Annotated in this window: 54 protein-coding genes and 6 tRNA genes (2 of these 60 running past the window's edge); 32 read left to right on the forward strand and 28 right to left on the reverse strand. The window is 64.7% G+C overall.

The genetic code is table 11. The features are described 5' to 3' along the window. Window positions 1–1,028 carry the 3' portion of a carnitine 3-dehydrogenase gene (locus AC0IPL_RS06760; RefSeq protein WP_474273022.1) on the forward strand. Its footprint begins 448 nt before the window's first position, so only the last 1,028 of its 1,476 coding nucleotides appear in the window; its start codon lies off the left edge, out of view; the stop codon is at window positions 1,026–1,028. Window positions 1,029–1,039: 11 nt separating this feature from the next. Beyond that, window positions 1,040–1,798: an SDR family oxidoreductase gene (locus AC0IPL_RS06765; protein WP_474273023.1), complete on the forward strand. Its 759-nt coding sequence runs from the start codon at window positions 1,040–1,042 to the stop codon at window positions 1,796–1,798. A gap of 50 nt (window positions 1,799–1,848) precedes the next feature. Here the strand turns inward: AC0IPL_RS06765 and AC0IPL_RS06770 are convergent, their stop codons facing one another. Further along, complete coding sequence (locus tag AC0IPL_RS06770) at window positions 1,849–2,709, reverse strand: helix-turn-helix domain-containing protein (RefSeq protein ID WP_474273024.1); 861 nt, start codon at window positions 2,707–2,709, stop codon at window positions 1,849–1,851. 114 nt (window positions 2,710–2,823) lie between these two features. On the opposite strand from AC0IPL_RS06770, the gene AC0IPL_RS06775 reads away from it, so the two are divergent. From AC0IPL_RS06775 to AC0IPL_RS06785, 3 genes are read left to right on the forward strand one after another with little or no spacing between them, the layout of a single operon-like run. Beyond that, entirely contained in the window at window positions 2,824–3,030 is a 207-nt protein-coding gene (locus AC0IPL_RS06775; protein WP_474273025.1) for a DUF2061 domain-containing protein, read from the forward strand. Further along, window positions 3,023–3,973 (forward strand): fatty acid desaturase, encoded by a 951-nt coding sequence (locus tag AC0IPL_RS06780; protein ID WP_474273026.1) that lies wholly within the window; start codon window positions 3,023–3,025, stop codon window positions 3,971–3,973. The genes AC0IPL_RS06775 and AC0IPL_RS06780 overlap by 8 nt, the downstream gene beginning before the upstream one ends. An 18-nt stretch (window positions 3,974–3,991) precedes the next feature. Further along, entirely contained in the window at window positions 3,992–4,894 is a 903-nt protein-coding gene (locus AC0IPL_RS06785; RefSeq protein WP_474273028.1) for an EamA family transporter, read from the forward strand. A 56-nt stretch (window positions 4,895–4,950) separates the two neighbouring features. Here AC0IPL_RS06785 and AC0IPL_RS06790 read toward each other — a convergent pair whose 3' ends face one another. Further along, window positions 4,951–5,682: an NUDIX hydrolase gene (locus tag AC0IPL_RS06790; protein WP_474273030.1), complete on the reverse strand. Its 732-nt coding sequence runs from the start codon at window positions 5,680–5,682 to the stop codon at window positions 4,951–4,953. Between the two features lie 254 nt (window positions 5,683–5,936). Here AC0IPL_RS06790 and AC0IPL_RS06795 point away from each other — a divergent pair, with 254 nt between their 5' ends. From AC0IPL_RS06795 to AC0IPL_RS06815, 5 genes are all read left to right on the forward strand, one after another. After that, window positions 5,937–6,416: an EF-hand domain-containing protein gene (locus AC0IPL_RS06795; protein WP_474273031.1), complete on the forward strand. Its 480-nt coding sequence runs from the start codon at window positions 5,937–5,939 to the stop codon at window positions 6,414–6,416. Between the two features lie 67 nt (window positions 6,417–6,483). Further along, a complete protein-coding gene (locus AC0IPL_RS06800; RefSeq protein WP_474273032.1) occupies window positions 6,484–7,071 on the forward strand; it encodes an RNA polymerase sigma factor in 588 nt (195 codons plus the stop codon). Then, window positions 7,058–7,474, forward strand: a complete 417-nt coding sequence (locus tag AC0IPL_RS06805) for a hypothetical protein (RefSeq protein WP_474273033.1) — start codon at window positions 7,058–7,060, stop codon at window positions 7,472–7,474. The genes AC0IPL_RS06800 and AC0IPL_RS06805 overlap by 14 nt, the downstream gene beginning before the upstream one ends. After that, complete coding sequence (locus tag AC0IPL_RS06810) at window positions 7,471–7,962, forward strand: periplasmic heavy metal sensor (protein ID WP_474273035.1); 492 nt, start codon at window positions 7,471–7,473, stop codon at window positions 7,960–7,962. Before AC0IPL_RS06805 ends, AC0IPL_RS06810 begins: the two co-directional genes overlap by 4 nt. Before the next feature lie 230 nt (window positions 7,963–8,192). Next, entirely contained in the window at window positions 8,193–8,699 is a 507-nt protein-coding gene (locus tag AC0IPL_RS06815; RefSeq protein WP_474273037.1) for a GAF domain-containing protein, read from the forward strand. Here the strand turns inward: AC0IPL_RS06815 and AC0IPL_RS06820 are convergent. Continuing rightward, window positions 8,696–10,090 (reverse strand): diguanylate cyclase domain-containing protein, encoded by a 1,395-nt coding sequence (locus tag AC0IPL_RS06820; protein WP_474273038.1) that lies wholly within the window; start codon window positions 10,088–10,090, stop codon window positions 8,696–8,698. The genes AC0IPL_RS06815 and AC0IPL_RS06820 overlap by 4 nt on opposite strands. A gap of 126 nt (window positions 10,091–10,216) precedes the next feature. Here AC0IPL_RS06820 and AC0IPL_RS06825 point away from each other — a divergent pair, with 126 nt between their 5' ends. The 5 genes from AC0IPL_RS06825 (at window position 10,217) to AC0IPL_RS06845 (ending at window position 15,138) form a co-directional block, all read left to right on the forward strand. Continuing rightward, entirely contained in the window at window positions 10,217–10,501 is a 285-nt protein-coding gene (locus AC0IPL_RS06825; RefSeq protein ID WP_474273040.1) for a DUF3572 domain-containing protein, read from the forward strand. Window positions 10,502–10,545: 44 nt separating this feature from the next. Then, window positions 10,546–11,235, forward strand: a complete 690-nt coding sequence (locus AC0IPL_RS06830; RefSeq protein WP_474273042.1) for an HAD family hydrolase — start codon at window positions 10,546–10,548, stop codon at window positions 11,233–11,235. Window positions 11,236–11,464: 229 nt separating this feature from the next. Beyond that, window positions 11,465–13,084, forward strand: a complete 1,620-nt coding sequence (locus AC0IPL_RS06835) for a trimethylamine methyltransferase family protein (RefSeq protein ID WP_474273043.1) — start codon at window positions 11,465–11,467, stop codon at window positions 13,082–13,084. Window positions 13,085–13,498: 414 nt separating this feature from the next. After that, window positions 13,499–14,086: a heme NO-binding domain-containing protein gene (locus AC0IPL_RS06840; RefSeq protein WP_474273045.1), complete on the forward strand. Its 588-nt coding sequence runs from the start codon at window positions 13,499–13,501 to the stop codon at window positions 14,084–14,086. Beyond that, window positions 14,083–15,138, forward strand: coding sequence for a diguanylate cyclase domain-containing protein (locus tag AC0IPL_RS06845; protein WP_474273046.1), 1,056 nt, complete (start codon window positions 14,083–14,085; stop codon window positions 15,136–15,138). The genes AC0IPL_RS06840 and AC0IPL_RS06845 overlap by 4 nt, the downstream gene beginning before the upstream one ends. A gap of 283 nt (window positions 15,139–15,421) precedes the next feature. Here the strand turns inward: AC0IPL_RS06845 and AC0IPL_RS06850 are convergent. The 6 genes from AC0IPL_RS06850 to AC0IPL_RS06875 form a co-directional block, all read right to left on the reverse strand. Then, window positions 15,422–15,496, reverse strand: a tRNA-Glu gene (locus tag AC0IPL_RS06850). A gap of 169 nt (window positions 15,497–15,665) precedes the next feature. Next, window positions 15,666–15,740 (reverse strand) — tRNA-Glu (locus AC0IPL_RS06855). Between the two features lie 104 nt (window positions 15,741–15,844). After that, window positions 15,845–17,584: a single-stranded-DNA-specific exonuclease RecJ gene (recJ, locus tag AC0IPL_RS06860; RefSeq protein ID WP_474273048.1), complete on the reverse strand. Its 1,740-nt coding sequence runs from the start codon at window positions 17,582–17,584 to the stop codon at window positions 15,845–15,847. A 118-nt stretch (window positions 17,585–17,702) separates the two neighbouring features. After that, a complete protein-coding gene (glpX, locus tag AC0IPL_RS06865) occupies window positions 17,703–18,689 on the reverse strand; it encodes a class II fructose-bisphosphatase (RefSeq protein ID WP_474273050.1) in 987 nt (328 codons plus the stop codon). 155 nt (window positions 18,690–18,844) lie between these two features. Further along, window positions 18,845–20,131 (reverse strand): homoserine dehydrogenase, encoded by a 1,287-nt coding sequence (locus AC0IPL_RS06870; RefSeq protein ID WP_474273051.1) that lies wholly within the window; start codon window positions 20,129–20,131, stop codon window positions 18,845–18,847. Window positions 20,132–20,246: 115 nt separating this feature from the next. Then, a complete protein-coding gene (locus AC0IPL_RS06875) occupies window positions 20,247–20,510 on the reverse strand; it encodes a hypothetical protein (protein WP_474273052.1) in 264 nt (87 codons plus the stop codon). Between the two features lie 145 nt (window positions 20,511–20,655). Here AC0IPL_RS06875 and AC0IPL_RS06880 point away from each other — a divergent pair, with 145 nt between their 5' ends. Then, window positions 20,656–21,243: a TetR/AcrR family transcriptional regulator gene (locus tag AC0IPL_RS06880; protein WP_474273054.1), complete on the forward strand. Its 588-nt coding sequence runs from the start codon at window positions 20,656–20,658 to the stop codon at window positions 21,241–21,243. Between the two features lie 30 nt (window positions 21,244–21,273). On the opposite strand, the gene AC0IPL_RS06885 is transcribed toward AC0IPL_RS06880, so the two are convergent. Together AC0IPL_RS06885 and AC0IPL_RS06890 are read right to left on the reverse strand one after the other, a co-directional pair. Then, entirely contained in the window at window positions 21,274–21,576 is a 303-nt protein-coding gene (locus tag AC0IPL_RS06885; RefSeq protein WP_474273057.1) for an antibiotic biosynthesis monooxygenase family protein, read from the reverse strand. A 123-nt stretch (window positions 21,577–21,699) separates the two neighbouring features. Continuing rightward, entirely contained in the window at window positions 21,700–22,611 is a 912-nt protein-coding gene (locus tag AC0IPL_RS06890; protein WP_474273059.1) for a pirin family protein, read from the reverse strand. Between the two features lie 210 nt (window positions 22,612–22,821). Between AC0IPL_RS06890 and AC0IPL_RS06895 the strand changes: the two genes are divergently transcribed. Further along, the gene (locus AC0IPL_RS06895; RefSeq protein ID WP_474273061.1) at window positions 22,822–24,036 is read left to right on the forward strand and encodes an adenylate/guanylate cyclase domain-containing protein; all 1,215 of its coding nucleotides are present in this window, start codon (window positions 22,822–22,824) and stop codon (window positions 24,034–24,036) included. Window positions 24,037–24,181: 145 nt separating this feature from the next. Further along, entirely contained in the window at window positions 24,182–24,658 is a 477-nt protein-coding gene (locus tag AC0IPL_RS06900) for a hypothetical protein (protein WP_474273062.1), read from the forward strand. A gap of 63 nt (window positions 24,659–24,721) precedes the next feature. Here AC0IPL_RS06900 and AC0IPL_RS06905 read toward each other — a convergent pair whose 3' ends face one another. From AC0IPL_RS06905 to AC0IPL_RS06915, 3 genes are read right to left on the reverse strand one after another with little or no spacing between them, the layout of a single operon-like run. Continuing rightward, a complete protein-coding gene (locus AC0IPL_RS06905) occupies window positions 24,722–25,339 on the reverse strand; it encodes a TadE/TadG family type IV pilus assembly protein (RefSeq protein WP_474273063.1) in 618 nt (205 codons plus the stop codon). A 6-nt stretch (window positions 25,340–25,345) separates the two neighbouring features. Further along, window positions 25,346–25,882, reverse strand: coding sequence for a TadE/TadG family type IV pilus assembly protein (locus AC0IPL_RS06910; protein WP_474273064.1), 537 nt, complete (start codon window positions 25,880–25,882; stop codon window positions 25,346–25,348). Beyond that, on the reverse strand, window positions 25,879–27,576 hold the full coding sequence (locus AC0IPL_RS06915; RefSeq protein WP_474273065.1) for a TadE/TadG family type IV pilus assembly protein: 1,698 nt from the start codon (window positions 27,574–27,576) through the stop codon (window positions 25,879–25,881). The genes AC0IPL_RS06910 and AC0IPL_RS06915 overlap by 4 nt, the downstream gene beginning before the upstream one ends. A 333-nt stretch (window positions 27,577–27,909) precedes the next feature. Between AC0IPL_RS06915 and AC0IPL_RS06920 the strand changes: the two genes are divergently transcribed. From AC0IPL_RS06920 to rpoD, 8 genes are all read left to right on the forward strand, one after another. After that, window positions 27,910–29,340, forward strand: coding sequence for a Glu/Leu/Phe/Val family dehydrogenase (locus AC0IPL_RS06920; protein ID WP_474273068.1), 1,431 nt, complete (start codon window positions 27,910–27,912; stop codon window positions 29,338–29,340). 210 nt (window positions 29,341–29,550) lie between these two features. Continuing rightward, window positions 29,551–30,804: a sarcosine oxidase subunit beta family protein gene (locus AC0IPL_RS06925; RefSeq protein ID WP_474273069.1), complete on the forward strand. Its 1,254-nt coding sequence runs from the start codon at window positions 29,551–29,553 to the stop codon at window positions 30,802–30,804. A gap of 66 nt (window positions 30,805–30,870) precedes the next feature. After that, the gene (locus AC0IPL_RS06930) at window positions 30,871–31,140 is read left to right on the forward strand and encodes a sarcosine oxidase subunit delta (protein ID WP_474273071.1); all 270 of its coding nucleotides are present in this window, start codon (window positions 30,871–30,873) and stop codon (window positions 31,138–31,140) included. Further along, window positions 31,137–34,082 carry a sarcosine oxidase subunit alpha family protein gene (locus AC0IPL_RS06935; protein ID WP_474273073.1) on the forward strand — a complete coding sequence of 982 codons (2,946 nt, stop codon included), beginning with the start codon at window positions 31,137–31,139 and terminating at the stop codon, window positions 34,080–34,082. The genes AC0IPL_RS06930 and AC0IPL_RS06935 overlap by 4 nt, the downstream gene beginning before the upstream one ends. Further along, window positions 34,075–34,620 (forward strand): sarcosine oxidase subunit gamma, encoded by a 546-nt coding sequence (locus AC0IPL_RS06940; protein WP_474273075.1) that lies wholly within the window; start codon window positions 34,075–34,077, stop codon window positions 34,618–34,620. Before AC0IPL_RS06935 ends, AC0IPL_RS06940 begins: the two co-directional genes overlap by 8 nt. 37 nt (window positions 34,621–34,657) lie before the next feature. Then, complete coding sequence (locus AC0IPL_RS06945; RefSeq protein ID WP_474273076.1) at window positions 34,658–34,996, forward strand: hypothetical protein; 339 nt, start codon at window positions 34,658–34,660, stop codon at window positions 34,994–34,996. Window position 34,997: 1 nt separating this feature from the next. Beyond that, window positions 34,998–36,995, forward strand: a complete 1,998-nt coding sequence (gene dnaG / locus AC0IPL_RS06950; RefSeq protein ID WP_474273078.1) for a DNA primase — start codon at window positions 34,998–35,000, stop codon at window positions 36,993–36,995. Window positions 36,996–37,125: 130 nt separating this feature from the next. After that, complete coding sequence (gene rpoD / locus AC0IPL_RS06955) at window positions 37,126–39,117, forward strand: RNA polymerase sigma factor RpoD (protein ID WP_474273080.1); 1,992 nt, start codon at window positions 37,126–37,128, stop codon at window positions 39,115–39,117. A 471-nt stretch (window positions 39,118–39,588) separates the two neighbouring features. Here rpoD and AC0IPL_RS06960 read toward each other — a convergent pair. Beyond that, a tRNA-Tyr gene (locus AC0IPL_RS06960) sits at window positions 39,589–39,672 on the reverse strand. A 120-nt stretch (window positions 39,673–39,792) separates the two neighbouring features. Here AC0IPL_RS06960 and rlmB point away from each other — a divergent pair. The 3 genes from rlmB to AC0IPL_RS06975 all read left to right on the forward strand — a co-directional run bounded on the left by rlmB (window position 39,793) and on the right by AC0IPL_RS06975 (window position 41,830). Continuing rightward, the gene (gene rlmB, locus AC0IPL_RS06965) at window positions 39,793–40,569 is read left to right on the forward strand and encodes a 23S rRNA (guanosine(2251)-2'-O)-methyltransferase RlmB (protein WP_474273081.1); all 777 of its coding nucleotides are present in this window, start codon (window positions 39,793–39,795) and stop codon (window positions 40,567–40,569) included. A gap of 121 nt (window positions 40,570–40,690) precedes the next feature. After that, window positions 40,691–41,143, forward strand: coding sequence for a YHS domain-containing (seleno)protein (locus AC0IPL_RS06970; RefSeq protein WP_474273082.1), 453 nt, complete (start codon window positions 40,691–40,693; stop codon window positions 41,141–41,143). A 216-nt stretch (window positions 41,144–41,359) separates the two neighbouring features. After that, window positions 41,360–41,830, forward strand: a complete 471-nt coding sequence (locus AC0IPL_RS06975; RefSeq protein WP_474273083.1) for a CoA-binding protein — start codon at window positions 41,360–41,362, stop codon at window positions 41,828–41,830. A gap of 231 nt (window positions 41,831–42,061) precedes the next feature. Here the strand turns inward: AC0IPL_RS06975 and AC0IPL_RS06980 are convergent, their stop codons facing one another. The 3 genes from AC0IPL_RS06980 to hisA form a co-directional block, all read right to left on the reverse strand. Continuing rightward, window positions 42,062–42,379 carry a phosphoribosyl-ATP diphosphatase gene (locus tag AC0IPL_RS06980; protein ID WP_474273084.1) on the reverse strand — a complete coding sequence of 106 codons (318 nt, stop codon included), beginning with the start codon at window positions 42,377–42,379 and terminating at the stop codon, window positions 42,062–42,064. A gap of 11 nt (window positions 42,380–42,390) precedes the next feature. After that, window positions 42,391–43,152 carry an imidazole glycerol phosphate synthase subunit HisF gene (gene hisF, locus AC0IPL_RS06985; protein WP_474273085.1) on the reverse strand — a complete coding sequence of 254 codons (762 nt, stop codon included), beginning with the start codon at window positions 43,150–43,152 and terminating at the stop codon, window positions 42,391–42,393. A gap of 108 nt (window positions 43,153–43,260) precedes the next feature. Then, complete coding sequence (hisA, locus tag AC0IPL_RS06990; protein WP_474273087.1) at window positions 43,261–43,983, reverse strand: 1-(5-phosphoribosyl)-5-[(5-phosphoribosylamino)methylideneamino]imidazole-4-carboxamide isomerase; 723 nt, start codon at window positions 43,981–43,983, stop codon at window positions 43,261–43,263. Between the two features lie 135 nt (window positions 43,984–44,118). Between hisA and AC0IPL_RS06995 the strand changes: the two genes are divergently transcribed. Beyond that, entirely contained in the window at window positions 44,119–44,505 is a 387-nt protein-coding gene (locus tag AC0IPL_RS06995; protein ID WP_474273088.1) for a DUF2147 domain-containing protein, read from the forward strand. A 32-nt stretch (window positions 44,506–44,537) separates the two neighbouring features. Here AC0IPL_RS06995 and AC0IPL_RS07000 read toward each other — a convergent pair whose 3' ends face one another. The 3 genes from AC0IPL_RS07000 to hisB form a co-directional block, all read right to left on the reverse strand. Next, a complete protein-coding gene (locus tag AC0IPL_RS07000) occupies window positions 44,538–44,789 on the reverse strand; it encodes a WGR domain-containing protein (protein WP_474273089.1) in 252 nt (83 codons plus the stop codon). 136 nt (window positions 44,790–44,925) lie between these two features. Next, window positions 44,926–45,564, reverse strand: a complete 639-nt coding sequence (gene hisH, locus AC0IPL_RS07005) for an imidazole glycerol phosphate synthase subunit HisH (protein ID WP_474273091.1) — start codon at window positions 45,562–45,564, stop codon at window positions 44,926–44,928. Between the two features lies 1 nt (window position 45,565). Then, on the reverse strand, window positions 45,566–46,153 hold the full coding sequence (gene hisB / locus AC0IPL_RS07010; protein WP_474273092.1) for an imidazoleglycerol-phosphate dehydratase HisB: 588 nt from the start codon (window positions 46,151–46,153) through the stop codon (window positions 45,566–45,568). 175 nt (window positions 46,154–46,328) lie between these two features. Between hisB and AC0IPL_RS07015 the strand changes: the two genes are divergently transcribed. After that, window positions 46,329–46,568: an Lrp/AsnC family transcriptional regulator gene (locus AC0IPL_RS07015; protein ID WP_474273093.1), complete on the forward strand. Its 240-nt coding sequence runs from the start codon at window positions 46,329–46,331 to the stop codon at window positions 46,566–46,568. Between the two features lie 72 nt (window positions 46,569–46,640). On the opposite strand, the gene AC0IPL_RS07020 is transcribed toward AC0IPL_RS07015, so the two are convergent. The 6 genes from AC0IPL_RS07020 to AC0IPL_RS07045 form a co-directional block, all read right to left on the reverse strand. Continuing rightward, the gene (locus tag AC0IPL_RS07020; RefSeq protein ID WP_474273094.1) at window positions 46,641–47,993 is read right to left on the reverse strand and encodes an aminotransferase; all 1,353 of its coding nucleotides are present in this window, start codon (window positions 47,991–47,993) and stop codon (window positions 46,641–46,643) included. Window positions 47,994–48,170: 177 nt separating this feature from the next. Further along, window positions 48,171–48,245, reverse strand: a tRNA-Gly gene (locus tag AC0IPL_RS07025). Window positions 48,246–48,390: 145 nt separating this feature from the next. Beyond that, window positions 48,391–48,465: transfer RNA gene (locus AC0IPL_RS07030), tRNA-Gly, on the reverse strand. 101 nt (window positions 48,466–48,566) lie between these two features. Beyond that, window positions 48,567–49,469: a NaeI family type II restriction endonuclease gene (locus AC0IPL_RS07035; protein WP_474273096.1), complete on the reverse strand. Its 903-nt coding sequence runs from the start codon at window positions 49,467–49,469 to the stop codon at window positions 48,567–48,569. A 141-nt stretch (window positions 49,470–49,610) separates the two neighbouring features. After that, on the reverse strand, window positions 49,611–50,570 hold the full coding sequence (locus AC0IPL_RS07040) for a DNA cytosine methyltransferase (RefSeq protein WP_474273098.1): 960 nt from the start codon (window positions 50,568–50,570) through the stop codon (window positions 49,611–49,613). 143 nt (window positions 50,571–50,713) lie between these two features. Next, window positions 50,714–50,788: transfer RNA gene (locus AC0IPL_RS07045), tRNA-Gly, on the reverse strand. Between the two features lie 158 nt (window positions 50,789–50,946). Here AC0IPL_RS07045 and AC0IPL_RS07050 point away from each other — a divergent pair. Continuing rightward, window positions 50,947–51,129 carry a hypothetical protein gene (locus tag AC0IPL_RS07050; RefSeq protein WP_474273100.1) on the forward strand — a complete coding sequence of 61 codons (183 nt, stop codon included), beginning with the start codon at window positions 50,947–50,949 and terminating at the stop codon, window positions 51,127–51,129. Between the two features lie 259 nt (window positions 51,130–51,388). On the opposite strand, the gene AC0IPL_RS07055 is transcribed toward AC0IPL_RS07050, so the two are convergent. Further along, window positions 51,389–54,347: the 3' portion of a pyruvate carboxylase gene (locus AC0IPL_RS07055; protein WP_474273102.1), read on the reverse strand. It continues 485 nt past the right edge of the window; the window shows 2,959 of its 3,444 coding nt (coding positions 486–3,444); its start codon lies beyond the right edge, outside the window — the gene reads right to left on this strand; its stop codon occupies window positions 51,389–51,391.

Genomic DNA, 54,347 nt, shown 5'->3' on the forward strand with positions numbered 1-54,347 from the left:
TCACCACCGACGCCAACTCGCCCGAGGTGATCGCCGCCGCCAAGGAGATCATCACCGGCATCGGCATGTACCCGCTGCACCTGAAGAAAGAGATCGACGCCCATGTGGCAGATCGCTTCCTCGAGGCGGTGTGGCGCGAGGCGCTGTGGCTGGTCAAGGACGGCATCGCCACCACCGAGGAGATCGACAATGCCATCCGCTACGGCTTTGGCATCCGCTGGGCGCAGATGGGGCTGTTCGAGACCTACCGCGTGGCCGGAGGCGAAGCGGGGATGAAGCATTTCCTGGCGCAGTTCGGCCCCTGCCTCAGCTGGCCCTGGACCAAGCTGATGGATGTGCCCGAGTATAACGACGAATTGGTGGAGCTGATTGCAGGCCAGTCCGACGCGCAGTCAGGTCAGTACTCGATCCGCGAGCTGGAGCGCATCCGCGACGACAACCTGGTTGGCATGATGCGCGCACTGGGTGCCAATAACTGGGGCGCGGGGGCGTTGCAAAACGCCCATGACACCGCCCGCATGGGCGCGGCGGGGCTTGCGCGCAACATGGACGAGGTCGCCGACCTCGCCCAGCCGATCCTGACCCAAAGCCGCGTGGTGCCGCTGGATTGGACCGACTACAATGGCCACATGACCGAGAGCCGTTATCTGGACGCTTTTGCGCAATCCACTGACCGGCTGATGGAGATCATCGGCTGCGATGCTGACTACATCGCCAGTGGCGGCAGCTATTTTACTGCCGAGACCCACATTCGCCACCTCGACGAGGTGCATGCAGGTGATCCGATAGAGGTAAAGACCCGCGTCATCCTTGGGCAAGGTAAGAAGATGCACCTCTGGCATGAGATGTACTCCGGCGACCGCCTGCTGGCGACGGGCGAGCATATGCTGCTGCATGTGGATCTCAAAACCCGCCGTTCCGCCCCGCCGGCGCCGCACATCGAGGCGAATCTGGTGCGGTTGGCTGAGGCGCATGCGGCGCTGCCGGCGCCTGACGGGCTGGGCCGTGCGATTGGCGCCCCGAGATGAGGCCGGAGGGCATGAGCCGGGTACTGATCTCCGCTGGCGGGTCCGGCATTGGCCGGGCGATGGCCGAGGGGTTTGCCGCCGCCGGGCATCAGGTCTGGGTCACGGACATAAACGCGGCCAGCCTTGCGGAATTGCCGACGGGCTGGCGGGGCACCGTGGCAGATGCCGCCGACGAGGCCAGCATGCAGGCGCTGTTTGCCGAAATCGCGGCCGAATGGGGTGGGTTGGATGTGCTCTGCGCCAACGCCGGTATCGCCGGGCCAACCGCGCGGGTGGAGGACATCGCGCTTGCCGACTGGCGCGCCTGTGTCAGCATTAATCTGGAAGGGGCGTTTCTGGCCGCGAAATACGCCGCTCCGCTGATGAAGGCCGCGGGAGCAGGGTCCATCGTGCTGACCTCATCTACCGCGGGGATCTATGGCTACCCCAACCGCGCGCCCTATGCGGCGGCAAAATGGGCGGTGATCGGTTTGATGAAAACCCTGGCGATGGAACTCGGCCCCTTTGGCATCCGCGCCAATGCGATCTGCCCCGGCGCGGTGGAAGGGCCGCGCATGGAAGGCGTGCTGGCACGCGAGGCCGCGGCCAAGGGCATGAGCCGCGATCAGGTCTACGCAGGCTATGCGGCGGGCACCTCGATGGGGCGCTTTGTCGAGGCGCGCGACATTGCCAATATGGCCGTGTTTCTCGGGTCCGATGCGGCGCGGCTGGTGTCGGGGCAGGTGATTGCCGTCGATGGCCACACGGAGAACCCGGACCCGAAAGTGTAACAGGGAGCTTAGCAGTTTGCCGCCCCGGCGGCAGGGCCGGGCGGTAAATCCTAGGAGATCGCCGCCCGCAACGCCCGCAGCCGTCCCGGCAGCTGCCGCGCCGTGATATCCGCCTCCCGCACCAGATTGTCGAAATGGCTGGTAAAGGTGGCGACCCGCTCGCGGTCGCGAAAGGCCAGATAGTGCGTACCGGCGTAGAACACGCACAAGAGCGGTCCGAAAATGGTGATCGGCGAAGAGTACAATCGCTTGGCGTCAAACAGATAGATCCGCAGCCGGGGGTATAGTTGTTCGCACAGGCGTTCGAACTTGGCCAGCTGCTCCAGCCGCACCGCCAGCGGCAGGCCTTCGTAATAGCCGACCCCATGCGCAAAGCTGTCCAGCTCATATAGCGGCATGGCGATCTCATAATCCGAGGGCGACTGCCGCATCCAGGTCAGCCGGTCCTCGGAGGCACCAATCGCCTGATCGGCGGTGCGGCCCAGATGCGGGGCGTATTCCCATTCCAGCAGGGCGCGGGTCTTCAACATATCGGGCAAGGCGGCAGGCACGTGGCGGATCTTGTAGCCGATCGCCTCTTGGTGCCATGCGAAGATCCGCTCATCCACCAGCGCGCGCGGGGCCTCCGACAGGCTGAGGCTTGACGCCAGCAGCTCTGCCGCGCTTTCGGGGCGGTCCGACAGGCTGAGCAGCCAGTCGGCAGAAACCCCCAGCGCCGCTGCGCAGGCGCCCACCACATGGGCATTAGGCAGCCGCGCACCGGCATCGGTCAGCAGTTGCGAGATGGTGGAGCGGTCCACCCCGGTGGCGCGGGCCAGCGCGCTTTGGCTGAGGCCGCTGTCCCGCAGCGCCTTGGCCAGTCGCTGGCGGAACTGGGTGGCACGCATGCGTTTGTCAAGAATATCCGACATCCGTTTTATATTATCACGGACGCTGAATTTTGTTAACTGTATTCGGAATTCTGCACATGCAACCCGTGCGGTACCCTGACCTCCGCTACATGAGGCGGAGGTGCAGGAGGTTGTATGGAAACGCGCAGGCGGTCGGTGGTGAAAGCGCTGCTGTGGAACGGTATCGGGCTGGCGGTGATGACGCTGGCTGGGCTGGCGGTCACTGGCTCCCTGCGGCAGGGCGGTGGCCTGGCGTTGCTGAATACCGGCATCGGCATTGCTGCCTATCTGATCTACGAGCGCGCCTGGGCACGGGTGACGTGGGGCCGCTCCGATGATTGAGCCGGGCCGGAACAGCTGCATTGATCCTGTCACTGGGGGCGAAAGTGGCCATCTGCCGCGCGGGGTGGAGTGGGGCACGCTGGCGCTGATCCTGGGCTGTTACGTCGGCTGGTTGGCGGTGTTGTGGCTGTTGTCTGGCGCCAGCCCCACGGTGGCAGTGCTGGCGCTGGGCGGGCTGGCAACGCTGCATTCGTCGCTGAGCCATGAGGCGTTGCACGGCCACCCGTTCCGCCGCCGCTGGCTGAACGAAGCGCTGGTGTTTCTACCGCTGAGCCTCGCGGTGCCCTATGGCCGCTTTCGCGATACCCATCTGGCGTACCACCAGGACGAGCGGCTGACCGACCCCTATGACGACCCGGAAAGCAGTTTTCAGGATCCGCAGGTCTGGGCCGGGCTGCCCGGCTGGCGGCGGCAGCTGCTGCGGGCCAACAACACGTTGCTTGGTCGGATGCTGATCGGGCCGCTGCTGGGCCAGGCCAGCTTCATGGCGGCCGAGTGGCGGCTGATCCGGGCCGGCCAGCCGGGTGTGCTGCGTGATTGGCTGTTGCACGGGGTCGGCCTGACCATGGTGCTGGGGCTGGTCTGGGTCTCGCCCGCGCCGTTGTGGCAGGCGGTGCTGGGCGCCTATCTGGGTCTTGCGCTGCTGAAGATTCGCACCTTTCTGGAGCACCGCGCCCATGAAACCGTGCCGGGCCGCTGCGTGCTGATCGAGGACCGCGGACCGCTGGCCTTTCTGTTCCTGAACAACAATCTGCACCTGGTGCACCATCAGCACCCCGGCGTGCCTTGGTATGCGCTGCCACGGCTCTACCATGCGCAGCGGCGGCGTTTCCTGCGGGCCAATGGCGGCTATGTCTACCGCAGCTACGCGCAGGTGTTCCGCAGCTTCCTGCTGCGCACCAAGGATCCGGTGCCGCATCCGCTCTGGCGGCAGCAGGGATAATCCCGCATAAGCGGGTGCATGATTGCCTGGATACCCGTCTCGATTGCTGCCGCTGCGTTTCAGGCGGTGCGGTTCATGCTGCAGAAAGTGCTCAGCAGCGTCACCCTGTCGCCGGGCGGTGCCACGTTTGCGCGCTTTGTCTATTCGGCGCCCTTCATCCTGGCCGGGCTGGCGACCTATCTCGCGATCAGCGGCGCAGCTCTGCCTGCTTTGGGGGCGCGGTTCTGGCTGTTTGCCACCATCGGCGGCACGGCGCAGATCCTGGCGACGGTCTGCGTGGTGGCCTTGTTCAAACAGCGCAATTTCGCGGTCGGCATTACCTTCAAGAATACCGAGCTGATCCAGACCGCCATTGTCGGGCTGCTGGTGCTGGGGGACCCGGTCAGCCTGTGGGGCTGGGTGGCGATCGTGATCGGGTTGACCGCAGTGTTGGTCCTGTCACGCGCGCCAAATGCTGCTGGCCCCTGGTGGCGGCACCTGAGCAACCGCGCCGCGCTGCTGGGGCTGGGCTCGGGCGTGCTGTTTGCTTTTTCTGCCGTCAGCTATCGTGGCGCGTCGTTGCAGATGCCGGGTTTGGAGCCTGCCTTTCGCGCCGCGGTGACGCTGGCGGCGGTGGTTAGCTTGCAGACCCTGCTGATGGCCGCCTGGCTGGCCCTGCGCGAGCCGGGCGAGATCGCCCGTGTCTGGGCCGCGCGGCGGGTGGCGGTCTGGGTTGGGCTGACCAGCATGGCGGGCTCGTACTGCTGGTTCTGGGCCTTCACTTTGCAGAACGCGGCCTATGTCAAGGCGGTGGGGCAAGTGGAGCTGCTGTTGTCGCTGCTGGCGTCGGTGCTGTTCTTCCGGGAAACCGTCACCCGGCGTGAGTTGTTGGGCATGGCACTTCTGGTGCTGTCGATCCTGGCGTTGATGCTGGCGATCTGACAGCGATGACCTGCACCGGGGGGGGGCGACAGGGGCGACTGGGACCTCGGTAAACCCTAGCCCTCCATCGGCATTGGATAGCCTTTGAGACGCAGGAACAGGCTCGCCTCGTCCCGGTTCTGAAAGAACGGCACGCTGCCGGGTGGCTCCGCGTCGCGGATGCGGGCGGTGACCTCGGCCAGAACCACCTCGGTGATAAAGGGCAGATCAAAGCTGCGCACCTTGCTAAGCGGGATCCATTGCAAGTGCGACAGCTCATCCGAAGCGCGCGAGAAATCATCCAGTTCGCCGCAGATCTGATCCGCATCGACAAGGAAGAACCGCGCATCGAACCGGCGCGGCCGACCGGGCGGGGTCAGGGCGCGAAACACGAACTGCATGGCCCGCGCCGAGGGCAGATGACCGGTGGCGGCAAAGCTTTGCCAATCCGACGGCACAGGGCCCGGCCAGTCGCCCGGCTCGCCCAGAATAAGACCGGTTTCCTCCCACAGCTCGCGTGCGGCGGCCACGGCCAGCGCATGCTGCACATCGTCCGATACACGGTCATTCAGCCGCGCGCGACACAGCGGCGGCAGCGGCGCGGCCAGCGGCACGTCGGTATCTGCCGGATCGACCGCACCGCCGGGAAAGACGAACTTGTTGGGCATGAAGGCGGCCTGGGCCCCGCGCTGGCCCATCAGCACCTGCGGGTCCGTGCCCATGCGCTCGCGCACAGCAATTACCGTAGCGGCATTTCGGATTGCGGTCTTGTCGGTGGTGGTCAGGCCGGAATGGTCGCGGTCGGTCATGTCTGTATCTGCTTTCTTTCTGCCGGACGGCAGCGGGATGCTCTTGCCTTGGCGCGGACGGTAGCGCGAAGCGCCGTGCCAGCCAATCGCGAAATCTGAGCGCCGGTTGCCGCGCGCGGTTGGGCGGTGGCCCGGGGTCGATTTTGCGCAGTGGTGAAGAAAATGCAAATGATCGCGACGGAATGGCGATGCTGCCGCGTTTCTTTTAGGCATCGGGCAGCACGGAGCTGCCGAATGGACAAGGAAGAGATGACATGAAACACAGCAAGTTCATCGCCGCGATCGTCGCCGCCGCCTGCATCACCGCCTCCGGCGCGGCTCTGGCCAAGGGTGGCGATCATCACGGGCCCAGGATGTCCTTTGAGGAACTTGATGCGGATGGCAGCGGCGAGGTCACCCAGGCCGAGCTGGAGGCCCACAAGCAGGCCCGCTTTGCGAAGGTGGATGCGGATGGGGATGGCGTCCTGTCGATGGAAGAGCTGCAGGCACAGGCGCAGGCCAGCGCGAACGAGCGCGCCACGCGGATGCTGGAACGCTTTGACAAGAACGGCGATGGCGGGTTGAGTGAAGACGAGCTGCCCAAACCGCGCCATGGCGGCCGGATGTTCGAACGCATGGACAGTGACGACAGCGGCGGCATCTCGAAGGCGGAATTCGAGGAAGCCCGGAAGCATCGTGGCGGCAAGCATCGTCGCGGGCCGGGTGCAGATGGGGCCAAAACGGAGCAAAACTGATCTCTGACCAGTGCTGGATAAAGCGCAAATATTGCGGCGCCGGGCCCCATACGGGGGTCCGGCAGCCATGAGCAAGGCGGAGGCGGCGGGAGAAATCCCGGATGATGCGCTGCTACGGCTCTATGCCAACGGCGACAGCCGGGCCGCGGCGGAGCTGACCGCGCGCCTGGCACCGCGGGTGTTCGGCGTCGCGATGCGGGTGATGAACAGCCATGCCGAGGCCGAGGACGTCACCCAGGAGGCGATGCTGCGGCTGTGGAAGATGGCGCCGGACTGGCAGCCCGGCACGGCACAGATCTCGACCTGGCTTTACCGCGTGGCGATGAACCTCTGTATCGACCGCAAGCGGCGCGCCCGCGGTGGCTATGTGGATCTGGATGCGGTGCCGGAGCCTCCGGACCCGGGGCGCTCTGCGGCGGAACAGATGCAGGAGGGCGCGCGGCAGGATGCGTTGCAGGCGGCGCTCATGCAGCTGCCGGAACGACAGCGGCAGGCAGTGGTCCTGCGGCACCTGGAGGAACTCTCCAACCCGGAGATCGCCGCCATTATGGACATCACCGTCGAGGCGGTTGAAAGTTTGACCGCGCGCGGAAAACGGGCGCTTGCGAGGGCATTGGCCGGGCGGCGCGAAGAATTGGGGTATGACGATGGCTGACATGGACAAGACTGGGCCGCAGGCTGACGGCCTCGATGACCGGGCGGATCTGGCGGATCTGGACAATCTGTTCGCTGCTGCACGCGGTGCCCGCCCCGCACTGCCCGCGCATCTGAGCGCGGCCATCCTGGCGGATGCGGCGGCGCAGCAGCCCGGCTGCCAGCCGGGCGAAGCCGACCGGATCAAAAGGCCTGCCCGTTGGCGGCAGCTGTTGAACGCGCTGGGCGGCTGGCCGGCGGTTGGCGGGCTGGCGATGGCCAGCGCCACCGGCCTGTGGCTGGGGCTGGCGCCGCCCTCCTTTGTGCCCGATCCGGTGGCGCTGGCGGGGTTGGACGCAGATAGCGAGACGATGCCATTTGACAGTTACGACATGGCCATGGTGCTGAGCGAGGATTTGCAATGAGCGAACGAGATAGCCGCCGGGGATCGGATGGCACAAGCGGAATGCGCCGCTGGTTGAAACTGTTGTTGGCGGGATCGCTGGCGCTGAACCTGGCGGTGATCGGCCTGGCGGCGGGCTCGGCCTGGCGTCATGTTGGCAAGGACAAGCAGTGGCGGCGCCCGCCCGAGGTCGGGGCGATGCTCTTCCGCGAGCTGGACCGGGACACCCGCAAGCTGCTGCGGCAAGACGCGAGCGGCGCGCACGGCAGTTATGCCCAGCGGCGCCAGGCCGAGGCCGAGCAGGTGATCGCGGCGCTGCGCAGCACAGGTTTCGACGCAGACGCGCTGTTGGCGGAGCTGCAACAGCAGTCCGAGGCGCGGCATGACTTTCACCTCAAGGTGCAGCGGGCCTGGGTGCGCAAGGTGGCTGCAATGACACCCGCGCAGCGGCTGGCGTTTGCTGACCGCATGGAAGAGCGGATCACCCGCGGCGCGGACAAGCGGCGGTAACCGCTGCGCGGGAAGGCTCCGCCCGCCGACCAATGCGACCTGCCGGTGCGGAGAGGGGCAGACGCGGTCCCGACCGGTCCCGCGGTCAGCGGCGCGCTTGCGCCACGCCGTGGCGGTAATTTTATTGCCAGTTACGCCAATCTTGTGAAAGGATCATATAACGGCCCGCGCGGCCGCCGGTACGGAGAGGGATGCTCCGTCGCCACTCAACCAACCGGAGGAGCGCAGACGTGCCCACATATGACAACACTTCGGCGTCTTTGGAAGCCGTGCAGGCCATCGCCGATAGAGAGGATCTCGATCCGAAGGACAAGCTGAGGGACCTGCTGGCCCTTGGGAACAGCTGGTTCCAGACGGCTTCGGGGTTGGTGAGCATGGTCAAGGACGGCCGCTACATTGTCATGCACTGTGTTTCGGAAGAAGCAGAGGTCGAAACCGGAACCGAGTTCGCGCTTGAAGACACCTATTGCAGTCACACGCTCAAGGCCGCTGAGCCGGTGGCCTTTCATCGGGCGGGAACCTCGGAGATTTCCGGACACCCATGTTACGACATGTTTCAGCTGGAAACCTATGTCGGCGCTCCGGTCGTGATTGACGGAGCGACATGGGGAACGGTGAATTTTACCGCCATCGAGCCCCGCGCGCCGTTTGAGGCGCAGGATCTCAAGCTCATGGCGCAGCTCAGCGCCGCGGTGGGGCGGGCCCTGGCTGACGCGGGTCAGGCGGGCTCGGGTTAGGCGGCCTGAGTGCAGCCCGGCGGCAGTGTAACCTGGTTACGGCCCGCGTTCTTGGCGTTGTAGAGCGCCTGGTCGGCTTGTTCGATCAGGGTTGTGGCGCTGATGTCTTGGCCGCCGCCGCCCATCACTGCGCCGATGCTGATGGTAATCCGGACCGGTTGCGCAGCGCCGGGCACCTCGAACGGGGTGCTGTTGATCGCGTTGCACAGCGCGATGGCGGCCAGTCCCGCTTCGGCCTCATCGGCGCCGGGCAGAACGGCCATGAATTCTTCGCCGCCGACGCGCGCCAGCAGATCTGCCGGGCGCAGCACCGCCTGCATGCGGCGAGCGGCCTCGATCAGCACCGCGTCACCGGCCGGGTGGCCATAGAGATCGTTGATCCGCTTGAAATGATCGAGATCGGCCAGCATCACGGCAAACTTCTCGCCGCTGGCGGCAGCGGACTGGGCGGTGCGGTCCAGGAACGGGCGCGCATAGCGGCGGTTGTGCAAGCCCGTCATCGGATCCTGCACGGCGGCGCGAAGCCCGTTGCGGACGCTGTCGCGCATCCGGTCCTGCCGAATTTTCTGTTGCAATTGCGCGGCCAGTCGCAGGTCCAATTCCGCCACGTCGAACCCGTTTGGCAGCACATCATGGGCACCGCGGTCCAGCGCCTCGGCGGCCAGTTCGGCGTCGGCGGGAGTCGGCACCGCGATCACCACCGACTTGCGGGTGGCGGCGCGGGCGCGCAGATCGGCCAGCAGCCGGAGACCTGCGGCGGCGGAGGTTTGGTTCAGCTCGATGATGATGGCGTCCGCCACCGGGGCCTGCATCAAGCCCTGAATGTCGCTGATCGCATGGGTGCGCAGGCTGTAGGGCAGCTGCCCCGCCAACCGGTCACGCCAGGCCATCGCCGCACGCGGGTCCTGCGCCACAAGGGCCACCGTTGCATGACGCAGGTCCTCGACATTGCAGCGGTCGCTGAGCGGCAGCATGAAGCCATGCGAGGCGTCGCGTTGCAGGTTCAGCTCTTCAGAGGCGGAACGGCTGCGCAGCAGGCTGCGGATGCGGGCCTGCAGGATCACGTCGTTCACCGGTTGTTGCAGCACGTCGTCAATGCCGCTGGCCAATGCTGCCAGCCGGGCCTGCGGCCCTTCGCGGTCGCTGACGGCGATCAACGGAAGGTCGGCAAGGGTTTCGTCGCCAGCCAGCTCACGCTTGACGTCGGCGGCGGTGCCGTCCGGCAGGGTCATGGCGGACAGCACCAGATCAGGGCAATGCTGGCGGATGGCGGGCAGGACTTCGGCGACACTGCCGGCCTGGACAACATCGTAGTAGGCGGTCGCCAGCTGCACCTTCAGCATGATGCGGTTGGTGGAGACGCCGTCAATGACCAGGATCGTACCTTGCACGCGGTATCCTTTCGCCCCTTGCAAATCCTATGTCTGGAAGTTTTGCTGAGACAGGTTAAGAAACCCTTTCGTATTTTTACTAAATTGGCCGCAATGCGGCGTGAAAGTGGGGCAAAAGTGGAGAATATGCGGTTTTCCGCTGACGCGGCAGAGACGCTGGCGTTGAAGGTGCTGGGGTGGCTGGCCAGCAATGATGAGCTGCTGCCGGTGTTTCTGGGCGCCACGGGCGCCAGCGAGTCGGATCTTCGGGCGCGGGCGGCTGAGCCGGAGTTCTTGGGCTCGGTGCTCGATTTCTTAACGATGGACGACAACTGGGTGATGCAGTTCTGTGATGGGGCCGGGCTGCCCTATGAGGCGCCGATGCTGGCGCGGATGGCGCTGCCGGGCGGTGCGCAGGTCAGCTGGACCTGATAGGCTCGCGGGCGAATCCGGCGCAGAGCAGTAAAGGACCGACAATGCCCGTAGATGCCCTCTTGTTCGACAAGGACGGAACCCTGTTCGATTTCGCCGCTACCTGGAACGGTTGGGCTGCGACGGTGCTGGACCGGCTCTCCGGCGCCAGCGCCGAGCGGCTGCGGATGATGGCGGGCGCGATCAGCTATGATCTGGAACGACAGGCCTTCAACCCCGACAGCCTGGTGATCGCGGGCACTAATGACGAGGTGGCCGAGGTGCTGGCGCCGTTTGTCGACGATATGGATGCGGAAGCGCTGGCTGCCTACCTTGCGGACAGCGCCGCCGCGGCCGAGCTGGCCCCGGCCGTGCCACTGGCGGAGTTCCTGGATGGGCTGCGTGCGCGCGGGCTGATGCTGGGGGTGATGACCAACGACGCCGAGGTCTCGGCCATCAGCCAGCTGCAGCGCGCAGGGGTGCTGGACCGGTTCGCCTTTGTGGCGGGCTGCGACAGCGGCCATGGGGCCAAGCCGGACCCCGCGCCGCTGCTGGCCTTCTGCGCGGCCACGGGGGCTGCGCCTGCGCGCACCGCAATGGTGGGCGACAGCCTGCATGACCTGGCGGCCGGTGCGGCGGCGGGCATGCAGCGGATCGGGGTGCTGACCGGCATGGCCCCGCGCGAGGAGCTGGTCCCGCATGCGGATGTGGTGCTGCCCCACATCGGCCATATCCCGGACTGGCTGGATCGCTGAACATCCGTTGACCGTCTGAGACGGCGCGGCGCGATGCCTGGAGCTGATCCCGGGTCAGGCAACGCGGTGGCGCGCCTGGTACTGGGCAGATATGTCTAGAAAACTCCGAAACCGCCGCGCGCTGATGCAAAAACGACAGAACGTGTCGGGATTGGACTGGTCGGGGGTGCCGGGACTGGCACTGTAGGGCTATCGGCAGAGGGGGCCGGGCCCCGGAAAGGAAGCTGTTATGGCAGACGCGGCGGCGGGCGATGGGGGCGACAGGCGCCAAGGCACTGGGCAAGCTGGTCGCCCGGCGGGACGGCCAACCGGGCGGCGCGCAGGCGGCCGGGCCGGCGCTGCGGCGCGTCGCGGCAGCGCGGTGCTGGAGCAGATGCCCTGGCAGATCCCCGTCAACATCGATTCCCCAATCGAACCGCTGAGCGCGGAGGCTGTGCAGGCCATCCACGAGGGCGCCATGCGGATCCTGGAAGAGATCGGCGTGAAATTCCTGAACCCCGAGGCGCTGGCGATCTTTCGCGAGGCGGGCATGCGGGTCGAGGGCGAGCTGGTGCGCATGGACCGCGATTTCGTGATGGAGATGCTGGCCAAGGCACCGAGCCAGTTCTCGATCACACCGCGCAACCCGGATCGGAAGATCCCGCTTGGCGGCAATCATATCCTGTTTGGCAACGTCTCCTCGCCGCCGAGCTACTGGGACATGGCGTTGAACCGCAAGGTGTCGGGTAGCCGCGACCATTGCCGCAACCTGCTGAAGCTGACCCAGTATTTCAACTGCATCCACTTTGCGGGCGGCTACCCGGTGGAGCCGGTGGACATCCACGCCTCGGTCCGGCACCTGGATGTGCTCTATGACAAGCTGACGCTGACCGACAAGGTGATGCACGCCTATTCGCTGGGCAAGGAACGGGTCGAGGACGTGATGGAGATGGTCCGCATCGCGGGCGGGCTCAGCCACGAGGAGTTCGAGGCGCGCCCGCACATGTACACCAATATCAACTCCACCTCGCCGTTGAAGCATGACCACCCGATGATCGACGGCTGTCTGCGGCTGGCGCGGCGCGGCCAGGCGATCGTGGTGTCGCCCTTCACGCTGGCAGGGGCGATGGCGCCGGTTACCCTTGCAGGGGCAGTGGCGCAGTCGCTGGCTGAAAGCCTGTGCGCGATCGCCCTGTTTCAATACGTCCGCCCCGGCACACCCTGTGTGATCGGCACGTTCACGTCCAACGTCGACATGAAATCCGGTGCCCCGGCTTTTGGCACCCCGGAATACATGCGCGCGACCCAGATGACGGGGCAGATGGCGCGGTTCTACGGGATGCCGCTGCGGTCCTCCGGGGCTTGCGCCGCCAATGTGCCGGACGGGCAGGCGGTGTGGGAGACCTCCAATTCGCTGTGGGCAGCGGTGCAGTCGGGGACCAATATGGTCTACCATGCGGCTGGCTGGCTGGAGGGCGGCTTGATCGCCAGCCCCGAGAAATTCATCATGGATTGCGAGATCCTGCAGCAGATCCAGCGCTACATGCAGCCCCAGCTGACGGCCACAACACCGCAGGACATTGCACTGGAGGCAATCCGCGATGTCGGCCACGAGGGCCATTTCTTTGGCATCCAACACACCCAGGACCGCTACGCCGAGGCGTTCTATCAACCCATCTTGAGCGACTGGCGCAACTACGAGGCCTGGGAGCAGGCGGGGGGAATCTGGACCGCAGAGCGCGCGCATGGTCTGTTTCAACAGATCATCGCCAGCTTTGAGCCGCCACCAATGGACGAGGCCATCCGCGACGAGCTGGCAGAGTTCGTGACCCGCCGCAAAACCGAGGGCGGCGCGCCGACCGATTTCTGATCTCGCCCCGTCGGCGGCGGTCCCAGCAGGGTTTTGGCAGCGTAGGCGTAGTGGGGCATCTGTTTGACCCACAAGAGAAAATCCGCTGATCTGCCCGCCACTGGGCACCGCACGCTTGTCGCGGCGCGGCAGGCAGTTCAAAAAGGCGACGGCGGCTCAGCGGTCGCCGGGACGGCACGCCCGCAGCGTATTCTGGCAAGAAAAATTGATTGGCCTGCGCGTCTGCTGGAGGTCTACGATGGTTCTGCGCAGGCGTCCCACCGGCGCGCGGGGGTAGCAAGAAAATGCAGGGTACGTACAAATGGGCGATGACGTGGCGCAGTCAGGCACAGTCGGCCGGGCAATGCGGATTTGTTGGGGCTTTCTTAACCGGAAGGCTGCAAGACTGGGGCATAGGCAAAGAGAGGCCATTGCATGCACGGTCTGATCAATAGGGCGATTCAGGCATTTGTGACGACCACCTACGGCAAGCCGCGGTGGGAGAAGGTCATGGAAGAAGCCGAACTCGGGTTCACCGAGTTCGAGGCGATGCTTGTGTATTCCGAAGACCAGTCCAGTCGCATGTTGGCAGCGATGGAAAAGGTGCTGGCGCGGCCCTTGCCAGAAATCCTTGAGGACATGGGCACATTCCTGGTCTCCAACCCGCAGGTTGAGGCGCTGCGCAGGTTGTTGCGATTCGGCGGTGTCGATTACGTCGAGTTCCTGCACTCGCTGGATGATCTGCCCGACCGTGCCCGTCTGGCGGTGTCGGACCTGCATCTTCCGGCGCTGGAGCTGGTGGAGCAGGCGCCGGAACAGTTCGAGCTGATCTGCCAGCCCGGCCTGCCCGGCTACGGCCATGTGCTGATGGGGGTTCTGCGGGCGATGGCGGATGATTACGGTGACCTGGTGTTTCTCGACCACAGCGGCCGCCATGGCGGCGCCGAGGTGATCTCGATCACTCTGGTGGTGACCAAATTCGCCGAAGGGCGCGAGTTTGATCTGGGGGCGCATTCTCTATGATGACATTTGAGCAGCTGACGCAGATGGCCGGGATCATCTGCCCGATGTACGTCATCGTCGATGGCAAGGGGCGCATTGTCTCTGCCGGGCCGACGCTGAAGAAATTGCGCCCGGGGCTGACGTGGGAAGGGCGGCGTTTTTTCCGCCTGTTTGATCTGTCGCGCCCGCGCTCCGTGCGCTCGGTCGAGGATCTGCAGCGCACCGCCGGCAGCAAGCTGCATTTGCAGTTCCGCGACGCGCCGCAAACCGGGCTGAAGGGCGTCTGCACACCGCTGCCGGACGGGCAGGGGGGATTCATCAACCTGTCGTTCGGCATCTCGGTGCTGGAGGCGGTGCGCGACTACGACCTGACCAGCGCCGATTTTTCACCCACCGATCTGACCATCGAGATGCTCTACCTGGTGGAGGCAAAATCCGCCGCGATGGAGGCGTCGCGCCAGCTGAACACCCGGCTCCAGGGGGCGATGATCGCGGCCGAAGAGCAGGCGTTTACCGACACGCTGACCGGTCTGAAAAACCGTCGGGCGATGGACCATGTGCTGGGGCGGCTGATCAACAGCGGCCGCGAGTTTGCGCTGATGCATCTGGATCTGGATTTCTTCAAGCAGGTGAACGACACCTATGGCCATGCCGCCGGCGACGCGGTGCTGCAACACGCGGCCCGCATCATGGTGGATTGTACCCGCCAGTCAGACACGGTTGCGCGGGTTGGTGGCGACGAATTTGTAATGATACTCGAAGGGGTCCTGGACCAGTCCCGGCTGGCGTCCATCGCCAAGCGCCTGATCGCGCAGCTGGAGGAACCGGTGGCCTATGGTGGCCATCTGTGCCGGATTTCCGCAAGCGCGGGCACCACCCTGTCCACCTGGCAGGCGCAACCGGACGCGGCGGAGCTGTTGAACCAGGCGGATCTGGCGCTGTACGCGGCTAAGCGGGCCGGGCGGGCGCAGCACTGCTTTTACCGCGAGGGGCTGGAAAAGGAAGAGGCGACTGCGGCCTCCGTACAAGAACCCTCGCTGGCGTCGCCCGGCTCTGCCCCGGCGGCGAAATAACGGCGGCTGCCTAGGGTCGTCAGGCCATCGGGTCGGCGTGAGGCGCGGCGACTGTCCGCGCTACGCCCGCGTGGCTTCTCCCAGGAAAAATCAGAGCGTTTCGGCCTGTGTAGTGGCTTTTGTCTCTGCGCGCGGCACTCGCGATGCGGTGTGACCGCACCGGCTCGACCGTGGCTGGCGCCAACATGGATCAGGAGCTGCAACCGGACGCGCGCCGCCGAAATGGGGCGGCGATATCTAGCGCACATCAAAGCGTCGTGATCATCTGTGTGGTGGGGGGAAGTGGCAGCCCGTAGGGGAATCGAACCCCTCTTTCCAGGTTGAAAACCTGGCGTCCTAACCGATAGACGAACGGGCCACTCTGTCTGTGAGGGGTGTTTACTGATTGCGCCCGATGGGCGCAAGAGGATTTTTTGCTTCGACACAAAGTTTTTGCAGCGGCCTGTTCCCTGAAGTAACGGTATGAAAACGCTCCGAAAAAACACGCATTCACAGTGCGGTTCAGTGCATGTTTTCGAAGGGAAAAGTGGCAGCCCGTAGGGGAATCGAACCCCTCTTTCCAGGTTGAAAACCTGGCGTCCTAACCGATAGACGAACGGGCCACTCTGTGCGTGAGCGGGTGTTTAGTGGCAACCGCTCATGGTCGCAAGGGGAAAAATACGGATTTGTGAAATTTCTTGGTCTCAGCAGTCAACTCTTTGATATTTCACGCTTCTGCCGCATCCTCGAGCCTGAGCTGCGCGCTTTGGCGCCCCCCCCAGGTGTTGACCTCCAGCCGCCCGGCAAAGTGAAACCGCGCGCCGCCATGGTCCAGCAGCCGCGGGCCAAGCGCGGTGTCAAAGGCCCCAAAGCAGATCGCATCCACACCGCCGCCCATACCGTCGCTCAACGACAGTTTCAGGTGGCTTTCGCCCACGCGTTTGGCAAAACGCACCTGAAGATCCGGCAGGGCATATCGCGGCGCCGGGGCCCCGGCGCCATAGGGGCCCGCCTGTTCGATCTGTTCGATCAGCTCGACGGTTGCGGCACCGGGCATCAGGGCCCCGTCCAGCTTCAGGTCGGCGGGACCGCCCTGGCCTGCGCCTTGTTTCTCCAGCAGCTCGCTTAGCCGCGCCATTGCCGGTTCCAGCTGGTCGCGCATCACCGTAAGCCCCGCCGCCATCTTGTGACCGCCGCCCTTGACCAGCAACCCTTCGGCCGCCAACCGCTGGATCGAGGCGCCAAGGTCGACGCCGGAAACAGACCGCCCCGAGCCTTTGCCCTCCTCGCCGTCAAAGCCGATGACAATGGCGGGGCGGTTGGCGGCCTCCTTGAGGCGGGAGGCGACGATGCCGACCACGCCGGGGTGCCAGCCCTCTCCGGCGGCCCAGACCAGTGGCGCGTCCAACCCGCGCTCCTCGGCCTGCTCAAAGGCGGCGGCGCGGACGGCGTTTTCAATGTCGCGGCGTTCGGTGTTCAGCTCGTCCAGCCGTTCGGCCAGGGCGGCGGCCTCATGCGGGTTGTCGGTGGACAACAGCCGCGCACCCAGATCCGCCTTGCCGATGCGCCCGCCGGCGTTGACCCTCGGCCCCAGCAGAAAGCCCAGGTGATAGGTCGAAGGGGCCGAATCCATGCGGCTGACATCGGACAGCGCCACCAGGCCAGGACGGCGGCGCGCGCCCATCACCTTGAGCCCCTGGCGCACCAGCGCGCGGTTGGCGCCAATCAGCGGCGCCACATCCGCCACCGTGGCCAGCGCCACCAGATCCAGCAGCGCCATCAGGTTTGGCCCTTTGGCCCCGGCCTCGCGCAGCTGGCGGCCCGCCTCGACCAGCATCAGGAACACCACGCCAGCCGCGCAGAAATAGCCCAGATCGCCGTCCTCGTCCTGCCGGTTGGGGTTCACCACCGCCACGCAGTCGGGCAGGGTCTCGCCGCCCAGATGGTGGTCCAGCACGATGACATCCGCGCCTTTCGCCGCCGCAATCGGCTCATGGCTGAGGGTGCCGCAGTCGACGCAGATGATCAGGTCATGCGCCGCCGCCAACTGCTGCATGGCGGGCACGTTGGGGCCATAGCCCTCGTCGATGCGGTCGGGGATGTAAAGCGTCGCCTCCAGCCCCATCTGCCGCAGCCAGACCAGCAAAAGCGCGGCCGAACTGCCGCCATCGACGTCGTAATCGGCAAAGACCGCAATGCGCTCCTTGCGGTGGACCGCGGCCAGGAACCGGATTGCGGCCGTTTCCATGTCCTTCATCTCGCGCGGGTCGGGCAGCAGCTCTTTCAGCTTGGGCTCCAGAAACCCCTTGGCCTCCATCGAAGGCACGCCGCGCCGCGCCAGCACCTGGCAGACAGAGCGGGGCAGGCCGGTCTGCTGCGCCATCATCTCCGACGCGCGGTCCACCTCAATACCCGGTCCGACCCAGCGCCGCCCGCTCAGCGATTGCTCAACACCCAGAAAGCTCATCATCCGTCCCCATCTGCCCCAAGGCGCAAAGGCCGGACCCATACGGATCCGGCCCTTCATCTTTCCACAAATACGCCCGCCGGAGGCCGCGGCGCAAGCCGCGTTCTGGCGTTGCGGTTCAGCCCTGGTGCGGCGCCAGCGGCGTGCGGTAGGACATGCGCCGGACGGAACCGGTTTTCGACCGCATCAGCAGCGTGGTGGTTTCGACCCAGCCGGGGGTGCGCTTGATCGAGGGCAGCAGCGAGCCGCCGGTAACGCCGGTGGCGGCGAAGATCACGTCCTGGGTGACCATCTCATCGCGGGCGTAGATGCGGTCCAGATCGGTGATGCCGGCCTTGGCAGCGCGGCCCTTTTCGTCGTCGTTGCGGAACAGCAGGCGACCAAAGATCTGCCCGCCCATGCATTTCAGTGCAGCCGCGGCCAGCACGCCTTCCGGCGCGCCGCCCTGGCCCATGTACATATCGATGCCGGTGATTTCGCTCTCGGCGCAGTGCATCACACCGGCCACGTCCCCATCGGTGATCAGGCGGATCGCGGCACCGGTCTCGCGGACCTCGGCGATCATCGCCTCGTGGCGGGGGCGCTCCAGAATGCAGACGGTGATGTCGGAGGGCGCGCAGCCCTTGGCTTTTGCCAGTGCCTCAACCCGTTCGCGCGGGGACATCTCCAGCGACACCACGCCCTCGGGGTAGCCGGGGCCGATGGCCAGCTTGTCCATGTAGGTGTCCGGCGCGTGCAGCATGGAGCCGCGCGGGCCCATGGCGATGACGGTCAGCGCGTTGGGCATGTCCTTGGCGGTCAGCGTGGTGCCTTCCAGCGGGTCCAGCGCGATGTCGACGCCGGGGCCATTGCCGGTGCCGACTTCCTCGCCGATGTAGAGCATCGGCGCTTCGTCGCGCTCACCTTCGCCGATCACCACCACGCCGGCAATGTCCAGCAGGTTCAGCTGCTCGCGCATGGCGTTCACGGCGGCCTGGTCGGCGGCCTTTTCGTCGCCGCGACCAATCAGAGAGGCCGAGGCCAGCGCGGCCTGTTCTGCGACACGGGCCAGGCCCAGCGACAGCATACGGTCATGAAAGGGCGCGTCAGAGGTGTTCGAGGTCATACCGGAAATCCTGTCTCAACGGGAATGAATTGAAAGGGCGTTGCATGCCGAATAGCGCGGGGCGGGGGCCGCTCGCAAGGGGCGATAGCGCCAGCGGCGGCGGGAAACCACCGCCGCGGCGCTTAAAATCGGGTTTTGCCGACAGTTTCGGCGACTCAGACCTCTTCGATGCGCAGCGCAACGGGGGAGCCGTCGACCACATCGGTGGCGGTCAGCCCCTCCAGCGCGATGTCCAGCGCGGCGCGGGTGCACTTGTGGGTGACGATCAGCACCGGTGCCACCGGCGCCGAGTGGCCGTATTGGCGCATCCGGTCGATCGACACGCCGGCCTCTCCCAGCACCGAGGCGACCTTGGCCAGCGCGCCGGGTTTGTCCAGCAGGGTCATGCGCAGGTAGAAGGCAGCGGGCAGGCCGGTCTGGGCGGCGGGCAGTTCTGACAGGGTGGCAGCGGGCTGGCCAAAGGTGGCAATCCGCAGGCCGCGGGCCAGGTCCAGGACGTCGCCCATCACCGCGCTGGCCGTCGGGCCTTCACCGGCACCGGGGCCGCGCAGCACCACCTGTTCAATCGAGTCGCCCTCGATCACCACCATGTTGGTGCCGCCCTCCAGCTGCCCAAGCGGCGAGGCGGCGGGCACCAGGCAGGGGGACATGCGCTGCTCCAGCCCGCGGGCGGTGCGCTGCGCCACGCCCAGCAGTTTGATGCGGTAGCCCATGTCGGCAGCGGCCTGGATGTCCTCCAGCTGGATGCGCTGAATGCCCTCCAGTTGCACGTTGTCGAAATCCGGACGGGTGCCGAATGCGATCGAGGCCAGCAGCGCCAGCTTGTGACCCGCATCGATGCCGCCCACGTCCAGGTTCGGGTCGGCCTCCAGATAGCCAAGACGGCCGCATTCTTCGAACAGGGCGTTGTAGCCCTGGCCGGTGGCCTGCATCTGCGTCAGGATGAAGTTGCAGGTGCCATTCATCACCCCCATCACGCGGGTGATCTCGTTGCCTGCCAGACCTTCGGTCAGCGATTTGATGACAGGGATCCCGCCCGCCACGGCGGCCTCAAAGCGGATCACCTTGCCTGCGGCCTCGGCCTGTTCGGCCAGCGCCTGACCATGGATCGCCAGCAGCGCCTTGTTGGCGGTGACCACGTCCTTGCCCGCAGCCAGGGCGGCCTCCGTTGCGGCCTTGGCTGCGCCTTCATGGCCGCCCATCAGTTCGACAAAAACGTCCACATCATCGCGGCGCGCCAGCGCCACCGGGTCGGTCTCCCAGGCGTAATCCTTGAGTGAGACCCCGCGGTCCTTGGTCGCATCGCGAGCCGAAACCGCCGAGATCACCACCGGGCGGCCGGTGCGCGCCTCCAGCTGCGCGGCATGGCGGCGGATGATCTTGACCACGCCGATGCCAACCGTGCCCAAACCTGCAATCCCAAGGCGAAGCGGTTCTGTCATAGCTGGAGGTCCTTTGTTCCGAAACGTTCAACCCCGCCTTAGCGGGTTCGGCGCAAGCGTGCAACGTCGAGCGAGAACCGCATTGCCGCGCCAAGGCGCGAATGCCGGGCGCAGATCAGAATTTGGCGTTGCGCAGGGCTTCGGCCCGCCGTTGCAGCCGCGCTGCGCGCGCGTCAAGCCGCTGTTCAAGCTCCTCGTGGGCCTCGGCAGGCGGCGACAGCGGTTCCAGCGTTCGGTCTAGCGGCAGCAGCTGCGGGTAGGCGGCGTTGCGCAAGTCCGGCGTCAGGCGGTCTTCCAGCTCGGGAACGCGGGTGCAGGCGGTCGCGGCGGCTGCAGCCGCAAATGTCAGAATAACCGTGATCCGCGCCGCTGTCCGCATCGTGCTTTCCCCAATTCCTCTGACGGTTCTATGCAGTTGCGCGTATCTGTACAATTGTTTTCGCCCTGCAACAGCTGGCAACGGGCGTATTCGAAAATGGGAATTTCCCTTTTTAATGAACATGCGTTCAGTTATTGTCGCGCCCATGGCACGTACACAGGGTTCCCATTCCGGCATTACCGGCCCCAAGATCCGCAACGCGGCGCTGCGGCTATTTGCCCAGCACGGCTACGCAGCGGTGTCGATGCGCCAGATCGCGCGCGAGGTGGGCGTCCAGGCTGGTGCGCTTTACAACTATACGCCCGACAAGCAAAGCCTGTTGTTCCGGCTGATGGCCGGCCATATGGAGGAGCTGCAGGCGGCCTGGGATGCAGTGCCGCGGGCCGACAATGCGTTGGACCGGCTGCATAATTTCACCGGGTTCCACATCCGGTTCCACTTGGAGCGCCCGGATGCCGTGTTCATCGCCTATATGGAACTGCGCAATCTGACCGAAGAGAATTTTGCCCGCATTGAAGCCCTGCGCCGCAACTACGAAAACGGCGTTGAGGGGATCCTGAAAGAGGGCGTCGCGCAGGGGGTCTTCGACATCTCCGATACCAAGATCGCGACGCTGGCGGTGATCGCCATGCTGAACGGGGTCAACACCTGGTACCGCTCGGAAGGGCGGCTGACCCTGGACGAGGTGGAGCGGGTCTATTGGGGCATGGTGCGCAAGGCGGTCAGTGCCTGAAACGGCTGGCGCGAGGGTCCTGCCGGAGCCTCAGTTCAGCAGGCCAAGCATGTCGAAATGCTCGATGTCGCGGCTCAACACCATCGGGTCTTCTTCGGGCAGCACGTGCGGCTGTTCCCAGTCCTCACCGGCAAAGGCCTGCAGCGCGGCGACGCTCTCCCACACCATCACCACGCAGAAGGTGGCGGGCGTCTCTGCCCGCGGCAGCCCGGCCGTAACCGAGACGAGTCCCGGCTGGCGCCGCACGTGCGGCACGGCGGTGTTGGTCAGGAACTCCTGAAACTCCTTGATCTTGTCGTCGCGGACAGTGGCGCGGAACACCCGGATGATCATGGCTTCCCCCATCAGATTGCTGAACGGGTCGCAGTATAGCACATTCGCATCGGTTTGGCGGTGAAACCGCCCCACCACGAGCCAGTGCCGCGCACAGAACGTGGAGGATGCCGGTTGCCCCGATCAGTGCGCGGGTTTGATAAACGTCCCGTTGCGCAAATCCCGAAAGGCCTGATTCAGCTCGGCTCGGGTGTTCATCACAATCGGTCCGTGCCAGGCCACCGGTTCGTTGATCGGCGCGCCGGAGATCAGCAGGAAGCGCACACCTTCAGGCCCCGCCTGCACGGTGATCTCATCGCCGGTGCCAAAGCGGATCAGGGTGCGATCACCGGACAGATCGCGGATGTTGACCTCCTGGCCCGCAACTTCCTTCTCCAGCAGCACACCCTGCGGCGCGGAGGCATCGGCAAAGGCGGCGGCGCCTTCGAACACATAGGCAAAGGCCCGGCGGTAGGTGTCGATGGGCAGGGTCTTTTTCACGCCTGCGGGAATAAAGACGTCCAGATATTGCGGATCGGCGGCAATGCCGTCTACCGGACCGCGTTTGCCCCAGAACGTGCCGACGATGACCTTCACGCGGGTGCCGTCATCGTCGATGATTTCCGGGATCTCGCCGCCCTGCACGTCCTGATAGCGCGGTGCGGTCATTTTCTGACTTGCCGGAAGATTGCCCCACAGCTGAAACCCGTGCATCTGGCCTTTGGCATTTCCCGTCGGCATCTCCTGGTGCAGGATGCCGGACCCGGCGGTCATCCACTGCACGTCCCCCGCGCCCAAGGTGCCTGCATTGCCGAGCGAGTCGCCGTGTTCCACTGAACCGGCCAGCACGTAAGTGATGGTTTCGATGCCGCGGTGCGGGTGCCAGGGGAAGCCGCGCAGGTAATCTTCGGGCCGATTGTTGCGGAAATCGTCAAACAGCAGGAAGGGATCCAGCTCTGTGGGGTCCTGGAAACCGAAGGCACGGTGCAGTTTCACGCCGGCGCCTTCCGTGTGGGGCTGTGCGGCGCGGGTCTCAAGTATAGGTCTGAGCGACATGGGATGTCTCCGGTTTTCTGTGTCAGGTCAAAGATATGCCTCCGCGGCCTGCGGAAAACCCCCGGCCGGGAACGGGGGCTGTGCGCCGGTGAACAGTGTGCCGCAGCCCGCAGGGCTGCCCGGCCCAACGGGAAGAGCCGCCGCAGGCGGCGCTGACGGGCGGGAGGAAACCCGTTGCCAGCAGGGGCGCCCGGGGCGTAAGGTCGGTCCATGGCCGATATGCCTGCCTCCCTTTGCACACTGCCGTCAGACCGTTTGGACCCCGCGCTGCGGCTGGTCACCTACCTGCTCGGCGAAGCGCGCGACGCCAGTGATGCGGATCTGGTGCTGACGCGCATCGCGTCCCTGATCCGCGACGGTGGCGTCCCGCTGGAGCGCACCAGCTCTATCGTGCCGCTTCTGCACGCCGAGGCCGTGGCCAGCGCCCGGTTCTGGGAATACGGCAAGGGCGCACGCAGTCACGTGTTTCCATTTCAGGTCGGCACCACCTCAGGCTACGCCCAGTCGCCCGCGGCAGAGGTGCATAAGACCGGAGAGTGGGTGTCGCTCTGGCTGCCGCAGACGCCGGACGACCGCTATGGCATCGTGCCGGAGTTGAAGGCGGAGGGCTATGTCCACTATCTGATGGCGCCGGTCTTCATGCGCTGCGGCATGGCCGGGACCTTCAGTTTTGCCACCCGTCGGGCGGCGGGGTTCTCGGCCGGGGATATAGCCTTCCTGCGGGCGGTCTTCCCGGCGCTGTCAGCCTGCCAGGAAATCCTCGCCACCGCCCGCGCCATGCGGGAGGTGCTGCGTATCTATGTCGGCCAGGAACCGCAGCAGCGGATCATCTCGGGCGATGTGCACCGCGGCCAGGTCACGCACATCCGCTCGGTAATCCTCTTTTCGGACATGCGCCGCTTTACGGAGCTGACGGCTACGATGACGGCGGAGCAGGCCACCGGGCTGCTGAACACCTATTACGACTGCGTGGTGCCGCCGATTGAGACCGCTGGCGGCGAAGTGCTGAAATTTGTCGGCGATGGCATCCTGGCGGTGTTCCGTACAGAAGAAGGGGACGCCTTCACCTGTCGTCAGGCGCTGGCGGCTGCGCGCGCGGCGCTGGCACGGGTGCAGGCGCGCCGCGATCCGCCCCGGTTCGAGGTCGGCATCGCCCTGCACGTCGGTGATGTCGGGTTCGGCAATGTCGGGTCTGGCACGCGTCTGGACTACACGGTCGTCGGGCGCGACGTCAATCTGGCCTCCCGCCTGGCGGGGCTGTGCGGCACCCTGGGCGAACCACTGTTGGTCTCGGCCGAGTTCTGCCGCCGGTCTGCGCCGCTGGGTCGGTTGCTGGCCCGCTCGCTGGGACGGCAGCGCATGAAAGGGCTGCGCGTCCCACAGGAAGTCTTCGCGGTGTCGCAGGCTGCGCTCGGCGCGGCCTGACCTCTGCGGCCTGACCCCAGCAGAACGGGCACTTCTGCAACAAATATCAACACCGGGCGCCGCGCGGCGTGGCGGCAGTGCGCAGGGGGCTGTTCCTTGGCGCCGGACCGGTCTATCCCCTGTCCATGATTATTGGGAGCAGGTGATGAACGACGACGTATTGGCAACGATCCAGGCTTCGGCCCCGCGCCGGGTGATGGGCACGGTGATGCTGGGGGCAACCGGCTGCATCCTTGTCTATGTGGCCTTTGCGGCGCCGCCATCCCCGGCCTGGCTGGTGTTTCTGCTGGCGGTCGGCGGCGCGGCGCTGTGGTTGGCCGTGCGGCTGTGGCAGGCCACCGCGCATCATATCGAGCTGACAGAGGAGGCCTTGCGCTGTTCCGACGGGCAGGTCATCGCATCTGTGGCCGAGATCGAGGCGATCGACCGCGGCTTCTTCGCCTTCAAACCGTCGAACGGGTTTCTGATCCGCACCCGCACGCCGGCCCCGCGCAGCTGGCTGCCGGGCCTGTGGTGGCGCTGGGGGCGGCGTATTGGCATCGGCGGCGTGACGCCGGGCCAGCAGGGCAAGGCGATGTCGGAGATCCTGGCGGCGATGCTGGTGCAGCGCGACCACGGCTAGCGCGGAGATAAGGAAACAGCCTGCACGGCTGGTGCGATGCGGCTGACGCCAAGGGCTGCCGCGCTAGTCGGTGCCGCCAGTGCCATCGTCGTGACCGCCGCCCCCGCCGCTGGCGCTGCCCTCAAAGACGACCTGCGGCGCAAAGCGGGGCCGGGTAAAGACAAAGTTGTCGAGTTCCAGCGTCGGCAGGCCCACGTTGAAGGCGGGCTGCATCTCGTTGAAGGTTTCCACCAGGATGACCCGCTCCTGGTCGGGCATCGACGGCAGTTTGTGGGCGACGGTGTTGATGGTGCCGTCGGTCCAGGTGATGTCAGAGGTGCCGCGCACCTCGGACCAGTCGACGTAGTACTTGGCGTCATCGTCGTCCCAGCGGATCACCGAGACCCGCAGCCCCAGCTGTGAATCCTGCCGGACCAGCAGTTGGGTCATTTCGTACATGCTGTTGAGGTAGTCATCGTTGATCGCCGTTGTCTCGCGCGAGATGAGGTCGGAAATCGTATAGGCCGCCTTGAGATTGACGCTGTCGCGGCGAAAGGCGTCAAAGAACGTGTAGATCGCCGCGAACATCCCCAAGAGCAGCGGCACGTAGATCACAAATTCCACCGACACGCTGCCGCTGGTGTCGCGGCGCAGCCGGCGCAGGGCGCGTCCGGGAGGGCTTTGTAGCAGGGCTGTCAGCATGGCGGCTTACCTCGGTTCCTGAACAAATGCGGCGACGGCGGTCAGGCTGATGCGCCCGTCCGCATCCTTGTGCAGGCTCTTGCCCAAGCCCCAGGTGGGCAGCACCGGTTTGAATTTCATGCAGGCGCGGATCAGCATCAGCTCGTTGGACTGGCCGCTGACAAAGCTGCGCACCGGCTGCACGTCCTCGATCCGGTTAATGCAGTCGGGGTCGGGGTCGACCGGGGTCCAGTTGAACGGGTCGACCCGGATCATTTCCAGCCGCAGCGAGGTGGCGCAGTCGTCGATGAAGCCCGAGCGATCGCAGATCGCGTCGCGAAGGTCGTCATGCTGCTGGTTGGCGCCGGTGGTCAGGCGAATGTCGCGCACGGTCTGGTCCAGCGCGCGTTCCAGCTGCGAATGGCGCAGGTTGATCAGCCCCAGCTCCACCGTCGACATCAGCGCCATCAGCAGCGCCGGGATGACGATGGCGAATTCGACCGAGGCATTGCCATCCTCGCGGCGGCGGAAGCGGCGCAGGGCTTGCACGCTGCGCCGGATCATTGGGTCAGCCTCAGCTGGCGGATCGAGGTGGCGATGGAGGCAAAGGCGTCGCTGATTTCCAGCCCTTGGACATCAAAGTAATGCGAGTCGGAGCTGGCGCAGTCCTGCAACACCGCAACGCCGTTGCTGGGGGCCTCGAACCCGATGGTATAGACGATGATGCCCTGATCCTTGGCCGCCTGACAGATGCTGCGGGTGCGGGCGTTCTTGGTCGAATTGCCGTAGGCGTCGTAGACGCCGTAATACCAGGTGTTCCGCGCCGAACTGGTGCCCATCCAGTCACGATAGATGTTGTAGTACAGGTATTTCAGCGAGGTGTAGGCAAACAGATCCGCCCAGTTCAGCCGCTGCGCGCTGCCAGATTCCTGGCGCCAGCTGCACCCGTCACAATTGCGATACCAGGCCTCGCCTGTGCCGAAGGGGTGGTCCTCCCAGCGTGCACCGTAGGGCAGGTGCCAGTAGTAATTTCCATTGGACGGGTTCAGCGTGGAATAGACTTCGGTACCGTCGCTGGCTTCGGTGAACCAGACGTTGGAGTCGCCGTCGCGGTGGTCGCTTTCCACGTAATACTGCGAGGTGTTCTGCCCGTCGGTCATCAGCACGATCACCTTGACCGTCTCGGCGTCGTTGTACTCTGCCGGGCGGGCGGAGAAATCAGCAGGCACCGTGGCGCCTGACCCGGTGGTCAGCGCATTGATGACGGGCCGGGCAGTGGGGTCCAGCAGCGCCGTGCCCCATTTCATACCGATATCGATGGAGGTGTTGCCGCCGGCATCGAAGCTCTGGATGTAATTCTTGAGGACGTTTGCGTCCTTTTGGAATGGCAGGATTTCGCGGTTGGTCTCATCCTCGCAGACCGGCGTGCTGATCAGCCGGGGGCCACTGTTATAATAGGTCCGGTTGTCGCGGCTGGTGCTGTCCCACGGGGTAAAGTGCATCGTGCCCTGTAGCGGCGCGGTGGGGGACAGGGTTGTTGTCTGGAAATCCGAGGCTGAGAAATTCACGCAGCGCGAATGGATGCTGCCGTCCGCGCCCGCTGGGGTGTCGATGTTATAGAGGGTGTACAGCTCTTCGGGCAGAGACACCTGGGTGGCATAGGGGATGATGGAAATCGACATTTTGCCGTCGGTGGTGTTTGCCACCATCGTGTCGATGAAGTCCTTGGCTGCCACCTTGAGGTTGGTCAGCCGGTTGTTGGACCCCATCGAGCCCGAGACGTCCAGCACCAGCGAGATTTCCAGCCCGTCAATGCTTTCCTCCGCGCGTGAGGTGGCAGAGAGCGGCAGCTCATCCACGCCAGCATGGCGCAAAAGGTGGGTCGGGAAGGTGGTGTCGATGGTGGCCTGCACCTTCTTGAAACCGAGCCCGGCTTCCCACCAGGGGGTCTGGTAATATTCCTCCAGCCCTGATTTCGACAGGTAGTCCAGCACCACCGCGTCGGGCGACTTCTGCTGGTCAAGGTCAGCCGCCGCCAGCACCGCGCGGTCCAGCGTGTACTGGAGCAGTGTGCGGTCACGTTCCATTCGCATCAGGTCGACGCCGATACCGCCGACCACCACCATGGCCAGAATGGTGAAACAGGCGGGCGCGGCCATTGCGCCGTCGTCCTGTCGCCGGAAATGGCTGGCTTGGGCCCGGCAGTGCTGCATCAGCGGCGTGGCCAGGACGGTGGAATACATATGGCGCATACTCATCTAAACACCCCCGCCGGCTGCGGAACGGTTCAGCACGGCACTAGACGCGGAATTTATTAATTAATGCCGGGTAAAGGTGGCTGAATTTGGGCGGGAATAGGCCGGAAATGCTTTGATTGTCGCGCCCTGCGACGTCAATCCGTCTCTGGCGGCTGTGTTGTGGGGCGGCTGGCGACAATGGGTTGTTTGCTCAGGGCGAATCGATACGGCGCCGGTAAAAAGGGCGCCATTTGAAGGAGAATGGTCAAAAAGGTCGCACTCCCCAATCTTCTCTGCATAGAGTGGCCCCATCACCGGCAGCGAGTCGGTGTCTGATTACGGAGAGTTTTTGAGATGAGCAGCCGCACAGAGCCGAGCTTCCGCGAGAGCGTGGACCTGATGTTTAACCGGGCCGTATCCCTGATGGATCTGCCGCCGGGGCTGGAGGAAAAAATCCGTGTCTGCAATGCGACCTACACGGTGCGGTTCGGGGTGCGCCTGCGTGGTGCGATGCACACATTCACCGGCTACCGGTCAGTGCATTCCGAACATATGGAACCGGTTAAGGGCGGCATCCGCTATGCCACTGGGGTGAACCAGGATGAGGTCGAGGCGCTGGCGGCGCTGATGACCTATAAATGCGCGCTGGTCGAGGCGCCCTTTGGCGGTTCCAAGGGGGGGTTGTGCATCGATCCGCGTGAGTATGAAGAACACGAGCTGGAGCTGATCACCCGCCGCTTTGCCTATGAGCTGGCCAAGCGCGACCTGATCCACCCCAGCCAGAACGTGCCGGCCCCCGACATGGGCACCGGTGAGCGCGAGATGGCCTGGATCGCCGACCAGTATGCGCGGATGAACACCACCGACATCAACGCCCGCGCCTGCGTCACCGGCAAGCCGCTGAACGCCGGCGGCATCGCCGGCCGGGTCGAGGCGACGGGCCGCGGCGTGCAATACGCCTTGCAGGAGTTCTTCCGCCACGAGGAAGACAAGGCCGCCGCCGGTCTGTCGGGCAAGCTGGATGGCAAGCGCGTCATCGTGCAGGGCCTGGGCAACGTGGGCTATCACGCGGCCAAGTTCCTGTCGTCCGAGGATGGTGCGCGGATCACCGGCATCATCGAACGCGATGGCGGTCTGTTCAGCGCCGACGGCCTCGACGTGGAGGCCGTGCGCAACTGGATCGTCAAGCATGACGGGGTCTCCGGCTACCCCGATGCGCATTATGTCGAGGACGGCACGCTGCTGCTGGAAGAGGAGTGCGACATCCTGATCCCGGCGGCGCTGGAAGGGGTGATCAACCTCTCCAACGCCGAGCGCATCAAGGCGCCGCTGATCATCGAGGCCGCCAACGGTCCGGTGACCGCCGGGGCGGACGAGGTGCTGCGCAAGAAGGGATGCGTCATCATCCCCGACATGTATGCCAATGCTGGCGGTGTGACGGTGTCCTACTTCGAATGGGTGAAGAACCTCAGCCACATCCGCTTTGGCCGCATGCAACGCCGCCAGGAAGAGGCGCGCCACCAGCTGGTCATCGACGAGCTGCAACGCCTTGACGACGTGATGGGCACAACCTGGTCGATGTCGCCCGACTTCAAGGAAAAATACCTCAAGGGTGCGGGCGAGCTGGAGCTGGTGCGCTCCGGTCTGGATGACACCATGCGGGTGGCCTACCAGTCGATGCGCGAGGTCTGGCACGGCCGCGACGACGTCACCGATCTGCGCACGGCGGCCTATCTGGTCTCGATCGATAAGGTGGCCAAGAGCTACCACGCCAAGGGTCTCTGAGCAGACCTGGCAGCAGTTTTGAGCGGGGCGGAGGGGCAACCTTCCGCCCCGTTTGCCTGTGCAGGGTGGCGGCGGGGCGCGACGCTGGCAAATTCGAACTGGACAGAGACGTGCAAGTTCTAGTGAACTGCGGGAAGGGCAGGCGCTGCGGCGCGGGTGCCAGGGCGCACCGGTCATGTGATCCGGGCCTTGACTGGGGGGAGGGATCAGATGCGGTTCTCAGGCTGGCGCGTGCTGAAGGAAGGGGTGACCGGCAACAAGGGCTGGCGGCCGCAATGGCGCGACCCGGCACCCAAATCCGAATATGACGTGATCATCATCGGCGGCGGTGGCCACGGGTTGGCGACCGCCTATTACCTGGCGCAGGAACATGGCATCACCAATGTCGCGGTGCTGGAAAAGGGCTATCTCGGGGGTGGCAATGTCGGCCGCAATACCACCATCGTGCGCGCCAATTATTACCTGCCGGGCAATTCGGAATTCTACTCCCATTCGTTGAAACTGTGGGAGCGGATGGAGCAGGATCTGAACTACAACGCGATGATGTCCCAGCGCGGGCTCATCAACCTGTTCCACAATGACGGCCAGCGCGACGCAGCGGTGCGTCGGGGCAATGCCATCATCAACCAAGGCGACGACGCGGAGCTGCTTGGTCGCGATGACCTGCGCAGGCTGCTTCCCTACCTGAACTTCGACAACAATCGTTTTCCGATCCTGGGCGGGCTGATGCAGCGCCGGGCCGGAACCGCGCGCCATGACGCGGTGGCCTGGGGCTATGCCCGCGCTGCCGACATGCGCGGGGTGGATCTGATCCAGAACTGCGCGGTGACCGGCATCGACGTGCAACATGGCAAGGTCACAGGCGTTCAAACCACACGCGGCGCGATCCGGGCGAAAAAGGTGGCACTGGCCGCCGCCGGGCGGTCGGGCCAGGTGGCGGCAATGGCGGGGCTGACGCTGCCGATCGAAAGCCATGTGTTGCAGGCCTTTGTGTCGGAAGGGGTGAAGCCCATCGTCGACCACGTGATCACCTTTGCCGAGGGGCATCTGTATATCAGCCAGTCGGACAAGGGCGGGCTGGTGTTCGGCAGCTACCTGGATTTCTACGCCTCTTACGCGGCGCGTGGAAACCTGCCGATGGCAGAACACACGATGGAGACCTGCGTGGCGATGATGCCCGCGCTCGGCAAGGCGCGGCTGCTGCGCAGCTGGGGTGGCATCATGGACATGACACCAGACGGCTCTCCGATCATCGACCATGCGCCGATCGAGGGGCTCTATCTGAATTGCGGCTGGTGTTATGGCGGGTTCAAGGCGACGCCGGGGTCAGGCAGCGTCTACGCGCATCTGATTGCAACGGACCGGCCGCATGGGGCAGCCACAAAATTCAAGCTTGACCGCTTCCGCAGCGGGGCGGGCTTGATGGATGAGGAGGGGACCGGTGCGCAGCATAACCTGCACTGAGCGCTCGGCGCGGGCCGGGGATGCCTCCGGCGGGGGTATTTTCGCAAAGAAGAAGGGGCGCCGGTCATGAGGATCACCTGTCCGCTCTGCGGTGAAAGGGACCGCCGCGAGTTCACGTACAAGGGGGCCGCGCTTGTGCGCCCGGCGGCGGATGCGGATCTCGAGGCGTGGCACGCCTATGTGAACCAGCGCGAGAATCCGGCCGGGCCGCTGGAGGAGCTGTGGTATCACGAGATGGGCTGCGGCGCTTGGCTGAAGGTCACCCGCGATACCGTGACCCACGAGATTTCCGTGGTCGAACTGGCATCAGAGGCCGGGCTGGGAGGTGCCGCATGAGGCGTCCGAATTCAGGCCTGAACAAGGGCGCAAAACCGATCACCTTTTCCTTCAATGGCCGCCACATGATGGGGCTGGAGGGTGACACCCTGGCCGCTGCCTTGCTGGCCAACGACGTGCATCTGGTCGGGCGGTCGTTCAAGTATCACCGCCCGCGCGGTGTGCTGACCGCAGGCAGCGAAGAGCCGAACGCGCTGGTGACCATCGGCACTGGCGCGCAGCAGGATCCAAATGTGCGCGCCACCCAGCAGGAGCTGTACGAGGGGCTGGAGGCCCGCAGCCAGAACTGCTGGCCCAGTGTCGAACGCGACGTGATGGCGGTGAACGATCTGGCCGCGCCGTTTTTGGGGGCGGGGTTCTACTACAAGACGTTCATGTGGCCCGCGCCCCTGTGGGAAAAGCTGTATGAGCCGCTGATCCGGCGTGCCGCGGGGCTCGGGGCCCTGTCCGGGGAGCCGGATCCGGACAGGTATGAAAAGGCCTATGCCTTCTGCGATGTGATGGTGATCGGTTCTGGTCCGGCCGGGCTGATGGCGGCGCTGACCGCAGGGCGCGCCGGGGTTGATGTGATCCTTGCAGAGGAAGACAGTCGCATGGGCGGCCGCCTGCTGGCCGAGCGTGAAGATGTGGGCGGCATGCCGGGCCCCGCCTGGGCCGCAGAGGTGGTGGCAGAGCTGGAGGCGATGGACAACGTGCGGCTGATGCCGCGCACCGCCGTCACCGGTGCCTATGATCACGGCACCTATGGCGCGTTGGAACGCGTGTCGCATCACCTGCCCCGCAGCCGCTCGTCGACGGGGCGCCAGCTGCCGCGCGAATGCTTCTGGCGGATTGTGGCGAAACATGTGGTGCTGGCGGCCGGGGCAATCGAGCGCCCGGTGGCGTTTCGCGACAACGACCGCCCCGGTATCATGATGGCAGGGGCCGTGCGTGCCTATCTGAACCGCTGGGGTGTTGCACCGGGGGAGCGGGTGACGGTCTTTGCCAACAACGATCAGGCCCACCGCACCGCACGCGATCTTCATGAGGCAGGCGTGCATGTGGCGGCGGTGATCGACAGCCGCCATGACGCGCCGCAGGATGGCCCGTTCGAGGTGATCCGCGGCGCCCAGGTCTGCGGCAGCGCAGGCCGCCATCGGCTGGAGAGCATCACCCTGCGCACGATCCGGGGCGAGGAAAAGATCCAGACGGATTGCCTGGCAATGTCGGGTGGTTGGAACCCCTCTGTGCATCTGACCTGTCACCTGAACGGGCGCCCGGTGTGGAACCGGGAAGCGCTGGCCTTTGTGCCCAGTCCGGGCGCGGTGCCGGGGATGGTCACGGCAGGGGCCTGCAACGGCACGTTCTCCACCGCCGGAGCGCTGCGCGAAGGCGCCGAAGCCGCCGCAGCGGTGCTGGAGGCGCTGGGCCAGAATACCACCGCCGCCGATCTGCCGGAGGCCGAGGACGACCCTTATCGCATTGCTGCACTGTGGGCGGTGGCGGGAAAGGGGCGCGCCTGGCTGGACTTTCAGAATGACGTGACTGTCAAGGACGTGCAGCAGGCGGCGGGCGAGAACTTCCGCTCGGTCGAGCATATGAAACGCTACACCACCCAAGGCATGGCAACTGATCAGGGCAAGAACTCGAACGTGGCTGCCTTGGCGGTGCTGGCGGATGCCACCGGGCGCACGATTGCCGAAACCGGCACAACCAGCTTCCGCCCTCCCTTTGTGCCGGTGGCCCTCGGCGCGATGGGGGCAGGCGCTGCGGATCAGGGCTTCAGACCGCAACGCTTCCTCACGTCGCACAGCGAAAGCGCCAGCCGGGGCGCGCATCAGCTGGAGGTGGGGCTGTGGTACCGTGCCGCCTATTTCCCGCACCCAGGGGAAACCAACTGGCGTCAGTCCTGCGACCGCGAGGCCGCCATGGTGCGCAAGACGGTTGGGATCTGTGACGTCTCTACCCTTGGCAAGATCGACGTGCAGGGGCCGGATGCGGGCCGGTTCCTGGATTTCCTCTACACCAACACCATGAGCACGCTGAAACCGGGCAGGGTGCGCTATGGGCTGATGCTGCGCGAGGACGGCTTTGTCATGGATGACGGCACCTGCGCGCGGCTGGACGACAACCATTTTGTGGTCACCACCACCACGGCCGCGGCGGGGCAGGTGATGGCGCATATGGAATTCGCCGCGCAGGTGCTGCGCCCGGACTGGGACGTCCGCATCGTTTCGGTGACCGAGCAATGGGCGCAGTTCGCCGTCGCCGGGCCAAAATCACAGGAGCTGCTGAACGGGCTGACCGACGAAGATGTGACTGGCAAGGCCTGGCCCTTCATGGGCTGTGGCGCGGTCACCGTGCTGGGCGTCACGGGGCGGCTGTTCAGCATTTCCTTCTCGGGGGAGCACGCTTATGAGCTGGCCGTGCCGGCGCGGTATGGCGCAAGCCTCTACCGCGAACTGCTACGCCGGGCCGAGGCGCTGGGCGGCGGTGCCTATGGCCTGGAGGCGCTGAACGTGCTGCGCATCGAGAAGGGCTTTCTGACCCATGCCGAGATCAACGGTACGGCAACGGCGTTTGACCTTGGGCTTGAGGGCATGATGTCCAGGAACAAGGAGTTTATCGGCAAGGCCATGGCCACCCGCGACGGGCTGCTGTCGGAGGACCGTCTGCAGCTGGTCGGCTTGAAACCCGCGGGTGCGGCCAAGAAAATCACCGCCGGCGGGCATCTGTTCACGCCAGGCGACCCGGTGGAGCGGGTCTACGACCAGGGGTATGTCACCTCGGCGGGGGTGTCGCCGACGCTGGGGCACCCCATCGGCCTCGCCTTTCTGCGACGGGGGCGCGGCCGCATCGGCGACACCGTGCGCATGGTCGACCACATGCGCGGTGCCGACACGCTGTGCGAGGTGGTCTCGCCCGTGTTCTTTGACCCCGAAGGAGAGCGTGCCCGTGGCTGAACTGAGTGCAAAAAGCCCTTGCGACGGGCTGCTGCCGGCAACCATCGGTGGCATGAAGTTGACCGAAGAACACCCCGGAAACATGTGGACCATCGCCCCGTTCAAGGGCCGCCAACAGGCGTTGGACAGCGCGTTGCAGGAGGCCCACGGTCTGGGCTTTCCAGCGCCGAACCGCGCCACCGGCAAGGCGGGTTGCCGGGCGATCTGGTTTGGCCGGGATCTGGCGCTGCTGATGGGGCCGAGACCGGATGGCCGGTTGGCCGAACACGCGGCGCTGTGCGATCAAAGCGATGCCTGGGCGGTGGTACGGCTGGAGGGTGCGGGCGCCGAGGACGTGCTGGCGCGGCTGGTGCCGGTGGACCTGCGTGCGCGCGTGTTCAAGCGTGGCTATACCCTGCGCACGGAGCTGAAACACATGATGTGTTCCATCACCCGCACCGGTCCGCGGGCAGTGCAGATCATGGTGATGCGCTCAATGGCCAGAACGTTGGTGGAGGATCTGAAAACAGCGATGGAAGCTCAGGCGGCGCGGGGGTAACCTCTGCTGATCACCAACTGATTCCCGGAGTGCGTCCATGTTCCGCATCGCCCTTGCAGTCGCCTTGCTGGCGTCGCCGGCCTATGCTGCTGAAACCAAAGAAGAAAGCTGCAAGTACCAGGGCCAGGTCATGGCCGCGGTGCAGCAGGCGCGGCTGGACCGGGTCAAGCAGGGCGAGGTGCAGCAGGTGATTCTGGACAGCGAGCCGGAGTGGCCCGACGCCTATTCCAACGCGATCCCGCAGCTGGCGGCCCATGTCTATGCGATGAAGCGGCGCGAGCTGAAGAACGCAGACCTTGGGGCTGCCTTCGAGGAACAGTGCCTGCAAAACTGGGATCAGATCCAGGCGATGCAAAAACAGCTGAAGTCGAACTGATATGTCCCTGCCGCCCGGCTTTCTGGATGAATTGCGCACCCGCGTCAGTATCTCTGATGTCGTCGGGCGCAAAGTCATGTGGGATCAGCGCAAGTCGCAGCCGGGCAAGGGCGACTACTGGAGCCCGTGCCCCTTTCACCACGAGAAGACCGCGTCGTTCCACGTCGAGGACCGCAAGGGGTTCTATTACTGCTTTGGCTGCCACGCCAAGGGCGACGCGCTGAAGTTCGTGCAGGAGACCGAGAACGTCGGCTTCATGGAGGCGGTGGAGATCCTGGCGCAGGAGGCGGGCATGGAAATGCCCAAACGCGATCCGCGCGCGCAGGAGAAACAGGACCGCCGGGCGCTGCTGGCCGATGTGATGGAACAGGCGGTGCAGTTTTTCCGCCTGCAACTGAAAACCAATGCAGCGGCGGAGGCGCGGGCCTATCTGCTGCGCCGGGGGCTGACGCCGCAGGCGCTGGATCGCTGGGAGATCGGTTTTGCCCCGGATGGCTGGCAAAACCTGTGGGATGCCCTGCGCGGCAAGAATGTGCCCGAGGATCTGATTATCGGGGCAGGGCTTGCCAAACCCTCGAACAAGGGCGGTAAACCCTATGATACCTTCCGCAACCGGATCATGTTCCCGATCCGCGACGCGCGCGGCCGCGCCATTGCCTTTGGCGGCCGGGCGATGGACCCGAATGACAACGCCAAATATCTGAACTCGCCCGAGACAGAGCTGTTTGACAAGGGGCGCAGCCTTTACAACCACGGCCCGGCGAGGGCGGCCTCGGGGCGGGGAGCGACGCTTGTCGTGGCCGAGGGCTATATGGATGTGATCGCACTGGCAGAGGGCGGATTTCAGTCCTGTGTTGCGCCCCTGGGGACCGCGATCACGGAAAACCAGTTGCAGATGCTGTGGCGGATGTCGGATGAACCCGTCATTGCGCTCGACGGCGACAAGGCGGGGCTGCGCGCGGCGATGCGCCTGATCGACCTGGCGCTGCCGCTGCTGGAGGCCGGCAAGAGCCTGCGCTTTGCCATCATGCCCGACGGCAAGGATCCTGACGACATGATCCGCAGCCAGGGCCCGGAGGCCGTGCAGGCGGTGCTGGATCAGGCCATGCCGATGGTCAGGTTGCTGTGGCAGCGCGAGACCGAGGGCAAAGTGTTCGACAGCCCCGAACGCAAGGCGGCGCTGGACAAGGCGCTGCGCGAAAAGATCCGGCTGATCCGCGACCCCTCGATCCGCAAGCATTACGGCGAGGATATCAAGGAGCTTCGCTGGCAGCTGTTCCGCGGTAGCCGCAGTGGTGGCGGCGGCTTTCAGCAGCGCGGCGGCGGCAAGGGCGGCGGCTTTCGCGATGGCGCGCGCGCGCCGTGGAAGCCGGGCAAGGGTTTTGCCGCCATTCCGCAGCCGCGGGCGACCACCCGTGCCTCGCTGGTGGTCTCGGCGGCAGATGAATCCTTTGCGGCGATGCGCGAGGCGGTGATCCTGGCCACCGCCATCACCACGCCCGCCGTGATACCGCAATTCGAAACCAGCCTTGAACGGTTGCAATGTGCCGACCCGGATCTGGCGGTGCTGCGCGATCTTGTGCTGCGCCACGGCATCGACGCGCCGGACCGACTGCGCGAGGAAATCGACTGGGCTTTGGGCGCGCATGCCCTTGAAAACCTCTTTGGCCTTCGCCATGTGGCTATCATCCCCTGCCTGCGCAAACCCGGCGACACCGAACTGGCCAGCATGACCCTGGCCGAAGAACTGGCCAAGCTGGAGGCGCGGCGCGGGCTGGACGCGGAACTGGCCGAGGCCGAAGAGGATCTGGACGGGCTGGCGGATGAGGCGCTGACCTGGCGCCTGGCCCAGGCGGCCGAGGCCAAGAACCGGGCCGTGCGCAGCGAAAACGAGGACAAGGCAACCTATGATGTGGGCAAAAACGGCGCCCGGCTCAACCGGGATGAGCGCGACGCCTTTGGCGCCTTGTTGGACCGCATCGGCTTTTCCGAAAAGTGACACGCAGCATGATTCTGCGTTTTGCTAAGGAAGAGCACACGAAAATTGGGTAAACGGGGTGACGAATCAGATGATCGCGCTAATGATTCGGTTCAGCGAATCACCCGCAGCCCCTGATATGGAGCATTGAATGGCCGCCAAAGACACCGACGACCGCAAACCTGACGATCAGGATGCCGAAATCTCCCTCGACATGAGCCAGGCTCAGGTCAAGAAGATGATCGCGGAGGCCCGCGAGAAAGGCTACATCACCTACGATCAGCTCAATCAGGTTCTGCCGCCGGATCAGGTCAGCTCGGAACAGATCGAAGACGTGATGTCGATGCTCAGCGAAATGGGCATTAACATCATCGAGGACGAAGAGGCCGAGGAAGAGGAAAACAAGGGCACCACCGACCTTGTGACCACCGAAGGCCCGCGCGAGGTTGCGCTGTCCGGCGCCCAGACCGAGAAGCTGGACCGCACCGATGACCCGGTACGCATGTACCTGCGCGAGATGGGCTCGGTCGAGCTTCTGTCCCGCGAAGGCGAGATCGCCATTGCCAAGCGCATTGAGGCTGGCCGCAACACGATGATTGCGGGCCTGTGCGAAAGCCCGCTGACCTTCCAGGCGATCACCATCTGGCACGACGAACTGCTGTCCGAGGACATCCTGCTGCGCGACGTCATCGACCTGGAGGCCACCTTTGGCAACCAGCTGGACGAGGACGGCGAGACTGAGGAGCCGGTCGTCGACCCTTCCGCGGTGCAGACGGCCAAGCCAGCTGCCAAGGACGACGGCCCGGAGCTGGATGCTGACGGCAATCCGATCTCCAAGGAAGATGACGACGACGACGAGGACGAGCAGGCCAACATGTCGCTGGCCGCGATGGAGGCCGCGCTCAAGGATCGCGTTCTGACCACGCTGGAGCGGATCTCGACCGACTTCGCCGAACTCAGCGAAATGCAGGACAGCCGGATCTCCGCCACTCTGAACGAGGACGGCTCTTTCAGCGTGGACGACGAGGCGCGGTACCAGTCGCTGCGTTCCGAAATCGTTGAACTGGTCAACGGGCTGCACCTGCACAACAACCGGATCGAGGCGCTGATCGACCAGCTCTATGGCATCAATCGCCGGGTGATGCAGATCGACAGCTCCATGGTCAAGCTGGCCGATCAGGCCCGCATCAACCGCCGCGAATTCATCGACGCCTATAGGGGCCGCGAGCTTGATCCCAACTGGCTGGCCGAGATGGGCGAAAAGTCCGGTCGTGGCTGGCAGATGTTCATCGAACGCTCCACCGACAAGGTGGAGGAACTGCGCTCTGACATGGCGCAGGTGGGTCAGTATGTCGGCCTGGATATTTCGGAGTTCCGCCGCATCGTGCAGCAGGTGCAAAAGGGCGAGAAAGAGGCCCGTCAGGCCAAGAAGGAAATGGTCGAGGCAAACCTGCGCCTGGTGATTTCCATCGCCAAGAAATACACCAACCGTGGCCTGCAGTTCCTTGACCTCATTCAGGAAGGCAACATCGGCCTGATGAAAGCGGTGGACAAGTTCGAATACCGCCGCGGCTACAAGTTCTCGACCTATGCCACGTGGTGGATCCGTCAGGCGATCACCCGGTCCATCGCGGATCAGGCCCGCACCATCCGGATCCCGGTCCACATGATCGAGACGATCAACAAGCTGGTCCGCACCGGCCGTCAGATGCTGCACGAAATCGGCCGCGAGCCGACGCCGGAGGAGCTGGCCGAAAAGCTGCAAATGCCGCTGGAGAAGGTCCGCAAGGTGATGAAAATCGCCAAGGAGCCGATCAGCCTGGAAACCCCGATCGGCGACGAGGAAGACAGCCAGCTGGGCGATTTCATCGAGGACAAGAATGCTGTGCTGCCGCTGGACAGCGCCATTCAGGAAAACCTCAAGGAAACCACCACCCGCGTTCTGGCCTCGCTGACGCCGCGTGAAGAACGGGTCCTGCGGATGCGTTTCGGCATCGGCATGAACACCGACCACACGCTGGAAGAAGTCGGCCAGCAGTTCAGCGTGACCCGCGAACGAATCCGCCAGATCGAGGCCAAGGCGCTCAGGAAGCTGAAGCACCCCAGCCGCTCGCGCAAGCTGCGTAGCTTTCTGGACCAGTAAACTCAAAGGGCGTGCGGCGGAACCGGCCCTTTACCCAAAATGTTGCAAAAAGCGTCAGCTCAAAGCTGGCGCTTTTTTCTTGCGTCATCAATGGCGCTTGATGAGGCAGCACCCAAAGGAGGCTCATGGTCAATCGACGGGATCCTCCGCAAGAACACCCCGACGAGGCGGGGTATGAGAGTCTGCAGGGGCGTGGTGCCTGAGGGGCCGCTATCAGCCGTCCAGCGAGCGGGCAGACCGCTCACCGATGATGGCTCTCGCCCCGCACGCGTGCGCCGCCTCAATGGCAATCTCTGCCTCCTCCTGCACGGACGGAAGCGGTCTTATCCCGTCGTGGGCAGCCTGCATAAATCAGCAAGCACCAGCGCATCCAAACGGGTCAGCTGCACGCCGCGTGCATCACGGAGCCGACCGGAGCCGGTTAATATCTTCTGATGTTTCAGTGATTTGTCAGTCCATCCCGGTTGGGGATGGTGGGCGACCCTGGAATCGAACCAGGCGTGCGTCTCCGCGAGGGAGTTACAGTCCCCTGCCACACCTTGCGGCCTGTCGCCCACTGTCAGGTGAGTGTTGCACCTAACGTGGAGGCGTGATTACTAGCAGGCCAAAGGAGCGTCAACAGGAAAATCGCAAGTTTTTCCAGCCGCCTTCAATTTCTTTCTGCCGGAGAGCAAAATGTCCAAGAAACCCAAGTGGGTCGTCGAAAAAGAACAAGCCAAGAAGGCCGGTTCCGCTGAAACCGTCTGGCTGTTTGGCCTGCATGCGGTGCGCGATGCGCTGCAAAACCCCAAGCGCGAAAAGCTGCGCTTGATGGTGACGCTGAATGCCCAGGCCAAACTGGAGGACGCCATCGCGGCCTCTGGCGTTGAGGCCGAGGTGATCGACCCGCGCAAGTTCAACCCGCCGATCGATCCGCAGTCCGTCCATCAGGGCGCCGCGCTGGAGGTGAAGCCGCTGAACTGGGGCGGGCTGGCCGAAAACTGCATCGGCGCAGAGGCGCCGCGCGTGCTGCTGCTGGACCGGGTGACCGATCCGCATAACGTCGGCGCTATCCTGCGCTCGGCAGAGGTGCTGGGCGCCAGTGCCGTGATCGGCACCCGCCACCATTCCGCGCCGGAAACCGGCGCCCTGGCCAAAACCGCCAGCGGCGCGTTGGAGCGTCAGCCTTACCTACGGATGCGCAATCTGGCCGACAGCATCACCGAATTGCAGAACATGGGATTCCTGGTGCTGGGGCTGGACGGCGAGGCTGAGCAGACCATCGAAACAGCTCTGGAGGGCAAGAAGCACCTGCCGGTTGCGCTTGTGCTGGGGGCCGAAGGTCCGGGGCTGCGGCAAAAGACCAAGGAGACCGTGGATCAGCTGGTCAAAATCGACGCGGCGGGTGGCTTCGGCTCGCTCAATGTCTCCAACGCGGCGGCGATCGCGCTCTATGCCTCCATTGCGCGCTGAACCGTTTAACGGGGGATCACAACCGCGTATGACGGCTTTGCAACGCTGCGAGGCTGGGGCAAGCTGACAGCGGTGTCCAGCCCCCGTACGGGGGCCGACAGTTGCAGTAGCGGAGAAAGACGTGAGTTTGCGCGCCCTTGCGATGATGATGTCTCTGGTGGCACTACTGCTGCCGCCAGCTGCGGCGCGCGCGGACACCGGCCTGTTTTCGGCGGAGGCGGGCGTGGCCATCGGGGGCTACGATCCGGTGGCCTTCTTTCGGCAAGGCGCAGCGCAACCCGGCCATCGCCGCCATGCGGTGATGTGGAAAGGTGTCACCTGGCGCTTTGTCAGTGCCGACAGCCGGGCCCGCTTCGAAGCCAGCCCGCGCGCCTTTGCTCCGGCCTTTGGCGGCTATTGTGCCTATGCTTTGTCACGCGGCGTGCTGGCGCCGGGAGATCCGCAGCTTTGGGTGATCGTTGATGGCAGGTTGTTCTTGCTCAACAACCCTGAGGCCCGGAGGTTGTGGAGGATACGCAGGGGCGAGCTGATCGCCCGCGCGCGCCAGCACTGGCCTGCGATTCTGCGGCAATGAAGCGGCAATGCGGCGTCACCTCACATTGCTGTGAGGAGTGGTTTTATTTTCGAAACTGTGACCCATATTCAATAGGGACTGCGGAGTGGAACCACCGCAGTTCTTTTTCACTGTCCCTCGTTCCATACCTCAGCGCCCGGCTTGTCCGGGCGCTTTTTTCGTATGAGGCGTGAATCCGGCTTTGCGGCGCGGGCCGTCGGCCTTAGGCTGCGCCGCATGAGCAGCTACAGCGATGATCTTTTGAAATCCATCCTGCAACGCAGCCGCAGCATTGCCGTGGTGGGCGTGTCGATGAATCCGGTGCGACCCAGCTACTACGTCGCGCGCTATCTGACGCTCAAGGGGTTTCGGGTGTTCCCGGTCAATCCTGGCCACGCGGGCAAGATGCTGTTTGGCGAGACCGTGCGCGCCAGTCTGACAGACATAGACGCGCCGGTGGATATGGTCGACATCTTCCGCCGGTCAGAAGCGGTGCCGCCCATCGTCGACGAGGCGCTGGAGGCGTTTCCGCACCTGCAGACCATCTGGATGCAGATCGGCGTCGAACACGCCGAGGCCGCCGCCAAAGCCGAGGCGCGCGGCGTGACCGTGATCCAGAACCGCTGCCCCAAGATCGAGTATCAGCGCCTGTTCGGTGAGCTGCGCCAGGGTGGCTTTGCCACTGGCATCATTTCCTCGAAACTCTGACGCTTGCGGTAAGGCGGGGCGCTCCCGCCCGCTTAGGTCGTCCGGCTGGACGGCCTGCACGGTTGGGCCGGGCGCCGCTGCGCGGCGCTGGTTGTTTTACTGAGAGGCCCTGACGAGCAGGCGGGCGCGTCCGGGCCTTGTCGGTTGTGGGGGGCATGGCGCGTCAAGGGCAAGCCGCACTGGCGCGCAGAAGCTGCGCCTGCCTGGCCCCGCGGGCCGGGAAGGGGGCTGTCAGTCCTTGGGGCGTGCGGCCTTTTCGGCAAGGCCGCTAAGGCCCTGGCGTTCGGCCAAAACCCGCAACACATCCTCCAGCGCCACGTCACGGGCGGCCAGCATCACCAGGAAGTGATAGAGCACATCCGCGCCTTCGGAGGCGAGGCCCGCCTTGTCACCCTTTACCGCCTCGATGATGGCCTCGATGGCTTCTTCGCCGAATTTCTCGGCGCATTTTTCCGGCCCTTTGGCGAGCAGCTTGGCGGTCCAGCTGGTGTCGGGGTCGGCGCCCTTGCGGGTGCCGATGGTGGTTTCGAGATCGTGCAGCAGGCTCATCACATGCCCCTTCAGGTCAGCCGCATTGGAATGCCGGCGGCGGCCATATGTTGTTTGGCCTCCTGCACGGTGTATTCGCCGAAGTGAAAGATCGAGGCCGCCAGCACCGCCGAGGCGCCGCCTTCGGTGACGCCTTCGACCAGGTGGTCGAGGTTTCCCACCCCGCCGGAGGCGATCACCGGCACGTCCACCGCATCGGAAATCGCCCGTGTCAGCGGCAGGTTGAAGCCCGATTTCGTGCCGTCGCGATCCATCGAGGTCAGCAGGATCTCGCCCGCGCCCTTGGCGGTCACCAGGCGGGCGAATTCCACCGCGTCGATGCCGGTGGGCTTGCGGCCGCCATGGGTGAAAATCTCCCACTTGCCGGGGGATACCGTCTTGGCGTCGATGGCGCAGACGATGCACTGGCTGCCGAACTGGTCCGCGGCTTCGGCGATCACATCCGGGTTGGCCACCGCGGCCGAGTTGAAAGAGACCTTGTCAGCCCCCGCTAGCAGCAGCGCGCGCACGTCTTCGCGGCTGCGCACCCCGCCGCCCACGGTCAGCGGCACAAAACATTGCTCGGCGGTGCGGCGCACCACGTCGAACATGGTGCCACGGTTTTCATGGGTCGCGTGAATGTCGAGAAAGCAGATCTCATCCGCGCCGGCGGCGTCATAGGCCTTGGCCGATTCCACCGGATCGCCCGCATCGCGCAGGCCGACAAAATTGACGCCCTTGACCACGCGGCCATCAGCGACATCGAGACAGGGGATGATACGGGTCTTCAGCATGGGCTACCTTATGGCGGGATTGTTGCGGTCTGGGAAGGGGGCGTTGCCCCCTCGCGCCGGACGGCGCTCACCCCCAGAATATTTCGGACCAGAAAGAAACGCCGGGCGTCAGCCCTTCAGCACCGCCAGCGCCTCGGCCAGGTCGATGGCGCCATCGTAGAGCGCACGGCCCGAAATCGCCCCATTCAGCGGCGCACCGCAGGTTTTCAGCGCGCGCAGATCGTCCAGCGAGGACACCCCGCCAGAGGCGATCACCGGAATGCTGACCGCCTTGGCCAGATCGGCGGTGGCCTGCACGTTCGGGCCCTTCATCGCGCCGTCGCGCAGGATGTCGGTATAGATGATCGCCGCCACGCCTGCGTCCTCGAACGACTTGGCCAGATCGGTGACCATCACGTCGGTTTCCTCGGCCCAGCCCTTGGTCGCGACGCGCCCGTTGCGGGCGTCGATGCCAACGGCGACCTTGCCGGGGAAGGCGCGTGCAGCCTCGCGCACCAGGTCGGGGTTTTCCACCGCCACCGTACCCAGGATCACCCGCGCCAGCCCCTTGTCGAGCCAGGTTTCAATCGTGGCCATGTCGCGGATGCCGCCGCCCAGCTGGGCGGGCACCTTGGTCTGTTTCAGGATCTCCTCGACCGGGGCGGCGTTGACCGGTGCGCCGGCAAAGGCACCGTTGAGGTCGACGAGGTGCAGCCACTCGCAGCCCGCTTCGACAAACTCCAGCGCCTGGGCGGCGGGGTTGTCGTTGAACACGGTGGTCTTGTCCATGTCGCCATGCAGCAGACGGACGGCCTGGCCGTCCTTGAGGTCAATCGCGGGGTAGAGGATCATCCGGGCAGCCCTTTGTGAAATATGCTGGCGGTGTTTTGCACAAGGCTGGCCTGGATTGCAACGCGACCCTAGGTCAAGCTTGCCCCAAAAGCAATCGCCGGGACAGACTGCCGCAATCAACAGGGAGGACTGGCAATGAAACATCTGCTGACAGCTGCCGCGGTGGCACTGGGTCTGGCTGGGGCGGCGGCGGCCGATCCAGTGCTGGGCACCTGGAAGACCCAGCCTGACGACGGCGCCTATGCCCATGTCAAAATGGTGAAATGCGGCGCCGCGGTTTGTGGCAAGATCGCTCGCACATTCAACAGCAGCGGCGAATATCAGTCGCCCAACCTGGGCAAGACGCTGGTGATCGACATGGTGCCGAACGGGGACGGCTCTTACGCGGGCAAGGTCTGGCGGCCGTCGAACAACAAGATCTACACTGGCAAGATGGATCTGGCGGGCAGCAGCCTGGCGCTGCGCGGTTGCGTCGCGGGCGGGCTGATCTGCTCCAAACAGACCTGGAACCGCGTCAAGTAAGCGTCAGGTAAGCGACGCGGTGCAGCCGGGGTCTAGAGCAATCCCAGCTGCACCGGAATCGGGGCATAGCCGCGTTTCAGCTGCTGGTCGCGGAAGCGTTCGAAAATCGCCAGCGCCTCGCCGTGGGCGGCGAGATAGGTGCGTTTCTGCGCGCCGCCGGGCGCGTTGATCGGGCCGGACACCCGTTCCACGCACCAGTCACCGAACAGCGTCGGCGTCAGGCTCAGCAGGCAATAGCGGTGCCTGCCGTCGACGTGGTCATATTTTTCGAAACGGATGTGCAATTTGGCGGCCGAGGTAACAAAAGGTCCGCCCCGTATGCATCGAAGCAGACCCCGTGTCTATTCTTCAAAACGGCAGATTGCGCCGGCCCCTGCGGCACCTGTGACGTGCTGACATCACCACGCGCTGCGGCGGCGCTCAGGGCGCCCAGGACAGGAAGTTGCCGATCATCCGCAACCCCGTCGCCTGGCTTTTCTCCGGGTGGAACTGCATGCCCAGCATGGTGTCGCGGCCAATCACCGCGGTGACGTCGCCGCCATAGTCCACATGCGCCAGGCGGTTTGCCGGATCCGCCACGCGGAAATGGTAGGAGTGCACGAAATAGACGTGATCGCCGCTGCTGATGCCGTCAAACACCGGATGCGGGCTGTCGATCACCAGGTCGTTCCAGCCCATGTGCGGCACCTTCAGCGTTGGCTCGGACGGTACGATCTTGACCACGTCACCGCCCACCCAGCCCAGGCCGGGGGTCTCGGCGTATTCATGCCCGGTGGTTGCCATCAACTGCATGCCGACGCAGATGCCCAGAAACGGGCGGCCCTTCTGCTCAACCGCCTCCACCATGGCGTCATAGATGCCCCTGTGGCCGCGCAGCTCTGCCGCGCAGGCGGGAAAGGCACCGTCGCCGGGCAGCACCAGCCGGTCGGCCCGCGCCACCACATCGGCGTCGGAGGTCACAACGACCTCGCCCGCGTCCAGCTCCCGCGCCATGCGCTGAAACGCTTTCTCGGCGGAATGCAGGTTGCCAGATTCGTAATCGATGATCGCCGTCAGCATGTCACAGCGCCCCTTTGGTCGACGGAATCGCATCCGCCTTGCGTGGGTCGGTCTCCACCGCCAGCCGCAGCGCGCGCGCCACCGCCTTGAAGGCGGCCTCGGCGATGTGGTGGCTGTTGAACCCGTGCAGCTGGTCGATGTGCAGGGTGATGCCGCCATGGGTGCTGAAGCCCTGGAAGAATTCGCGCACCAGCTCGGTATCAAACGTGCCGATCTTCTGGGTCGGCAGGTCGACATTCCAGATCAGGAAAGGGCGTGCCGACAGGTCCAGCGCGCAGCGCACCTGGGCGTCATCCATCGGCAGGTGGCACTCGCCGTAGCGGCGGATGCCCTTTTTGTCCCCCAGCGCCTGCACCAGCGCCTGACCCAGCGCGATGCCGGTGTCCTCCACCGTGTGGTGGTCGTCGATGTGGTAATCGCCCTTGGCGCGGATGGTCATGTCGATCAGTGAATGGCGCGCCAGCTGGTCCAGCATGTGGTCGAAAAAGCCGACCCCCGTCTGGTTGTCATAGATCCCGGTGCCATCCAGGTTGATGTCCACGGAAATGTCGGTTTCCGCGGTCTTGCGGGTCACACTGGCTGTACGCATCGGCGGGCTGTCCTTCCTCAAGCTGCGAGGGCGCTTATAGGGCGGGCAGGGGGGCTTGCTCAAGTGCGGCATTGTGCAAGCGCGCCAAACTGTTGCCTGCATCGCCCCTATTGCGCCGCGCCAGCCCCCATGCGAGCTTGGGCGCAAATTGCGACCACCATCAGAAGGGGCACCCATGTCCACCTGCGTCTTTGTCCAGATCCGCTGCAAGCCCGGCACCACCTACAAGGTGGCCGAGGAAATCGCGCTGCATGAAATCCACTCCGAACTGTACTCCACCAGCGGCAATTTCGACCTGCTGATGAAGCTCTACATCCCCAGCGGCGAGGATGTCGGTAAATACATCAACGACAAGCTGTTGCAGATCGAGGGCATCGAGCGCTCGCTGACCACCATGACCTACAAGGTGTTTTAGGCCGCTCAGCAGCCAGATAGCGAAAAGCAAAACGCCCCGCGCTGCGGGGCGTTTCCTGGTCTGGGGTCGGGATCAGGCGGCGATCAGCCCTTGGTCCTTCAGCTCCGTATAGGCCGCGTCAACGCCAGCTTTCATCCGTTTCAGCAACTCGTCGACCTCGTCCCGGGTGATGATGATCGGCGGGCAGAGCGCCAGCGCATTGCCGGCCACCGCGCGCAGGATCAGCCCGTTGGCCTCGCAGGCTTTCTGCGCGGCCGCGCCGGCAGCACCTTTTTCAAAGCTCGCACCGGTGGTCTTGTTCGACACCAGCTCCAGCGCCGCGATCAGCCCCTTGCCGCGCACTTCGCCCACCAGCGGATGGTCGGTGAAGATCTCGCGCAGCTGCGCCTGCATGTAGGCGCCCACCTCGGCGGCGTGGTCAAACAGGTTGTCGCGCTCGTAGATCTCCAGCGTTTTCAGCGCCGCCGCGCAGGCCGCCGGGTGGCCCGAATAGGTGTAGCCGTGACCAAACACGCCGACCTCGTTGGTCTGGTCGATCATTGCCTCATACATCCAGCCGGGAATGACCGACGCTGAGATCGGGAAATAGGCCGAGGACAGCTGCTTGGCGAATGTCATCAGGTCCGGCTTGATGCCCATGGTGGTGCAGCCAAAGTCCGCGCCGGTGCGCCCAAAGCCGCAGATCACCTCATCCGCCCAGATCAGAATGCCGTGCTTGCGCAAGAGCGTCTGCAACTTCTCATAATAGCCCTCAGGCGGCACGATCACGCCGGACGCGCCGGTGATCGGCTCGACAATCATCGCGGCGATGGTGTCGGGATCTTCGGCGAGGATCTGCTGTTCCAGATTGTTGATGATGCGGTCGACAAACTGTACTTCGGTCTCATTGCCCTGCCGACCGGTGTAATAATGCGGCGCGTCGGAGCGCAGAATGTGCAGCGCCTCCAGCGGCGCATCAAAATGCGCCAGGTTGGCGGGCAGCGAGGTCAGCGAGCCCGCCGCCACCGTCACCCCGTGGTAGCCGCGCTCGCGGGTGATGATCTTGCGCTTTTCCGGCTTGCCGATGGCGTTGAAGTAATAGCGCAGCATCTTGTAATGCGTGTCGTTGGCGTCCGAGCCGGAGTTGCCAAAGAAGATATAGGCATCCTCCACCGGCACCATCGCTTTCAGCTTCTCTGCCAGTTTCTGGATCGGCTCATGGGTCTTGCCACCGAAGGTGTGCGAAAACGGCAGCTTGTGCAGCTGTTCCGTGATCGCGTCCATCACCTCGGTATTGCTGTAGCCCAGCGAGGTGCACCACAGCCCCGCCAGCCCCTCGATGTATTTCTTACCGTCGGTGTCATAGACATAGATGCCTTCGCCGCGGTCCAGGCACAGCTGCTCTGTGGCGGTGAAATTGGTGGTGGGATAGATCACAGGGGCCATGGCCAAACTCCTTCGGTCGCGCGCCCGCATGGGCCGTTTCGCCATAGCATTGGCGCGTTTTGCAGGGCGCGTCAAAAGGAATTTGATCAAATTCGGAGGCTAGTGATCTTTCCGCCCGCGCGGCCGGCGTGTCGGACAGCAAAAAGCCGCCCCGGGGGACGGCTTTTTTGATCCAAATGGAGCGGGCGAGGCGATTCGAACGCCCGACCCTAACCTTGGCAAGGTTATGCTCTACCCCTGAGCTACGCCCGCGCTGCCATTTGGTGAGGCGGTGAATAGAAAATCGCCACCGGGACTGCAAGCGGAAAATGCACGCTGCGAGCAGAAAATCCGAGCCCGGCGGCAGGCTTGGCCAAACGCAAAAAGCCGCCCCGAGGGACGGCTTTTTTGATCCAAATGGAGCGGGCGAGGCGATTCGAACGCCCGACCCTAACCTTGGCAAGGTTATGCTCTACCCCTGAGCTACGCCCGCGCTGCCATTCGGTGAGGCCGTATCTAGGGCTTTCGGCGCGGGGCTGCAAGCGGAAAATGCCGTTGCTGCGCAAGTATCTGTGGATAAGCGCAAAACCCGCCTCAGCCGCGGGGCTGCGGCAGCTGATGGCGGGAATGTTCCAGCATGCGGGCGTGATATGGGCTGTCGACGCGACAGGAGACAAAGGCGCTGGCCGGGCAGGGGGGCAGATCCAACGCCTTGATTAGTTGCGCGTCTTTCTGGCCTTCCAGCAGCACGATCTGTTCGCGTGCGAGGATGTCGCGGGTGCCATGGCCACCATCGGCCCGGATTCGGCGCATGAAATCTTTCTGCTGCGCCACCGCCTCCACCACGTCCCGCGGAATCGGGCGGCGCTGGATCAGCCGGAACAGCTGCGCCATGCGTTCGTTGCCGGTCTCCCCGGCGAAAATCTGGCGCACGGCTGCTTCGTCTGCGGTGCGCCAAAAATTGGCCGGATAGGGCTGATCTCGCAGCAGCCACAGGATGTTGCGGAAGCCATCGGCAGAGACGCTGCGCTTGGCGTCCTTGTTCTGGCCTGCCGTCAGGTAGGCGGGCCGGGCCACGATCAGCCCTAGATAGCAGCGCGCCCGCACCTCGTCTGCGGCCACCAGAAGGCAGGCGCACTCCAGCGCCTCGGTGGGGATCATCCAGTTGCCGCCCATGGTGTGTTTGATGTCCACATCCTGCCCCAGGATCTCGGTATCCAGCCGTCCTTTGCGCAGTCTCAGCAGCGCCCGCAGCTCAATCTCCACCCGCGTGCCGATATAGGTCTTCTCGGTCTTTTCCAGCTCCTCATAGGCGCGGCGCCCGGTCTTGGGGGTCATGATCACATCGTCGATGCACTTCCTCAGCATCTGCGGCACATCGTGCTCCAACGCCAGAGCGCCGCCCGCGCGGGCGGTGATCTCCTCCGCCAGCGGTGACAGGAGGCCAAAGTCCGGATGCCCCGGAAGGACAAGGCTGTCTGGGAGTTTCTGTTTCATATCGCGTTCCGCCGGGTCGGCAGGCCGGGCAGCACCCGCCCCTTCCGTCGAACCAAAGATACGCCTTCGGCAAAACGGCAGGACGTTTCGCACCCACCCAGGGCCGGGTGCCGCCCTTGGTTCAAGAATGATGGGGACGCCTCATGCCCGCACGGCATGCAGCCTCGGCTTGGCAATCGCCGCCTTCAATTCGCGCGCCACGGCCTCGGCCACCGGCGGCGGAAAGGCGTTGCCGACCTGACGATACGCGTTGGTCTTGGCACCGGTGAAGTGCCACTCATCCGGGAAGCCCTGAATGCGCGCCACCATCCGCACTGTGAGGCGCGGCATGTCGTTGTGAAACGGGTCCGGGGCTTCATAGGCGATGGTGCGCCCTTCGACCCCCAGCGCCGCCCAAGCGCGCCGCGCCCGCGTCGGCCCCAGGTCCGGCCCGCCATGTTTCTTGGACCCGCCCACAATGGTCGGCGCGATTTCATCGGCCTTGGCGGCCCAGTCCTCGGCGCCGCGCCAGCCGCGTTCCTTCATCAGGTCCAGCAGCGTCTCACCCACCGTGCGCGGATTATGGGGCAGCGGTTCGGGCCAGTTGAACTGGCCGGTGAATTCGCGCCGCAGCGCCACGATCGCCACCCGCGGCCGCAGCTGCGGCACGCCGTAGTCCGAGGCATTCAGCAGCCGCCAGTCGGTTTCGTAGCCGAGTTTTGACAGTTGTTTCTTCAGCTTGTCGCGATAATCCGAGAAAACCGCGTCCAGAAAACCGCGCACGTTCTCGATCATCACCGCGCGGGGGCGGGTGGCGTCGACGATCTCGATCGCGTCATCGAACAGGTTGCGCTCATCCTTTTCGCCCAGCTGCTTGCCGGCTACTGAAAACGGCGGGCAGGGCAGGCCACCGGCCAGCAGGTCGATGCCCTTGTAATCGCCGGCAACGTCCTTGAACTTGCGCACGTCTTCTTCCAGCACGTTCCAGCCGGGGCGGTTGTGGCGCAGCGTGGCGCAGCAATGCTTGTCGATCTCCACCAGCGCCGTGTGGTCAAAGCCCGCCGCCTCCAGACCCAGCGCCTGACCGCCAGCACCTGCGCATAGTTCCACCGATGTCAGCATTCTGCTCCGCCCATCTGAATCTGTTCCTGCTCCGTTCCTAGGTGCAAAGATGATTCCGCACAAGGATTTCCGCCCGCGGCAGATTAGGGGCATTTGCCGGAATGCGAAAGGCCGCCCCGAAGGGCGGCCTGTTCACTGTCGAATGGAGCGGGCGAGGCGATTCGAACGCCCGACCCTAACCTTGGCAAGGTTATGCTCTACCCCTGAGCTACGCCCGCGCTGCCATTCGGTGAGCGGTGATTTAGGGCGTCCTTGCCCACGCTGCAAGAGGAAAAAACGCCCTTCGTGCCAAAAAATCCAACCGTCCCGCGACGGAACTGCGGCGGACCCGCGTTTGAGCTTGCAGAACAACGATTTCAGACAGGAGGGCGCATTCATGCCAATCAAGGATTATCTGCGCATCGGCGGGCTGGTCATCGCCATGACACTGGCGCTGGCTCTGCGTCCGGTCAGCCCCCACGGGGCGGCGCCCGCAGGTTGGGCACAGGGGTTTGAGGCAATCACCCCGGCGCAGGTCGAGATCACCACGCTGCCGCATCTGCCGCCGCGCCCGGCCTGAGGCGCGGTGATCACCAGCAGCACATCCGTGCCCCTATTCGTGACCGGCTTGTCATCGCTGGTGCGCGCAGACAGGTCGGTAACGGACCAGCGACGGGCCACAGGAGCAAAGAGCTTGGCTGCTGCCATCGGGAACCTCGATACTCAATAGACCCGCCACAGGTCTGACCCGGCTGCGGTTCGGTCAAGTCGGCAATACATAAAAAGAACGCCCCGCCGAGAGGGCGGGGCGTTGTCTGGCGCGGGCTGTGGTCTGTGGCTTATTCCAGCTCGACCAGCAGATCCTTGGCGTCGATCTGGCCGCCGGCCTGTACGTGGATGGCCTTCACCACCGCGTCGCGTTCAGCGTGGATGCCGGTTTCCATCTTCATCGCCTCGATGGTCAGCAGCATGTCGCCCTCATGCACCTGCTGGCCCGGCTGCACCGCAACGGAGGCCACAACACCCGGCATCGGCGCGCCGACATGGTTGGGGTTGCCCACCTCGGCCTTGGCGCGCTGTTCGGTCGAGGCCTTGACCAGACGGTTCGGCACCCGGATCACGCGGGGCTGGCCGTTCAACTCGAAGAATACCTTCACCTCGCCTTTCTCGTCGGTTTCGGAAATCGCTTGCAGGCGGATCTCCAGCGTCTTGCCGGGGTCGATCTCGGCGGTGATTTCGTCGCCTGGCTCCATACCGTAAAAGAAGGTCCGCGTCGGCAGGGTGCGCACCGGCCCGTACTGGCGGTGGCGGCCCATGTAATCGAGGAACACCTTGGGATACATCAGATAGCCGTTCAGGTCCTCGTCATCGATCTTGAAGCCTTCCAGCTGCTTGGAGAGATCCGCGCGGGCTGCCTCCAGGTCCACCGGTTTCAGATGCTTGCCGGGGCGCTCGCGGTTCGGCTCTTCGCCTTTCAGCACCTTCTTCACGATGCTGTCGGGGAACCCGCCCGGCGGCTGGCCCAGGTTGCCGCGCATCATGTCGACCACCGAGTCGGGGAAGGCCACGTCGGTCTGGGGATCCTCGACCTCATCGCGGGTCAGTCCCTGGCTCACCATCATCAGCGCCATGTCGCCAACCACCTTGGACGACGGCGTCACCTTCACGATGTCGCCGAACATCTGGTTCACATCCGCATAGGTCTGCGCCACGGTGCTCCATTTTTCCTCCAGCCCCAAGGAACGCGCCTGCGCCTTCAGGTTGGTGAACTGGCCGCCCGGCATCTCGTGCAGGTAAACCTCCGAGGCCGGTGCCTGAAGCCCGCTTTCAAACGCCGCATACTGCGCGCGCACCTGCTCCCAATAGGCCGAGATCTCGCGGATCTTGCCGATGTCCAGCCCGGTGTCGCGGTCGGTGTTGCGCAACCCCTCGACGATCGAGCCCAGGCACGGCTGCGAGGTGCCGCCGGAAAACGCGTCCATTGCCGCGTCCACCGCGTCAACGCCAGCATCCGCCGCCGCCAGAATGGTGGCGCCCGCAATGCCAGAGGTGTCATGGGTGTGGAAATGCACCGGCAGGCCGACTTCTTCTTTCAGCGCCTTGACCAGCTGGCGGGCGGCGGCGGGTTTCAGCAGCCCCGCCATGTCCTTCAGGCCCAGGATATGCGCGCCCGCGGCCTCCAACTCCTTGGCCATGCCGACATAGTACTTCAGGTCGTATTTGGCGCGGTTCGGGTCCAGAATATCACCGGTATAGCAGATGGTGCCTTCGCAGACCTTGCCGCTCTCGACCACTGCGTCCATCGCGACGCGCATGTTCTCGACCCAGTTCAGGCTGTCAAAGACGCGGAACACGTCGACGCCGGTCTTGGCGGCCTGCTTCACAAAGGACTGCACCACATTGTCGGGGTAGTTGGTGTAACCCACCCCGTTTGAGGCGCGCAGCAACATCTGCGTCATCAGGTTCGGCATCCGCTCGCGCAGGTCGCGCAGGCGCTGCCAAGGGCATTCCTGCAGGAAGCGGTAAGCCACATCAAAGGTCGCCCCGCCCCAGCACTCGACCGAGAACAGCTGGCTGAGGTTCTGCGCATAGGCCGGCGCCACCTTGATCATGTCGATTGAGCGCATCCGGGTCGCCAGCAGTGACTGGTGCCCGTCGCGCATAGTGGTGTCGGTCAGCAGCAGTTGACGCTGTGCCTTCATCCAGTCGGCCACCGCCTGTGCGCCTTTCTGCTCCAGCAGGTTGCGGGTGCCATAGGGCAGGTTGCCCGCCTCCGCCTTGGGCGCGCGCGGCTCCTTCAGGTCGGGCGAGGGGGCTGCGCGGCCTTCGGTCTCCGGGTGGCCGTTCACGGTGATATCCGCGATATAGGTCAGCACCTTGGTGCCGCGGTCGCGACGCTTGGCGAACTGGAACAGCTCCGGCGTCTCGTCGATGAATTTGGTGGTGTATTCATTCGACAGGAAGGTCGGGTGCTTCAGCAGGTTTTCGACAAAGGCGATGTTGGTGCTGACACCGCGCACCCGGAATTCGCGCAGGGCGCGGTCCATGCGGGCAATCGCCTTTTCCGGCGTCGGCGCCTTGGCGGTCACCTTGGTCAGCAGGCTGTCATAGTAACGGGTAATTACCCCGCCCGCATAGGCCGTGCCGCCATCCAGGCGGATGCCCATGCCGGTGGCCGAACGATAGGCGGTGATGCGACCATAGTCGGGGATGAAGTTGTTGAGCGGATCCTCCGTCGTGACCCGCGTTTGCAGTGCGTGACCGTTCAGGGTGATGTCGCTTTGCGCGGCCTTGCCGGTGGCCTCGGCCAGGGTCTTGCCCTCGGCGATCAGGATCTGCGCCTGCACGATGTCAATGCCGGTGACCTCTTCGGTGACGGTGTGTTCCACCTGCACCCGAGGGTTCACCTCGATGAAGTAGAACTTGCCGTCGTTCATATCCATCAGGAATTCGACGGTGCCCGCGCATTCATAGTTCACGTGGGCGCAGATCTTGCGACCCAGCTCGCAGATCTCGGCGCGCTGTTCCTCGCTCAGATAGGGGGCAGGGGCGCGCTCCACGACTTTCTGGTTGCGGCGCTGCACCGAACAGTCGCGCTCGAACAGGTGGTAGATCTCGCCGTGCTTGTCGCCGAGAATCTGCACCTCCACGTGGCGGGCGCGGGTGATCATCTTTTCCAGATAGCCCTCACCGTTGCCAAAGGCGGCCTCCGCCTCGCGGCGGCCCTCCAGCACCTTTTCCTCCAGCTCATCCTCGGACAGGATCGGCCGCATGCCGCGACCGCCGCCGCCCCAGCTG

This window comes from Leisingera sp. SA32, assembly GCF_056033425.1.

What these genes read in the sequence shown, in the direction of transcription:
- AC0IPL_RS06765 (WP_474273023.1), top strand. Translation starts at nt 1,040, where the DNA reads ATGAGCCGGGTACTGATCTCCGCTGGCGGGTCCGGCATTGGCCGGGCG.
- AC0IPL_RS06770 (WP_474273024.1), bottom strand. Translation starts at nt 2,709, where the DNA reads ATGTCGGATATTCTTGACAAACGCATGCGTGCCACCCAGTTCCGCCAG.
- AC0IPL_RS06775 (WP_474273025.1), top strand. Translation starts at nt 2,824, where the DNA reads ATGGAAACGCGCAGGCGGTCGGTGGTGAAAGCGCTGCTGTGGAACGGT.
- AC0IPL_RS06780 (WP_474273026.1), top strand. Translation starts at nt 3,023, where the DNA reads ATGATTGAGCCGGGCCGGAACAGCTGCATTGATCCTGTCACTGGGGGC.
- AC0IPL_RS06785 (WP_474273028.1), top strand. Translation starts at nt 3,992, where the DNA reads ATGATTGCCTGGATACCCGTCTCGATTGCTGCCGCTGCGTTTCAGGCG.
- AC0IPL_RS06790 (WP_474273030.1), bottom strand. Translation starts at nt 5,682, where the DNA reads ATGACCGACCGCGACCATTCCGGCCTGACCACCACCGACAAGACCGCA.
- AC0IPL_RS06795 (WP_474273031.1), top strand. Translation starts at nt 5,937, where the DNA reads ATGAAACACAGCAAGTTCATCGCCGCGATCGTCGCCGCCGCCTGCATC.
- AC0IPL_RS06800 (WP_474273032.1), top strand. Translation starts at nt 6,484, where the DNA reads ATGAGCAAGGCGGAGGCGGCGGGAGAAATCCCGGATGATGCGCTGCTA.
- AC0IPL_RS06805 (WP_474273033.1), top strand. Translation starts at nt 7,058, where the DNA reads ATGACGATGGCTGACATGGACAAGACTGGGCCGCAGGCTGACGGCCTC.
- AC0IPL_RS06810 (WP_474273035.1), top strand. Translation starts at nt 7,471, where the DNA reads ATGAGCGAACGAGATAGCCGCCGGGGATCGGATGGCACAAGCGGAATG.
- AC0IPL_RS06825 (WP_474273040.1), top strand. Translation starts at nt 10,217, where the DNA reads ATGCGGTTTTCCGCTGACGCGGCAGAGACGCTGGCGTTGAAGGTGCTG.
- AC0IPL_RS06830 (WP_474273042.1), top strand. Translation starts at nt 10,546, where the DNA reads ATGCCCGTAGATGCCCTCTTGTTCGACAAGGACGGAACCCTGTTCGAT.
- AC0IPL_RS06835 (WP_474273043.1), top strand. Translation starts at nt 11,465, where the DNA reads ATGGCAGACGCGGCGGCGGGCGATGGGGGCGACAGGCGCCAAGGCACT.
- AC0IPL_RS06840 (WP_474273045.1), top strand. Translation starts at nt 13,499, where the DNA reads ATGCACGGTCTGATCAATAGGGCGATTCAGGCATTTGTGACGACCACC.
- AC0IPL_RS06845 (WP_474273046.1), top strand. Translation starts at nt 14,083, where the DNA reads ATGATGACATTTGAGCAGCTGACGCAGATGGCCGGGATCATCTGCCCG.
- recJ (WP_474273048.1), bottom strand. Translation starts at nt 17,584, where the DNA reads ATGAGCTTTCTGGGTGTTGAGCAATCGCTGAGCGGGCGGCGCTGGGTC.
- glpX (WP_474273050.1), bottom strand. Translation starts at nt 18,689, where the DNA reads ATGACCTCGAACACCTCTGACGCGCCCTTTCATGACCGTATGCTGTCG.
- AC0IPL_RS06870 (WP_474273051.1), bottom strand. Translation starts at nt 20,131, where the DNA reads ATGACAGAACCGCTTCGCCTTGGGATTGCAGGTTTGGGCACGGTTGGC.
- AC0IPL_RS06875 (WP_474273052.1), bottom strand. Translation starts at nt 20,510, where the DNA reads ATGCGGACAGCGGCGCGGATCACGGTTATTCTGACATTTGCGGCTGCA.
- AC0IPL_RS06880 (WP_474273054.1), top strand. Translation starts at nt 20,656, where the DNA reads ATGGCACGTACACAGGGTTCCCATTCCGGCATTACCGGCCCCAAGATC.
- AC0IPL_RS06885 (WP_474273057.1), bottom strand. Translation starts at nt 21,576, where the DNA reads ATGATCATCCGGGTGTTCCGCGCCACTGTCCGCGACGACAAGATCAAG.
- AC0IPL_RS06890 (WP_474273059.1), bottom strand. Translation starts at nt 22,611, where the DNA reads ATGTCGCTCAGACCTATACTTGAGACCCGCGCCGCACAGCCCCACACG.
- AC0IPL_RS06895 (WP_474273061.1), top strand. Translation starts at nt 22,822, where the DNA reads ATGGCCGATATGCCTGCCTCCCTTTGCACACTGCCGTCAGACCGTTTG.
- AC0IPL_RS06900 (WP_474273062.1), top strand. Translation starts at nt 24,182, where the DNA reads ATGAACGACGACGTATTGGCAACGATCCAGGCTTCGGCCCCGCGCCGG.
- AC0IPL_RS06905 (WP_474273063.1), bottom strand. Translation starts at nt 25,339, where the DNA reads ATGCTGACAGCCCTGCTACAAAGCCCTCCCGGACGCGCCCTGCGCCGG.
- AC0IPL_RS06910 (WP_474273064.1), bottom strand. Translation starts at nt 25,882, where the DNA reads ATGATCCGGCGCAGCGTGCAAGCCCTGCGCCGCTTCCGCCGCCGCGAG.
- AC0IPL_RS06915 (WP_474273065.1), bottom strand. Translation starts at nt 27,576, where the DNA reads ATGAGTATGCGCCATATGTATTCCACCGTCCTGGCCACGCCGCTGATG.
- AC0IPL_RS06920 (WP_474273068.1), top strand. Translation starts at nt 27,910, where the DNA reads ATGAGCAGCCGCACAGAGCCGAGCTTCCGCGAGAGCGTGGACCTGATG.
- AC0IPL_RS06925 (WP_474273069.1), top strand. Translation starts at nt 29,551, where the DNA reads ATGCGGTTCTCAGGCTGGCGCGTGCTGAAGGAAGGGGTGACCGGCAAC.
- AC0IPL_RS06930 (WP_474273071.1), top strand. Translation starts at nt 30,871, where the DNA reads ATGAGGATCACCTGTCCGCTCTGCGGTGAAAGGGACCGCCGCGAGTTC.
- AC0IPL_RS06935 (WP_474273073.1), top strand. Translation starts at nt 31,137, where the DNA reads ATGAGGCGTCCGAATTCAGGCCTGAACAAGGGCGCAAAACCGATCACC.
- AC0IPL_RS06945 (WP_474273076.1), top strand. Translation starts at nt 34,658, where the DNA reads ATGTTCCGCATCGCCCTTGCAGTCGCCTTGCTGGCGTCGCCGGCCTAT.
- dnaG (WP_474273078.1), top strand. Translation starts at nt 34,998, where the DNA reads ATGTCCCTGCCGCCCGGCTTTCTGGATGAATTGCGCACCCGCGTCAGT.
- rpoD (WP_474273080.1), top strand. Translation starts at nt 37,126, where the DNA reads ATGGCCGCCAAAGACACCGACGACCGCAAACCTGACGATCAGGATGCC.
- rlmB (WP_474273081.1), top strand. Translation starts at nt 39,793, where the DNA reads ATGTCCAAGAAACCCAAGTGGGTCGTCGAAAAAGAACAAGCCAAGAAG.
- AC0IPL_RS06975 (WP_474273083.1), top strand. Translation starts at nt 41,360, where the DNA reads ATGAGCAGCTACAGCGATGATCTTTTGAAATCCATCCTGCAACGCAGC.
- AC0IPL_RS06980 (WP_474273084.1), bottom strand. Translation starts at nt 42,379, where the DNA reads ATGAGCCTGCTGCACGATCTCGAAACCACCATCGGCACCCGCAAGGGC.
- hisF (WP_474273085.1), bottom strand. Translation starts at nt 43,152, where the DNA reads ATGCTGAAGACCCGTATCATCCCCTGTCTCGATGTCGCTGATGGCCGC.
- hisA (WP_474273087.1), bottom strand. Translation starts at nt 43,983, where the DNA reads ATGATCCTCTACCCCGCGATTGACCTCAAGGACGGCCAGGCCGTCCGT.
- AC0IPL_RS06995 (WP_474273088.1), top strand. Translation starts at nt 44,119, where the DNA reads ATGAAACATCTGCTGACAGCTGCCGCGGTGGCACTGGGTCTGGCTGGG.
- hisH (WP_474273091.1), bottom strand. Translation starts at nt 45,564, where the DNA reads ATGCTGACGGCGATCATCGATTACGAATCTGGCAACCTGCATTCCGCC.
- hisB (WP_474273092.1), bottom strand. Translation starts at nt 46,153, where the DNA reads ATGCGTACAGCCAGTGTGACCCGCAAGACCGCGGAAACCGACATTTCC.
- AC0IPL_RS07015 (WP_474273093.1), top strand. Translation starts at nt 46,329, where the DNA reads ATGTCCACCTGCGTCTTTGTCCAGATCCGCTGCAAGCCCGGCACCACC.
- AC0IPL_RS07020 (WP_474273094.1), bottom strand. Translation starts at nt 47,993, where the DNA reads ATGGCCCCTGTGATCTATCCCACCACCAATTTCACCGCCACAGAGCAG.
- AC0IPL_RS07035 (WP_474273096.1), bottom strand. Translation starts at nt 49,469, where the DNA reads ATGAAACAGAAACTCCCAGACAGCCTTGTCCTTCCGGGGCATCCGGAC.
- AC0IPL_RS07040 (WP_474273098.1), bottom strand. Translation starts at nt 50,570, where the DNA reads ATGCTGACATCGGTGGAACTATGCGCAGGTGCTGGCGGTCAGGCGCTG.
- AC0IPL_RS07050 (WP_474273100.1), top strand. Translation starts at nt 50,947, where the DNA reads ATGCCAATCAAGGATTATCTGCGCATCGGCGGGCTGGTCATCGCCATG.